At 41.6% G+C, this 57,671-nt stretch carries 56 protein-coding genes, 3 tRNA genes and 1 pseudogene (1 of these 60 running past the window's edge); 29 read left to right on the plus strand and 31 right to left on the minus strand.

Annotation, left to right across the window (positions count from 1 at the left end):
* From glmS to CLV27_RS04365, 18 genes are all read left to right on the plus strand, one after another.
* The coding region (gene glmS, locus CLV27_RS04280; RefSeq protein WP_132526181.1) for a glutamine--fructose-6-phosphate transaminase (isomerizing) at positions 1–1,442 on the plus strand (1,442 nt) is incomplete at its 5' end.
* 43 nt (positions 1,443–1,485) lie between these two features.
* Positions 1,486–2,610 carry a non-hydrolyzing UDP-N-acetylglucosamine 2-epimerase gene (gene wecB, locus CLV27_RS04285; RefSeq protein ID WP_132526183.1) on the plus strand — a complete coding sequence of 375 codons (1,125 nt, stop codon included), beginning with the start codon at positions 1,486–1,488 and terminating at the stop codon, positions 2,608–2,610.
* A gap of 11 nt (positions 2,611–2,621) precedes the next feature.
* Positions 2,622–3,836: a UDP-N-acetyl-D-mannosamine dehydrogenase gene (gene wecC, locus CLV27_RS04290; RefSeq protein WP_132526185.1), complete on the plus strand. Its 1,215-nt coding sequence runs from the start codon at positions 2,622–2,624 to the stop codon at positions 3,834–3,836.
* Between the two features lie 30 nt (positions 3,837–3,866).
* A complete protein-coding gene (locus tag CLV27_RS04295; RefSeq protein WP_132526187.1) occupies positions 3,867–5,090 on the plus strand; it encodes a lipopolysaccharide biosynthesis protein in 1,224 nt (407 codons plus the stop codon).
* On the plus strand, positions 5,087–5,632 hold the full coding sequence (locus CLV27_RS04300) for a P-loop NTPase family protein (protein WP_132526189.1): 546 nt from the start codon (positions 5,087–5,089) through the stop codon (positions 5,630–5,632). The genes CLV27_RS04295 and CLV27_RS04300 overlap by 4 nt, the downstream gene beginning before the upstream one ends.
* Positions 5,629–6,345 carry a hypothetical protein gene (locus CLV27_RS04305; RefSeq protein WP_132526191.1) on the plus strand — a complete coding sequence of 239 codons (717 nt, stop codon included), beginning with the start codon at positions 5,629–5,631 and terminating at the stop codon, positions 6,343–6,345. Before CLV27_RS04300 ends, CLV27_RS04305 begins: the two co-directional genes overlap by 4 nt.
* A gap of 8 nt (positions 6,346–6,353) precedes the next feature.
* Complete coding sequence (locus tag CLV27_RS04310) at positions 6,354–7,331, plus strand: hypothetical protein (RefSeq protein ID WP_132526193.1); 978 nt, start codon at positions 6,354–6,356, stop codon at positions 7,329–7,331.
* The gene (locus tag CLV27_RS04315; protein WP_132526195.1) at positions 7,328–8,734 is read left to right on the plus strand and encodes a hypothetical protein; all 1,407 of its coding nucleotides are present in this window, start codon (positions 7,328–7,330) and stop codon (positions 8,732–8,734) included. Before CLV27_RS04310 ends, CLV27_RS04315 begins: the two co-directional genes overlap by 4 nt.
* On the plus strand, positions 8,682–9,131 hold the full coding sequence (locus CLV27_RS04320) for an acyltransferase (protein ID WP_132526197.1): 450 nt from the start codon (positions 8,682–8,684) through the stop codon (positions 9,129–9,131). Before CLV27_RS04315 ends, CLV27_RS04320 begins: the two co-directional genes overlap by 53 nt.
* The gene (locus tag CLV27_RS04325) at positions 9,109–10,254 is read left to right on the plus strand and encodes a glycosyltransferase family 4 protein (protein WP_132526199.1); all 1,146 of its coding nucleotides are present in this window, start codon (positions 9,109–9,111) and stop codon (positions 10,252–10,254) included. Before CLV27_RS04320 ends, CLV27_RS04325 begins: the two co-directional genes overlap by 23 nt.
* Before the next feature lie 22 nt (positions 10,255–10,276).
* Positions 10,277–12,154 (plus strand): asparagine synthase (glutamine-hydrolyzing), encoded by a 1,878-nt coding sequence (asnB, locus tag CLV27_RS04330; RefSeq protein ID WP_132526201.1) that lies wholly within the window; start codon positions 10,277–10,279, stop codon positions 12,152–12,154.
* Entirely contained in the window at positions 12,151–12,921 is a 771-nt protein-coding gene (locus CLV27_RS04335) for a WecB/TagA/CpsF family glycosyltransferase (RefSeq protein WP_132526203.1), read from the plus strand. Before asnB ends, CLV27_RS04335 begins: the two co-directional genes overlap by 4 nt.
* 164 nt (positions 12,922–13,085) lie before the next feature.
* On the plus strand, positions 13,086–13,964 hold the full coding sequence (rfbA, locus tag CLV27_RS04340; RefSeq protein WP_132526205.1) for a glucose-1-phosphate thymidylyltransferase RfbA: 879 nt from the start codon (positions 13,086–13,088) through the stop codon (positions 13,962–13,964).
* A 12-nt stretch (positions 13,965–13,976) separates the two neighbouring features.
* Positions 13,977–14,543: a dTDP-4-dehydrorhamnose 3,5-epimerase gene (gene rfbC, locus CLV27_RS04345; RefSeq protein ID WP_132526207.1), complete on the plus strand. Its 567-nt coding sequence runs from the start codon at positions 13,977–13,979 to the stop codon at positions 14,541–14,543.
* Positions 14,544–14,559: 16 nt separating this feature from the next.
* The gene (gene rfbB, locus CLV27_RS04350; RefSeq protein ID WP_132526209.1) at positions 14,560–15,549 is read left to right on the plus strand and encodes a dTDP-glucose 4,6-dehydratase; all 990 of its coding nucleotides are present in this window, start codon (positions 14,560–14,562) and stop codon (positions 15,547–15,549) included.
* On the plus strand, positions 15,528–16,415 hold the full coding sequence (rfbD, locus tag CLV27_RS04355; RefSeq protein ID WP_243644872.1) for a dTDP-4-dehydrorhamnose reductase: 888 nt from the start codon (positions 15,528–15,530) through the stop codon (positions 16,413–16,415). The genes rfbB and rfbD overlap by 22 nt, the downstream gene beginning before the upstream one ends.
* 308 nt (positions 16,416–16,723) lie before the next feature.
* Positions 16,724–16,960 carry a hypothetical protein gene (locus CLV27_RS04360; RefSeq protein WP_132526211.1) on the plus strand — a complete coding sequence of 79 codons (237 nt, stop codon included), beginning with the start codon at positions 16,724–16,726 and terminating at the stop codon, positions 16,958–16,960.
* An 8-nt stretch (positions 16,961–16,968) separates the two neighbouring features.
* Complete coding sequence (locus CLV27_RS04365) at positions 16,969–17,958, plus strand: glycosyltransferase family 4 protein (protein WP_132526213.1); 990 nt, start codon at positions 16,969–16,971, stop codon at positions 17,956–17,958.
* Positions 17,959–18,258: 300 nt separating this feature from the next.
* Here CLV27_RS04365 and CLV27_RS04370 read toward each other — a convergent pair whose 3' ends face one another.
* From CLV27_RS04370 to CLV27_RS04380, 3 genes are read right to left on the minus strand one after another with little or no spacing between them, the layout of a single operon-like run.
* Complete coding sequence (locus tag CLV27_RS04370; RefSeq protein WP_132526215.1) at positions 18,259–19,812, minus strand: capsule assembly Wzi family protein; 1,554 nt, start codon at positions 19,810–19,812, stop codon at positions 18,259–18,261.
* Between the two features lie 10 nt (positions 19,813–19,822).
* Positions 19,823–22,870 carry an SLBB domain-containing protein gene (locus CLV27_RS04375; protein WP_132526217.1) on the minus strand — a complete coding sequence of 1,016 codons (3,048 nt, stop codon included), beginning with the start codon at positions 22,868–22,870 and terminating at the stop codon, positions 19,823–19,825.
* Positions 22,863–24,002: a GumC family protein gene (locus CLV27_RS04380; RefSeq protein ID WP_165863678.1), complete on the minus strand. Its 1,140-nt coding sequence runs from the start codon at positions 24,000–24,002 to the stop codon at positions 22,863–22,865. The genes CLV27_RS04375 and CLV27_RS04380 overlap by 8 nt, the downstream gene beginning before the upstream one ends.
* Before the next feature lie 233 nt (positions 24,003–24,235).
* On the opposite strand from CLV27_RS04380, the gene CLV27_RS04385 reads away from it, so the two are divergent.
* Together CLV27_RS04385 and radA are read left to right on the plus strand one after the other, a co-directional pair.
* A complete protein-coding gene (locus tag CLV27_RS04385) occupies positions 24,236–25,474 on the plus strand; it encodes an RNA-guided endonuclease InsQ/TnpB family protein (RefSeq protein WP_132526221.1) in 1,239 nt (412 codons plus the stop codon).
* A gap of 21 nt (positions 25,475–25,495) precedes the next feature.
* Positions 25,496–26,842 carry a DNA repair protein RadA gene (gene radA, locus CLV27_RS04390; protein WP_243644873.1) on the plus strand — a complete coding sequence of 449 codons (1,347 nt, stop codon included), beginning with the start codon at positions 25,496–25,498 and terminating at the stop codon, positions 26,840–26,842.
* Here radA and CLV27_RS08495 read toward each other — a convergent pair.
* The 7 genes and pseudogenes from CLV27_RS08495 to CLV27_RS04420 all read right to left on the minus strand — a co-directional run bounded on the left by CLV27_RS08495 (position 26,839) and on the right by CLV27_RS04420 (position 32,157).
* Entirely contained in the window at positions 26,839–27,399 is a 561-nt protein-coding gene (locus CLV27_RS08495; RefSeq protein WP_165863679.1) for a GGDEF domain-containing protein, read from the minus strand. The genes radA and CLV27_RS08495 overlap by 4 nt on opposite strands.
* Positions 27,400–27,429: 30 nt before the next feature.
* A pseudogene (locus CLV27_RS08660) lies at positions 27,430–27,855 on the minus strand (hypothetical protein); the annotation flags it as partial.
* A gap of 113 nt (positions 27,856–27,968) precedes the next feature.
* Positions 27,969–30,611: a translation initiation factor IF-2 gene (gene infB, locus CLV27_RS04400; protein WP_132526225.1), complete on the minus strand. Its 2,643-nt coding sequence runs from the start codon at positions 30,609–30,611 to the stop codon at positions 27,969–27,971.
* 66 nt (positions 30,612–30,677) lie between these two features.
* Positions 30,678–31,046, minus strand: a complete 369-nt coding sequence (locus CLV27_RS04405; protein WP_132526227.1) for a YraN family protein — start codon at positions 31,044–31,046, stop codon at positions 30,678–30,680.
* A complete protein-coding gene (locus tag CLV27_RS04410) occupies positions 30,931–31,635 on the minus strand; it encodes a ribonuclease HII (RefSeq protein WP_132526229.1) in 705 nt (234 codons plus the stop codon). The genes CLV27_RS04405 and CLV27_RS04410 overlap by 116 nt, the downstream gene beginning before the upstream one ends.
* Entirely contained in the window at positions 31,617–31,976 is a 360-nt protein-coding gene (rplS, locus tag CLV27_RS04415; protein ID WP_132526664.1) for a 50S ribosomal protein L19, read from the minus strand. The genes CLV27_RS04410 and rplS overlap by 19 nt, the downstream gene beginning before the upstream one ends.
* A gap of 104 nt (positions 31,977–32,080) precedes the next feature.
* A tRNA-Arg gene (locus tag CLV27_RS04420) sits at positions 32,081–32,157 on the minus strand.
* A gap of 85 nt (positions 32,158–32,242) precedes the next feature.
* Here CLV27_RS04420 and aroC point away from each other — a divergent pair.
* Positions 32,243–33,415: a chorismate synthase gene (gene aroC, locus CLV27_RS04425; protein ID WP_132526231.1), complete on the plus strand. Its 1,173-nt coding sequence runs from the start codon at positions 32,243–32,245 to the stop codon at positions 33,413–33,415.
* On the opposite strand, the gene sfsA is transcribed toward aroC, so the two are convergent.
* The 3 genes from sfsA to CLV27_RS04440 form a co-directional block, all read right to left on the minus strand.
* Positions 33,412–34,116 (minus strand): DNA/RNA nuclease SfsA, encoded by a 705-nt coding sequence (gene sfsA, locus CLV27_RS04430; protein WP_132526233.1) that lies wholly within the window; start codon positions 34,114–34,116, stop codon positions 33,412–33,414. The two genes, aroC and sfsA, sit on opposite strands and share 4 nt — an antisense overlap.
* Positions 34,094–34,747 (minus strand): alpha-ribazole phosphatase, encoded by a 654-nt coding sequence (cobC, locus tag CLV27_RS04435; RefSeq protein WP_132526235.1) that lies wholly within the window; start codon positions 34,745–34,747, stop codon positions 34,094–34,096. Before cobC ends, sfsA begins: the two co-directional genes overlap by 23 nt.
* A gap of 102 nt (positions 34,748–34,849) precedes the next feature.
* Entirely contained in the window at positions 34,850–36,634 is a 1,785-nt protein-coding gene (locus CLV27_RS04440; RefSeq protein ID WP_132526237.1) for a hypothetical protein, read from the minus strand.
* Between the two features lie 170 nt (positions 36,635–36,804).
* Between CLV27_RS04440 and gltA the strand changes: the two genes are divergently transcribed.
* Positions 36,805–38,238, plus strand: a complete 1,434-nt coding sequence (gene gltA, locus CLV27_RS04445) for an NADPH-dependent glutamate synthase (protein ID WP_132526239.1) — start codon at positions 36,805–36,807, stop codon at positions 38,236–38,238.
* A gap of 35 nt (positions 38,239–38,273) precedes the next feature.
* Here the strand turns inward: gltA and rlmN are convergent, their stop codons facing one another.
* Positions 38,274–39,326, minus strand: coding sequence for a dual-specificity RNA methyltransferase RlmN (rlmN, locus tag CLV27_RS04450; protein WP_243644875.1), 1,053 nt, complete (start codon positions 39,324–39,326; stop codon positions 38,274–38,276).
* Positions 39,319–39,489 (minus strand): Trm112 family protein, encoded by a 171-nt coding sequence (locus CLV27_RS04455; RefSeq protein WP_132526243.1) that lies wholly within the window; start codon positions 39,487–39,489, stop codon positions 39,319–39,321. Before CLV27_RS04455 ends, rlmN begins: the two co-directional genes overlap by 8 nt.
* Before the next feature lie 90 nt (positions 39,490–39,579).
* Between CLV27_RS04455 and CLV27_RS04460 the strand changes: the two genes are divergently transcribed.
* Together CLV27_RS04460 and CLV27_RS04465 are read left to right on the plus strand one after the other, a co-directional pair.
* Positions 39,580–39,657: transfer RNA gene (locus CLV27_RS04460), tRNA-Pro, on the plus strand.
* A gap of 12 nt (positions 39,658–39,669) precedes the next feature.
* Positions 39,670–39,746: transfer RNA gene (locus tag CLV27_RS04465), tRNA-Arg, on the plus strand.
* Here the strand turns inward: CLV27_RS04465 and CLV27_RS08665 are convergent.
* From CLV27_RS08665 to CLV27_RS04515, 10 genes are read right to left on the minus strand one after another with little or no spacing between them, the layout of a single operon-like run.
* Positions 39,705–40,523 carry a YdcF family protein gene (locus CLV27_RS08665; RefSeq protein WP_132526666.1) on the minus strand — a complete coding sequence of 273 codons (819 nt, stop codon included), beginning with the start codon at positions 40,521–40,523 and terminating at the stop codon, positions 39,705–39,707. The two genes, CLV27_RS04465 and CLV27_RS08665, sit on opposite strands and share 42 nt — an antisense overlap.
* Complete coding sequence (bioB, locus tag CLV27_RS04475; protein ID WP_132526245.1) at positions 40,520–41,449, minus strand: biotin synthase BioB; 930 nt, start codon at positions 41,447–41,449, stop codon at positions 40,520–40,522. Before bioB ends, CLV27_RS08665 begins: the two co-directional genes overlap by 4 nt.
* Positions 41,446–42,027 (minus strand): GTP-binding protein, encoded by a 582-nt coding sequence (locus CLV27_RS04480; RefSeq protein WP_132526247.1) that lies wholly within the window; start codon positions 42,025–42,027, stop codon positions 41,446–41,448. The genes bioB and CLV27_RS04480 overlap by 4 nt, the downstream gene beginning before the upstream one ends.
* 14 nt (positions 42,028–42,041) lie before the next feature.
* On the minus strand, positions 42,042–42,515 hold the full coding sequence (locus tag CLV27_RS04485) for a roadblock/LC7 domain-containing protein (protein WP_132526249.1): 474 nt from the start codon (positions 42,513–42,515) through the stop codon (positions 42,042–42,044).
* Positions 42,515–43,492 carry a thiamine pyrophosphate-dependent enzyme gene (locus CLV27_RS04490; RefSeq protein ID WP_132526251.1) on the minus strand — a complete coding sequence of 326 codons (978 nt, stop codon included), beginning with the start codon at positions 43,490–43,492 and terminating at the stop codon, positions 42,515–42,517. The genes CLV27_RS04485 and CLV27_RS04490 overlap by 1 nt, the downstream gene beginning before the upstream one ends.
* Before the next feature lie 11 nt (positions 43,493–43,503).
* Entirely contained in the window at positions 43,504–44,709 is a 1,206-nt protein-coding gene (porA, locus tag CLV27_RS04495) for a pyruvate ferredoxin oxidoreductase (protein ID WP_132526253.1), read from the minus strand.
* 2 nt (positions 44,710–44,711) lie between these two features.
* Positions 44,712–45,005, minus strand: coding sequence for a pyruvate synthase subunit PorD (porD, locus tag CLV27_RS04500; protein ID WP_132526255.1), 294 nt, complete (start codon positions 45,003–45,005; stop codon positions 44,712–44,714).
* Positions 45,002–45,568 (minus strand): 2-oxoacid:acceptor oxidoreductase subunit gamma family protein, encoded by a 567-nt coding sequence (locus CLV27_RS04505; RefSeq protein WP_132526257.1) that lies wholly within the window; start codon positions 45,566–45,568, stop codon positions 45,002–45,004. Before CLV27_RS04505 ends, porD begins: the two co-directional genes overlap by 4 nt.
* Entirely contained in the window at positions 45,568–46,173 is a 606-nt protein-coding gene (gene recR, locus CLV27_RS04510; RefSeq protein ID WP_132526259.1) for a recombination mediator RecR, read from the minus strand. Before recR ends, CLV27_RS04505 begins: the two co-directional genes overlap by 1 nt.
* Positions 46,170–46,502 (minus strand): YbaB/EbfC family nucleoid-associated protein, encoded by a 333-nt coding sequence (locus tag CLV27_RS04515; RefSeq protein ID WP_132526261.1) that lies wholly within the window; start codon positions 46,500–46,502, stop codon positions 46,170–46,172. Before CLV27_RS04515 ends, recR begins: the two co-directional genes overlap by 4 nt.
* Before the next feature lie 102 nt (positions 46,503–46,604).
* Here CLV27_RS04515 and hflX point away from each other — a divergent pair, with 102 nt between their 5' ends.
* The gene (gene hflX / locus CLV27_RS04520) at positions 46,605–47,699 is read left to right on the plus strand and encodes a GTPase HflX (protein ID WP_132526263.1); all 1,095 of its coding nucleotides are present in this window, start codon (positions 46,605–46,607) and stop codon (positions 47,697–47,699) included.
* Between the two features lie 4 nt (positions 47,700–47,703).
* On the opposite strand, the gene CLV27_RS04525 is transcribed toward hflX, so the two are convergent.
* Genes CLV27_RS04525 through CLV27_RS04550 form a run of 6 tightly spaced genes read right to left on the minus strand, consistent with a single transcriptional unit; the run spans position 47,704 to position 53,328 of the window.
* A complete protein-coding gene (locus CLV27_RS04525) occupies positions 47,704–48,366 on the minus strand; it encodes a DUF4145 domain-containing protein (protein WP_132526265.1) in 663 nt (220 codons plus the stop codon).
* 38 nt (positions 48,367–48,404) lie between these two features.
* Positions 48,405–49,352 carry a tRNA dihydrouridine synthase gene (locus tag CLV27_RS04530; protein WP_132526267.1) on the minus strand — a complete coding sequence of 316 codons (948 nt, stop codon included), beginning with the start codon at positions 49,350–49,352 and terminating at the stop codon, positions 48,405–48,407.
* Positions 49,349–50,551, minus strand: coding sequence for an HD domain-containing protein (locus CLV27_RS04535; protein WP_132526269.1), 1,203 nt, complete (start codon positions 50,549–50,551; stop codon positions 49,349–49,351). The genes CLV27_RS04530 and CLV27_RS04535 overlap by 4 nt, the downstream gene beginning before the upstream one ends.
* Positions 50,552–50,565: 14 nt before the next feature.
* A complete protein-coding gene (locus CLV27_RS04540) occupies positions 50,566–51,657 on the minus strand; it encodes a THUMP domain-containing class I SAM-dependent RNA methyltransferase (protein ID WP_132526271.1) in 1,092 nt (363 codons plus the stop codon).
* Positions 51,658–52,752, minus strand: coding sequence for a lipid-A-disaccharide synthase (lpxB, locus tag CLV27_RS04545; RefSeq protein ID WP_132526273.1), 1,095 nt, complete (start codon positions 52,750–52,752; stop codon positions 51,658–51,660).
* Positions 52,753–52,758: 6 nt separating this feature from the next.
* Complete coding sequence (locus CLV27_RS04550) at positions 52,759–53,328, minus strand: anthranilate synthase component II (protein ID WP_132526275.1); 570 nt, start codon at positions 53,326–53,328, stop codon at positions 52,759–52,761.
* A 64-nt stretch (positions 53,329–53,392) separates the two neighbouring features.
* On the opposite strand from CLV27_RS04550, the gene CLV27_RS04555 reads away from it, so the two are divergent.
* From CLV27_RS04555 to resB, 4 genes are all read left to right on the plus strand, one after another.
* Complete coding sequence (locus tag CLV27_RS04555; RefSeq protein ID WP_165863682.1) at positions 53,393–54,346, plus strand: nucleoside hydrolase; 954 nt, start codon at positions 53,393–53,395, stop codon at positions 54,344–54,346.
* Between the two features lie 173 nt (positions 54,347–54,519).
* A complete protein-coding gene (locus CLV27_RS04560) occupies positions 54,520–55,488 on the plus strand; it encodes a hypothetical protein (protein ID WP_132526279.1) in 969 nt (322 codons plus the stop codon).
* Positions 55,485–56,624 (plus strand): amidohydrolase family protein, encoded by a 1,140-nt coding sequence (locus CLV27_RS04565; RefSeq protein WP_132526281.1) that lies wholly within the window; start codon positions 55,485–55,487, stop codon positions 56,622–56,624. The genes CLV27_RS04560 and CLV27_RS04565 overlap by 4 nt, the downstream gene beginning before the upstream one ends.
* A 45-nt stretch (positions 56,625–56,669) precedes the next feature.
* Positions 56,670–57,671, plus strand: partial view of a cytochrome c biogenesis protein ResB gene (gene resB / locus CLV27_RS04570; protein ID WP_132526283.1) — the 5' portion only. The gene runs 327 nt beyond the window's last position; only the first 1,002 of its 1,329 coding nucleotides appear in the window; the start codon lies at positions 56,670–56,672; the stop codon falls past the right edge of the window.

Consider the following 57,671-nt stretch of genomic DNA (forward strand, 5'->3'; position numbering starts at 1 on the left):
CCCACCTGATAGAGGAAGAACTAAAGGAGAGCTCTTCTTTCTTTGACGCCTTTATAAAAGCTATCAAAAAACTCAAAGGCTCCTACGCAGTTGCAGCTATTACTACCTACGAGCCTGAAAAAATCTTCGTCGCAAGGAAGGATAGCCCTCTCATCATAGGCGTCGGAAACAACGAAAACTTCGTAGCCTCTGATATTCCTGCTTTCCTATCCTATACAAATAAAGCCGTCTTCTTAGACGACTACGAGGTCGCTATCGTTGAAAAAGACTCCTTCAAGGTCTTTGACCTTAACGGAAATGAAAAGAAAAAAGAAATCCGTACAATCCCTTGGTCCTTAGCTCAGGCTGAAAAAGCCGGCTACAAGCACTTTATGCTCAAAGAAATTTACGAGCAACCCCGTGCAATAGCAGACACTATAAGCGGCAATCTTTCTTGGTTCAGCGGAAAAGTCCCTCTTGAAGGTATCTCTCCACAGGACTTTGATAGAGTCCAAATTGTAGCCTGTGGTACTTCTTACCACGCTGGACTCATAGGTAAGTTCTACCTTGAAAATTTCTCCCTTATACCTACCGAAGTTGACTTGGCTTCTGAGTATAGGTACAGAAATCCCGTTGTGAATGAGAAAACTCTCGTCATTGCTATAACCCAGTCTGGGGAAACCGCAGATACATTAGCAGCTGTAAGGTTTGCTAAAAGTAAAGGTGCTAAAGTCCTTGCCATCTGCAACGTTATAGGCTCCACCGTAACGAGGGAAGCCCACGAAACCCTCTACACCTACGCAGGCCCTGAAATCAGCGTGGCCTCTACAAAGGCCTTTACAACTCAGGTAGTAACTCTCTTTATGCTCTCACTGTGGCTTGCAAGGAATAGAAACACCTTAAAGGAAGAAAAGGTAGAGGGACTCCTTCATGAACTCATGGAGCTACCTTCAAAAGTGGAAACTTTCTTAAACGACGAAAGAGAATCTGGAAAGGTCAAGGAAATAGCTGACAGTTTCCACAAGGCAACAAACGCCCTCTACGTAGGAAGGCATGTGAACTACCCGATAGCTCTTGAGGGAGCTCTAAAGCTTAAAGAGATATCTTACATCCACGCAGAAGGATACCCTGCAGGAGAGATGAAGCACGGTCCGATAGCTTTGATAGATGAAACGATGCCTGTTGTTGTCGTCGCAACGAAAGGAAGGGTTTACGAGAAGATGCTCTCAAATATGGAAGAGGTAAAAGCAAGGAAGGGGAAAGTGATAGCCGTTACAAATTCTGAGTGTAAAGAAGTTCAAGAAAAGGCAGACGCCTTTATAGAAGTTCCAGAAGTTAGCGAGTTCCTTTCCCCCATAGTAAACGTCATTCCTTTGCAACTTTTTGCCTACCACGTAGCCGATTTCTTAGGTTACGATGTTGACCAACCGAGAAATTTAGCAAAGAGCGTAACAGTTGAATAAACTTGTAAAATACACTACTACGCTATAGCCATAGGAGGGAAGATTGAACAAAGTACTTTTAATATTTGGTACTAGGCCTGAAGCTATCAAAATGGCCCCCTTAATAAAAGAGTTTGAAAGATATCCTGATAGGTTTAATGTTAAAGTATGCGTAACTGCCCAACATAGAGAAATGCTTGACCAAGTTTTAAAATTTTTCGGAATAGAACCTGATTATGACCTTAATCTTATGAAACCCAATCAGTCATTGTTTGAACTGACCGCAAATTTAATTAAAGAGCTCGAGTCAGTTTTGAAAGACTTTAATCCTGATTTGATTTTTGTTCAAGGAGATACAACAACAGCTTTCGTAGGAGCACTGGCGGGCTTTTACAATAAAGTAAAAGTTGCGCACATAGAAGCAGGTCTTAGGAGTAATAATAAATACTCTCCTTTCCCTGAGGAGGTAAATAGGGTTTTAATAGGAAAATTAGCAGATTTCCATTTCGCACCAACAGAGAAAGCAAAAAGGAACCTCCTTAAGGAAGGAATAAAGAACAATGTATGGGTTGTGGGAAACACAGTTATAGACGCTTTACTTTTGGGTCTCCAAATCATAAAAGAACAAGGAGAAGAGAAATATTATAGATATTTTGATTTTATGGATTTCTCAAAGAAAATTATCTTAGTCACAGGACATAGAAGAGAAAGTTTTGGAGAGCCTTTTAGAAATATTTGTTTCGCTTTAAAGGAGCTTGCAGACTCCTTTGAAGACGTAGAAATAGTTTATCCCGTTCACCTCAATCCTAATGTGAGAAAACCTGTAAATGAAATATTAAGAGGACATAGCCGGATCCACCTAATAGAACCTTTAGAATATCCATACCTCATATGGCTCATGAGTAAATCGTATCTGGTATTAACAGATTCCGGAGGAATTCAAGAAGAGGCTCCTTCTTTGGGCAAACCTGTTTTAGTGATGAGAGAAGTTACAGAAAGGATAGAAGGTATAGAAGCAGGAACAGCCAAGCTTGTAGGTACAAACAAGGAAAAGATCATCCTTGAGGCGGTAAAGCTTCTTGAGAATCAGGAAGAATACAATAAGATGGCTAAAGCAGTTAATCCTTACGGAGACGGAACTGCTTCAAGGAAAATACTTAAAATTCTTATGGAAAGTAGAAACTTATAAGGAGGAAAGTTATGAAACCTGAACCACTGACTGTAGTAATTATGGGATTGGGATACATTGGTTTACCAACAGCCGCTCTTATAGCAAGTAAAGGTATTAATGTCTACGGAGTTGATATCAATAAAAGTGTTGTAGATACCATAAATGAAGGTAAAATCCATATTGTAGAACCGGACTTAGATGGCCTTGTTCACGAAGTAGTCAGAAAGGGCTTACTGAAAGCATCTACTTCTCCTACTAAAGCTGATGTGTTCTTAATAGCAGTTCCGACTCCGTTCAAAGAAGGACATATTCCTGACATATCTTTTGTTGAAGCAGCTATCAAGATGATTACTCCCTATCTTGAGGAAGGAAACTTAGTGATTATTGAATCAACAAGCCCGATAGGAACTACAGAAAAAATGTACGACTTAATAACAAGTGAAAGACCTGAACTTAAAAATAGAATATACATGGCCTACTGCCCTGAAAGAGTACTTCCCGGAAAAATCCTTTACGAACTCCAGTATAACGATAGAGTCATAGGTGGAATAAATCCAGCATCAGCTAAAAGGGCTAAAGAGTTTTATTCACTTTTTGTTGAAGGAGAACTTCATGAGACGAACGCAAAAACAGCTGAAATGTGCAAACTCGTAGAAAACGCCTACCGTGATGTAAACATAGCATTCGCTAATGAACTTTCCCTCATTTGTGATAAGGCAGGTATAGACGTGTGGGAGCTTATAGAACTCGCTAACAAACACCCTAGAGTCAACATTCTGCAACCTGGTGTTGGAGTTGGAGGGCATTGTATAGCTGTAGATCCATGGTTTCTAATAACTCATTATCCTGAAGAGTCAAAATTAATAAAGGTTGCGAGGGAAGTAAACTTGTACAAAACGGAATGGGTAATAAAGAAGATCAAGGAAAAAGCCAAGGAATTTGAAGAGAACTACAGCAGGAAGCCAAAAATCGCTTGCTTAGGACTTACTTATAAACCGGATATAGATGATCTTAGAGAAAGCCCAGCACTTTATATTGTTAGGAGGTTGATTGCCGAAGGATACAGAATTTTAGCAGTAGAACCTTACGTTGATGACTTTAGTGAATTCCATGTTTATGAAACAGAAGAGGCTCTAAAAGAGGCAGATATTGTAGCTATCTTAGTTGCTCACAGACAGTTTAGAAATTTAAGAATAGAAAAAAATAAGCTTCTTGATTTTTGCGGTATCGTTGGGAACTCTTAATCTGAAATTTTCCTTTAGCAGGAGTTACTATTGAATGTGAGAAAAGACGCTATTTACAGTACCTTATCTATTATTTTATTTAATGGCTCTAGATGGTTTTATAATTCTTTTGCTGCTCGTTTTCTAACAGCTAGTGATTTTTCTTTGTTCAGTTTCGTACTGACATCTTCAAATCTAGTTCTTCCTCTATTTACTTTTGGAGTTAATTTGGGATTGATAAGAGAAGTTCCTATTCTTCTGAAAAAAGGGAAAGGAGAAATTCTTTATATCGAGCAAATGTTTTGGGGGTATATTATTTTAATATCTATTGCTGCATTTATTTTTTCCTTGATTTTATCTAAGTTTACAAAGATAGGCTTTTCAACTTTCGCCATTGTTATTACTGTATCTCTTGTCCTTTCTATATTGGTGTTTATTCAAAGTATTCTAAAAGCTTTTTCCCTATTTTTAGAGGAATTTAAAATTAGCTTAACTTTCTCCTTTTTTATGTTAGCAGTTATTGTACTATGGTTTGTATCTGGAACATACTGTTTTGAATACGCTATATTGTTCTTCTTAATACCAATGCTAATAGCTACGGGATATGGTATTAGAAAAGCTTCTCACATACAACTATTTAGTTTTAAGCCAAATTTTAAAGTTAAACCTTTCGTCAGTAACTATTTAAAGTATGGTTCCCATGAAATTTTAGTTGCTATCTATACAAATTCTGTCTCCTTTCTTTCATTCTTCATTTTAACAAGTACAGAATATGCTATTTTTAGGAAAATACTCTTAGTTTCTATTCCATTCACTATGATCTCAGGATCCATTTCACAAGTGTTTCTAAACAAATTTTCTGTTATCTATGTAACAGATAGAAGCTCTCTCAAGAAATTCTTTAGAAAGACACAAAAGTTATATCTACTGGCTGGCATAATAGGGTACGTTATTGCTATTTGCATTTTCTTCCCTGTCTCATCGTTGATTAAACTAGAAAAACAGTACCTTTTACTTTATTCCATTCTATCGTTATCTATATTATTTAGATTTATAAGCTCACTTTATGGAATCTTCTTAACAACGATAGGTTTTCAAACTTTAAGAGTTATAACCGTTATGATAGCGGCTTTAAGTAGTATCTTTCTTTTATTGATTCTGACCCCGTCTTTAGGCTTGTGGGGAGTTGTGATATCATACATCTCAAGTTTTTTTGTAATTTTAACAATATATTTCTACTTTGGAGAACTTAAAGTACTAAGAGGTTCTAAATGATAGTTGCTATTGTAGGTCCTGATGGTTCTGGGAAAAGTACTGTAGCAAGAAAATTGGTTAAGGAACTGGAAGATACCATCTACATTTACCTGGGACATGGTAAAGAAAGGAAGTACTGTCTAAGCAAGTTCAATAGGAAATTATTAAACGTAAAGTTTTTAGGAAGGTTTCTAAAGCTAATAGATGATATATTAATAATCAGTAAAATGAAACTGGATAATGACAAATTATACGTCACAGACAGATGGATAGTTGATTTATGTATTCAATCCGAAAGCAAATTTAAGAGAGCTATATTTTTTGCCATTTTCAGATTACTTCCAAAGCCAGACATTTTTGTTTTATTGGTTGGAGAACCTGAAAAGATTTTCCAAAGAAAAAGTGAGTTACCTGTAGAAAAAATCAGGAAGCAGATAAATGACTATAAGAAGATGCTTATAAAATATAATCTTTTAATTTTTGACACGACATTGGAATCCCCTATGCATATAGTAAACTTAGTAAAAAAAGAAATTGAAACTGCAAAAGGAGGAAAACAATGATTGAAACTGCAATATCTATTTTGGAGAGAGCAAATATTGACTATTTTTTAATTAGACCTGTCTCTAAAGGTGCAAATGATATTGATATATATGTGGATTTTTACAATTTGTTTAAACTAATCTCATATTTGCAGTCTCATAAAATAAACATAAGAATCATTACTTCATACAAATACAATACACTATTTTTATCTATAGGCGAAGTAGTAATCGATGTTCACACGCCGGTGATTGCTTTCTCTCATTTTCGGGATATACCTATTCCTCTTATTCCTAAGAAGGTAGACTATTTCTACTTCGGAAAGAAAAAAATTCCTATAGCCCCAGAACCTTATTTATTCTTCTATTGGTTTTTTCATTATATTTTTGACAAAAAGAGTTTCTCAAAGGGCTCTTCTTGTGAAATATTTAAAGAGAGATATTGCCGAAATTTTAGAAAGATCATAGAGGAAAAAGAATCTTTCTCATTTTTAACTTATCTATTTAGAGATAAAGCTACTGATGTTAAGCAGATACTTGAAAATGATTTGTTTTCCGTTCCTGAAGTGTTACCTAAGCAGCAAATCATATATTTAGATCGAATAGTTGTCCGAAAGAGAGTGTCTTTTAGGGAAATTCTAAAATTGAAAATAAGAAGAAAGATAAAAGGTGTTAAGATGATAGACATTAATAGTTTTAAATGGCAAGAAGAATTTTTTCAAACTTATCCATGAGGTGTTAAATGTTATCCCAGTTATATAAATTTCAAAGGGTGCTGGGTATAAAAGGAGGTAGGTATTTATTTTATCCAAATAGACAAGTTCCTTTTTTATTGTTACCTTATCAGAATAGAAATGTATTCTATAAAGCATTAGAAATACTACCTTTTACTCCCATGAAAATTAGATTTTACAAACTGCTAAGGAAAATTTTTAAATCTATACCTATTATAGCATTATGTGGAGAAGAAGAAAGTCTTGACTTTTCCGCAGAAGGAGACTATTACTCTATTGTGATTTTTCCATTTTCTATTCACCGAAAAATGCTTCTAATCTTGTTCAAAGATAGCGAAGTTTTCGTTAGAAAGGTTGCATTTGAAGATTCTAAAGATTTACTATATAATGAATACAAAGCAATGACAATGCCGTTAATATCTCCAATAGCTCCTCAAGTGATACAATACTGTGAATATGACAATTTATCTATATTAGACATGGAATTTGTGAAAGGGAGTTGTATTAGTGGCAATAAATTACCCGAACAAGTAGTAAATTTTTTCAATAAATTGTATTCCGAGTACTCTCAAGGTTCCTTTTATCCTTCTGAACACTCTTACATTCTTAATATGATAAACTTTGTAGAGTCAAAATTAAAACTCTTTAAAAATGATATGCTGCTGGAAAAATGGATGTTATTTAAGGATAAAATTATGAATATCAATAAGAGATTTTTATTAACTGCAATGCACGGAGATTTTACCAGAAGTAATATAATTATGAGTTCTTCTGTTAAGATTTTAGACTGGGAATTCTTTTCCACGAATGGCATTAATATAGACTTAAGTTATTACTCTTTTCGAAAAGTTTTGGATTCAAAGTTCCCTACATTCAAAAAGAACATCCATACCACTTATCCGATAGAGACTCTTTACTACATTTACTTTTACCTTAAAAATATAGACCATTCAGCTACAAAGATCATAAAAAAGGTTTTAGGATGAAAATGTTTAACATGACCTCAGAAACAATTTTATTTGTTTTAGTATCCTACTTAATATCTTGCATACTAGCAATAATATTCCCATTTGGCATTATTTTTCTCCCATTTTCCATATATATTATTTCTCCTATTCTAAGTTTAAGATTCGCAGTTATTAGCTTTACTGCATTAGTGAATAATCAATATACACTAATAGGTTTAGCTCATAAGGTTGATACTTATAGCTTTCAAATAGCCTATATAGCTGGATTTTTATTTTATTTTGTGGTTTTTGTTTTGTTCTCAAAAGTTTTAAGGCCCAAACTCTCCAAAAGTTTATTATTTTTAATTATTCTTTTTACAATTTCCTTTATCAAAAGCTTTCCTAATTTCTCAAGGGCAGCAATAATATTCTTCAATGTAATGGGAGGTTTCTTATCTTTGTTCCTAATCCTAAATAGTTCCTTGAAAAAGAAAGGAAAGTATTACTTAGAAATCCTTTTAAAGGATTTCTTCGCTTTAACTATAATCATTACATTTTTATCCATTTTAGTGGTAATTATAGATCTTCCTTTCAACCTATGGTTTTTAAAGTTTCATGCTAAATATTTAGATTTATACAGAGGAGAGCATAACAACTTTCTCATGAATATAGCAAATGCTTACATTACCTCTGTCGGTCCCATAGAAAATTGGATTAGATATACTCCGTTACTAAATGATCCTATTAGATCTGCTTACTGGTACCTTTACATACTTTACTTTATCTACTTTTATATACGACCGAATATTCAGAATTTATTTCCCAAATTACTTATGCTGTTTATTAGTCTTTCTTTTCTTCTTGTATGCTTATCTAAAGGTGCTCTTTCGCTGTTAGTATACACTATGCTATTCGCCTTTTTATTTAAGAGAGGAATGTACAAGATTTCACTCCTTTTATTCTTAGTAATACTATTATTTTCAATAGTACTTTCAACGGTTATAAAATCTAGTGCCGCAATTCATGTAATGGGATTACTCTTACCTTTCAAACAAAATTTAGATTTAAGATATTTTATAGGTAATAAATTAGCACTAGCAGGTAACATGGGAAGAATACCTGGAGAAAGTTGGATTGAGGCTGTTGAACGAGGAGCTGAAAGTTTAGTAGGAACTTACATGTATTCCGTTGGCTTAGTAGGTGTTTTACTTTACCTTAAAATTCATTGGAATACAATCAAATTAAAGCTTAAGGAAAGGAAGTATCCTCTTGCAGCTTTACTCACTGGTTCTTTAATTATAACATTCCTTCAGGAAGGACATTATAATATCATGCAAGTTTTCCCACTCTTAATGGTATCACTTCTTTTAGATTTTAAAAGGAGAAGCTATGAAAGCGATTACGGAATTTATAAGACACCAAATACTAAGATTATATGTTAAATACCTTCGGCTAAGAGGATGCCAAATACACCACACAAGTAAAATATTTTTAGGCGCAAAAATTGATCTTACCCATCCCACAGGAATCTTTATTGGTAAATATACCTATGTTGCTTACGGTGCTATCGTTTTAAGTCATGATTATACCCGCTCTCTTAGAACAAAAACGTATATAGGAGATTATTGTTTTATAGGAGTTAACTCCGTTATATTACCCGGAGTTAGAATCGGTAATCATGTCATAATCGGTGCTGGAAGCGTAGTTACAAAAGATATTCCCGATAATTCAATAGCTGTCGGAAACCCTGCTAAAGTTATAAAAAAAGATATCTCAACTGATAAATACGGAAAATTAGTTAAAAGGGAGGCTTCTAATGAAAATAGCTGTTCTTACTAGCAGGTACCCAACTGAAAAAGAACCCTACAATCATATGTTCGTTCATACACGCAATAGAGAGTATGTAGAAAAAGGAGTATATGTAAGCGTATTTGTTCCTTCTAAAAATAAGTATTTCTACACATTTGAAGGAATTAATGTTTACAGACTTCCAACTTTTGAAATAATTAAAAAGCTGGAAAGTTTTGACATTACTTTTATACATTTGCTGCATACTTACCCGATAAAAGAGATAGATGGAAGTATAATATATAACCACATTATTAAGTTTGAAATTCCTGTTCTTTTTTTTATACATGGCATAGAAGTCCAGAAAATTTCAAAGTCCTATAAAGACGAAGTAGAAATAACTAATCCGAAAAGTATCCTTCGAGCTTTATACCATGATTTTTACCAAATTCCTAAAATAAAAAAAATTATTAAATCCCTTTTAAATTACTCTAAATGCAGATTTATATCGGTATCCAAATGGATGCTAAAAGAGGTTTATGATAACCTCAAGATAAATTTGTCGTCAAAGGCAGTAGTTATACCAAATGGAATAGATACGAACCTATTTGTATATGATAATCATTGGAACTATAGGTATAAAGTTCTAACATTAAGACCTTTGATTTTAAAAGGAAAATATGCATTGGACTTAGCTGTTTTGACAATGAAGCACATAAAACAAGACAAAGTAAATTTAACAATATACGGTAAAGGCAAAGATGAATCAAAAATTAAAGACTTTATTAACAAACAAGAATTATCAAGAAGAGTTAAAATCATCAACAAATTTTTGCAACATAAAGAAATACCAATAATTCATAAAAATTTTGGTTTATACTATGCGGTTACAAGAATGGACGCTCAAGGAGTTTCCATGTGTGAAGCTATGGCTTCGGGGTTACCTGTTATAAGTTTTAATGTTTGTGGAATACCGGAGTTTGTAAAGCATAATAAAACTGGTATTCTTATAGAGCCTTTCAATATTCAAGAAGCAGCTAATTGGATAGAGAACCTAACTTATGATAAAAATTTATATATTCGAATTTCCGAGAATGCCAGAAAATTTATAGAAACTATTGATATAAAAAACACAACTCAGAAAGAGTTGGATATCGCAAAAAGTTTAATGTAACCCCCTCAATAAGGAGGCATAAATGTGCGGCATATTAGGAACTGTTAATATTAAATTGCATAAAAAGGATTTAGACCTGCTAAAACACAGAGGACCAGATGATTGGGGGATAGAACTAATAGAGATCGACGAAAACAAAATATACTTTGGACACAGAAGACTCTCCATTCTAGATCTTTCTTTTGCTGGACACCAGCCAATGTATTCCTATGATGAAAAATTTTTAGTTATATTTAACGGTGAGATTTACAATCACCTTGAACTAAGAGAAAAGTTAAAAGAGGTGCCTTTTAAAGGCCATTCAGATACTGAAACTATTGTTAACTATCTAGCAAAATTTGGACCTAAAAGCTTTATAGATTTCAACGGTATATTTGCATTCGGACTTCTAGATATAGAAAATAAAAAAATTTACATAGCAAGAGATAGATTTGGGGTAAAACCTATTTACTATTGGCATGACGGAAATAAGTTTATTTTCTCATCAGAAATTAAGCCAATTCTAAAGTTAACCAACAAATTTGAGATCGACAAAGATGCTCTAGTAACATTTTTGACTCTCCGTTATAATCCTGCTCCTAAAACACTTATAAGAGAAGTTCACAAACTTCGTCCCGGAGATCTTTTAGAATTTGACATAATTACAGGTAAGCTTTCAAAAGTTTTAAATATAAATGAACAAAGAATTCCTCAAATAAAAATCGATAGAAATAAGGGGGAAGACTATTGGACTGATCTCTTAGCTGAAACACTCGAAGAAGCCGTTAGAAGACAACTGCTCTCTGATGTAGAAGTTGGTGTTTTTTTATCCGGAGGATTAGATTCAGCTTTAATTGCTGCTATTGCTTCAAAATATGTTAGAGGAAAACTCAAAACTTTTTGTATAGGTTTTGAAGGTGCTGAAAGTCCCATGGAAGATGAACGCGAAGATGCAAAAAAAACTGCAAAAATAGTTGGAACAGACCATTATGAAAAAGTTGTTAAACCAGAAGATTACTTGGAATTTGTTAGAAAGTCCATTTATTTTTTGGAAGAGCCCAACGGAACAGCCCCTACTTTTGCTCAGTACGAAGTTGCAAAGCTTGCAAGGAAATACGTAAAAGTTGCTCTAGCAGGCCAAGGAGCCGATGAAATCTTCATGGGATATAAAAGATACAACTTCGCAAATAAACTTGAGTCTTTTTTAAGTTTTAGAAAACTTATACTTCTCTCATCTGTATTATTAAATTGGCATCACCAATTGCGAAGGTTATTGTATGCTCTGGAAGGAGAGGATCTATATAAAGTTTTCGTCAACGCTTATTCCGTATTTACAAGGAAAGAACTTGAAAAGCTTTTAAACTATCAATTAAAGCAGAACATAGATGATTTAAAATTCTTTTATAACTTAATAAACAAAAACGACAACAAACTTGTAGAGATTATGTCCATTCTTGATACCTATACTTGGCTTCCAGACGAACTGCTAATGTATGGCGATAAAATGACAATGGCACTATCCCTAGAAATGAGAGTACCCTTTTTGGATAATGAGGTCGTAAAAGTAGTCGAAAGTATTCCTGCAGACTTTAAGATTCGTAACGGCGAGAACAAGTACATACTAAAGCGAGTAGCAGCCAAATACCTACCGAAAGATATTATATATAGAAAGAAAAGAGGATTCTCACTACCAATTTTAAAATGGTTAAAGACAGATCTGCAAGAACACTTAAGAAGATTATTCGTTGAAAATTCACATCCTATTCATAATTTTGTAAAGAAGGAATATATAGAACGTTTACTTGACAATTATCAAAGCGGAAAAGAAAAAGATCATCGCAAAGGAATAGTTTTAATTCACTTTGGGATATTCTTAGAAACATTTGAGAAATTAATAGTACAAGAGGGAAGAAAGTTATGAACCTTAAGAAACACAGGATTTACATTCTTGGTTGTCCAATAGATGTATTAACTTTAGAAGAAACTTTGACTATCATAGATAAAGCTATACAAGAAAAGAAACATATCTACCACATTGCTGTAAATGCAGCTAAACTTGTCAGAATGAAAAAAGATAGAGAACTTTACGAAAGTGTAGTAAATGCCGATATAATTAACGCCGATGGTATGGCGGTGGTTTGGGCTTCAAAACTTATAGGGAAGCCTCTTCCAGAGCGAGTAGCTGGCATTGATCTCATGCAAGAAGTTGTTAAACTGGCCTATAAGCGTGGTTATAAAATCTTTTTCTTTGGTGCAGAGGAGGACGTTGTTAAGAAGGTTGTAGAGAAATATTCAAAAGAATATTCACCTGAGATAATCGCCGGTTACAGGAACGGCTATTATTCTGACGAAGAAGAAGCTACTATTGCCGAACAAATAGCTAACAGCAGAGCAAATATCTTATTTGTCGCTATGAGTTCTCCCAAGAAAGAGAAGTTTTTATATAAATACAGAGATGTACTGAAAAATGTTAACTTCATTATGGGAGTAGGCGGAAGCTTTGATGTCATTGCAGGAAAGGTCAAAAGAGCTCCAAAGTGGATGCAAAACGCAGGATTAGAATGGTTTTATAGATTCTTACAGGAACCTAAAAGGATGTGGAAAAGGGCATTTGTAGATAACAGTAAGTTTATATTATTGGTAGCAAAGGAATTCATTAGAATAAAACTCAGAAAAAATAAAAATTAATGAAACAATCTGAATATCATAATGAAGAGGTTGAGGATAATTGTCTCCTGTAATCCTCATTAACTCCTAAAAAGCCCTGTTATCTTTTCAAAGCATCCAGATAGTGTATGATAATTTTTGTAAATTTGATAATAGATAAAACCCTTTAAATTATGGGAGAAGCTATGAAAGCTATTATTCTAGCAGGTGGTAGCGGAACAAGGCTGTATCCCGTTACTATGACTGTTAACAAACATTTTCTCCCGATATACAACAAACCTATGATTTATTATCCCCTCTCATTAGTTATGCTCCTCGGAATAAAAAACGTTCTGTTTATCGTTAATCCTACAGACTTAGAAACTTTCAAAAGGTTGTTCAGAGATGGAAGCCACTTAGGGATGAATATAAAGTACCGTATTCAGGAAAAACCCAACGGACTGGCAGAAGGGTTAATACTGGCAGAAGACTTCATAGGAAACGACAATATTTGCTACCTACTTGGAGACAACATTTTCTACGGTCATGACCTCGTAAAAATCATGGCAGAAGCTAAAAAAGAAATTGAAGAAAAGGGAGGAGCTTATGTTTTTGGTTACTATGTAAAAGACCCTGAAAGGTTTGGAGTTGTAGAATTTGATGAAAAAGGCAATGTAAAATCAATAGAAGAAAAACCCAAAAAGCCAAAATCAAACTACGCTGTTGTAGGCATGTACTTTTACGACAACGAAGCTATAGAAATTGCTAAAAGAGTTAAACCTTCAGACAGAGGAGAACTGGAAATAACCTCTGTTAATGAGGAATATCTAAGGCGTGGTAAGCTCAAAGTTAAACTTCTTGGAAGAGGTTTTGCGTGGTTTGATGCTGGTACTCACGATAGCTTCCTTGAAGCTGGTGAGTTTGTAGCTACAATTGAGAAAAAGACAGGTCTCATGATAGGGTGCATAGAGGAAATTGCCTACAGAAACGGATGGATAGACAGGGAGCAACTTTTAGAGCTTGCTAAACCCCTCGCGAAGACAGATTATGGGAAATACCTACTGGAATTAGCAAACTCAGAATAAGGGAGGACCTACATGCCCTTTGAATTCATAAGGACAGAAATTCCTGAAGTAATAATCGTCAAACCAAAAGTTTTCAACGATAAAAGAGGTTTTTTTATGGAAACCTACAAGAAATCTGATTTTAAAAAGGTAGGAATAGATACTGACTTTGTTCAAGATAATCACTCTAAATCCGTTAAAGGAGTACTAAGAGGACTTCATTACCAGCTTGAACCAAAAGCTCAAGGGAAGCTTGTAAGATGCATAAAGGGAAAAATTTTTGACGTTGCCATTGATATAAGGAAAGGAAGCCCTACTTTTGGAAAGTGGATAGGAGTGGAACTTTCTGAAGAAAATAAGTTAATGCTATGGATACCCAAAGGATTCGCACATGGTTTTCTAACACTTTCTGAGGAGGCTGAAATCGTTTACAAAGTTTCAGGAAGTGAATATTCTCCGGAACACGACAGATGTATAAGGTGGAATGACCCTGACATAAATATCAAATGGCCGCTGGATAGTGAGCCAATCCTCTCTGAAAAGGATCGTTCTGCACCCGCCTTAAGAGAAGCAGAAATCAACTTCATATATATGGGATGATTCCCACGGAGGAAAAATGAAGTTACTTGTAACTGGTGGAGCTGGCTTTATAGGAAGTGAGTTTGTAAGACAGGCAGTAAAAAGAGAGATAGAAACAATAGTTGTTGATAAGCTTACGTATGCCGGCGATTTAGAAAGATTGAGAGAAATAGAAGGAGATTTCCGGTTCTACAAGGCAGACATAACAAATAAAGAGTTTATTGAACATATTTTTCAAACAGAAAAGCCCGACGTTGTTGTTCACTGGGCCGCGGAAAGTCACGTTGACAGGAGCATCCTTGATGCAACACCTTTCATAGATACAAATGTAAAAGGAACGCAAATCCTTCTTGAAGTAGCAAGAAAAACTGACATATCCCTTTTTATAAACATTTCAACTGACGAAGTTTATGGAGAGCTGGGAAAAGACGGACAATTCTATGAGAACACACCTTTAAATCCAAATTCACCCTACTCTGCAAGCAAGGCTTCTGCAGATATGTTAGGAAGGGCTTACCACAGGACGTATGGACTACCAGTAATAACTGTCCGTCCTTCAAATAATTATGGCCCTTGGCAGTATCCAGAAAAGTTAATTCCTGTAGTTATCTTGAAAGCCCTGAATAATGAACCTATACCTGTTTACGGTACTGGAGAAAATATTAGAGAATGGCTGTTTGTTACTGACTGTGTAGAAGCCATCTTTAAGATAATAGAAGGCGGAAAGCCCGGAGAAATTTACAACGTTGGAAGTGGAGAAGAAAGAAGAAACATAGATGTTGTTAAGTCAATCCTAAAACTATTAGGAAAGTCTGAGGACTTAATAACCTTTGTGAAAGATAGGCCGGGTCACGATTACAGATACTCTCTCAACTCGGAAAAAATAGAGAAAGAACTTGGATGGAAGGCAAAAGTGAAATTTGAAGAAGGAATAGAAAGAACTGTTAAATGGTATCTTGACAATCTCAACTGGATGCTAAAGAAAGTGGACTTCTTGAAAGATTATTGGAGAAAGGTATACCGTTGAGGTTCACAATGAGAAAAATGCGATATCTGGTAATTGGCAAAAACGGTCAGCTCGGGAAAGAGTTTCTGAGAAAACTAAGCGAGAAGGTCAATGTTGAAGTTATTGCTGTAGGACGTGAAGAATGCGATATATCCAACTTAGAACAGGTCCTAAGTTTGTTCAGTACTACTAAGCCTGATGTAGCCATCAACTGTGCAGCTTACAATTTCGTTGACAAGGCCGAAGAAGATTATGTAACTGCTATAAAAGTAAATAGTCTCGGTATTAGAAATCTGGCTTTTGCATCCAAAAAGTACAAGTCTTTCCTTGTGCATTACAGTACTGACTATGTTTTTGACGGTATGAAGAGAAATGGTCTCTACACAGAAGAAGACACTCCCAACCCTCTAAATGAATACGGGAAAAGTAAACTGTTAGGAGAAAAACTCTTAAAAGAAGAAACTGACAATTTCCTGCTTTTCAGGGTTAGCTGGGTTTACGGGGATGGCAAACAGAACTTTATTTATAAGCTTCTGACTTGGGCCAAGGACAGAGAGTATTTAATGATATCCAACAATGAAGTATCTGTTCCCACATCTACAAAGACAATTGTTGAAATGACTCTAAAAGCTTTAGATGCTGACTTGAAGGGTCTATACCATCTTACAAACTCCGGATACGCTTCTCGTTATGAATGGGCTAAAAAAGTTCTACAAGTAAAAGGTATCAGAAAGGTCATATATCCAGTTTCCAGCGAGGTGTTTAATCTGCCTGCTAAAAGACCTGAATTTTCTGCCATGAGCAACAGCAAACTCGCTAAAACCCTTGATGTGGAAATTCCTTGGTGGGAATATGAACTAGAAAGATTTCTGAAAACTGAGAGGTAAATGATTTTAACTCCTTTACTAATAGAACGTAGAGGAAAAATATAACTAATATTCAAGATGCTCACTCCTGACATAAATGCGAGAGCAGTTACTTCTGCCCTTAAGGCAATATTTGAGCTTAGATATTCTCCAGATATCACAGGCAGTCGAAATGCAAGAAGTTGATATCAGAGCACCTTCGGGGTAAAAAAGTATCGTGAAGGGAACAACGAGCAGTTAACAATACCTACCAAAGAAGTGATGAAGAAACTCGTTTACATTCTGCACGCGAGAGAAATGTATAATAACCAAAGAGAGAAAAATCTGAGATGAAAAAGGTAAGCAAGACCTCAAAGGAAGACGTTATAAGGATTAATGAATTTGGAATCATGGAGATTAAGAGGTTGAAACTCAAACTTTCTTACAACCGTAAACGTTTCCGCTTGACTATAGTTCTTTCAGAACTTGGAAGTCACAGATTTGAGAGAAAGCCAGATATTGCTCAAGGGGCAATACATAAATCTGCTCCGTCTTGTACTTTTACTTCTAAGGAACGTTACAAATAGGAGGATGTATGGAATTTGGAGCATATTTTCTACTGTCCATTTTGATTTCAGTCTCTACGATTCTTTTTACTCTGCGATTTTCCAAAAAGGAAGAATTCCTTGATACACATATCAAGGCTCACGCCATACATCGTGTTCCAGTTCCTAGGATTGGAGGATTAGGAATTTATCTAGCAGTAGCTCTCTTTATGGTTCTCAAAGGCTATATTAAGCTTTTCTTGCTATCAACCATGGTTTTTATGATAGGATTTATCGAAGACTTGAAGAAAGATATCCCTCCCAAAGTACGACTTGCAGGACTATTATTGATTTCCTATTTCTCTTGCTTCATATTGGGTATTGATATTAAAACACTTGGATTTCTAGAACTTCCCTACTTCCTCTCCCTAGCTTTAACTGTTGTAGCTATAGCTGGATATACAAACGCAGTAAACATTGTAGATGGTTTAAATGGACTTGCATCTGGAATTTCCCTTCTTTTTGTTCTTTTTTTGGGAATGACTTACTATGAGTTTGGAAATATAAGCATGTTCCTACTCTGCATTGCAATTATAGGAGCTATTGTAGGCTTCTTGATTTTTAACTTTCCAAATGGGAAAATTTTTCTGGGAGATGGAGGAGCATATTTCCTTGGCTATATTTGTGCTATCCTCTCCATAAAGCTAATCAATTTGTATCCCGAAGTTTCCCCATGGTTTCCTCTAATATTGGGAGTCTATCCTGTTTGGGAAGTTTTGTTTTCTGCATACCGAAGATGGAAGAAAGGGAAACCCCCATTTTATCCTGATAAATTACATTTTCATACGTTAGTCTATTATATGGTCACTCGATCAAACCCTGCAGCTTCCTTTATTATAGTCCTCTGGTGTTTTATCTTCTCTGTGATAGCGTACTTCCTGAAAAGTTGTACTTACTGCTTAGTTATAGAGTTTCTTATTTTCGTGCTAAACTACTCTTATTTCTACCGCAAGCTAGCAACCAGTCTAAGGTTAAGTTAACGAATTAATTCCTCTTTCCTACGTTTCAAAGATTACCATGAACACCGAAGATTCTAAGCCCAGTAATAAGGCAGAGCTCTACAAAAGATAAAAGTTCAGATCCGGAGAAGGAAGAAATGATGTTGAAGATTACAACGAAAGAATAGAACATGGATGTCTGGTATATCCAGCATCAATCCCTTTGGCTGGATATTAACCTGCTGCTACCTCAGCCTACGGGAGCTCCACGCAAGGAAAAGTCACTAACGAGATGATATAGTTGCGGAGATTAAAAAGGAGTCTGATAACCCTACTGAAGTCTTAAAAGCTCAAATTTACCCCTGTAGAGAGGATGTAAATGTCCTTATCTTCGGGTAAGAAGTGAAAGTTCTCTACACGATTGTAAGTAAGCCTGAAGTAAAATACTGAACTGTGGATTCTCAACTTATAGAACCCACCAAAGTCAAGACACTTGTTTATCTCAAAGCTGTAAATGTATTCCTTCTCGTTGTAAAGTTTATCTCTTACCTCATGCTTAACGAAATTATAAGAAAAGTTTAAGTTTCCCCAATTAAAGTCGTGTGAGATAGCGTAGTACAAGCTTTTTGAGTTCCCTCCAATAGCATTTCCAATGATGAAATCATGGTAGGTAAAGCCATCTGGATACATGTGATGGGTGTACCATACCCCCGAGTCATCGGTAGTCTCGGTGTACTCAAATCTAAGATCCGTCAATCCCGTTGTCAAAGAGATGCCAAATATGTGAGCTGCACTGGTAGGAAGCGGGAATCCGCCAGGTCCTGGTTTTACAGCGTCGTCGCCGGCGTGAACAAAATACACTTTACCACCCTTAAAGGGTTGAAATTGTAGTTTGCTAAGCCAATCGGCGTAGTAAGTGATATCAATGGAAGCATACTGATTGTTATCGTATACGTGAGCCTCAGGCCTTGGATCTTTAACGTTTTCATTGTTCGCAGTGAATAATTCCCAGAAATCATGCAATGAAGTGTAGTCGGGTCTTCCCTCTCCGCCAAACTGGATGGCTCTTGTTCCAGCAACCTCTAAGTTGTAAAATGGTCTCCAAGCTAATCTCATTCCCCAAACGTGGGCGTAAGACCTCTCCCTTTCTTTTTCTAACTCAGAAACAAATGTAGAAAACCTGTACTCACCTAACTTTTCAAATATCCAAGGAAGCTTCTTATATGAGTCGTTTTCAAGCTTAAACATTAGCCATGGACGGACGTTGTTTGTAAATATAAGGTCTCCGTTTTCAGCGTTCCCCCATATAACATTCTCCCTACCGAATAGAAAATTAAGGCCCTTAAAGTTCCAAGCTACGTAGGCTCTATTGAACCTTGGTGTATCTTGCCTGAGTTCTGGCTCAAGAAAGAACAAGATTCCCGAGTATCTGAGTTCTGAGGAAACGTTCATCCTGAAGTTGATACCCTCTTCTAAGTTAAAACCCTCTGAATAGGGAAGCCTGCGGTTATCAGAACCAGATAGAGTGTACAACTCCGTGTAAACGTTCCTTATCGGTTTAATGTAATTCCTACCTTTTCCGGGAAGGAAGAGGCTGTTTATATCCTCTTTAAACTCCGGGTAGAGTTCGTTGAAAATTTTCCTAGCAAGGTCTGGTGCTACGTTGCGGTTGTTATATATCTCAATAATGGCCCTTGCAAAATCCGTACGGCTCAAAGGTTTAAATGATAAATCTGTTTTCTTCACAAGTCCTACTTCTTTTGCCCTTTCAAGTAGTCTGTACTCCCTTTGGTATTGGTAAGGCGACACAAGCGATGAAATAGGCTTAGCCAGACTGCCTGTTGGCAGCAACCCGGCTATTAACAGTACCGCTATTGTAACTGCCTTGAGCTTCATACCACCTCACTTACAGCTTGGTGATTGTGTAAATCGTTATAGCACCTTGGTAGATAATTTGCATCACATCCTTTATGAGGGGTCTCCACATTGTTGGAACCTTTATCTCTGTTGGAACTATAATTGCATCTCCCGGCTGGAGGGTGTAATCAAGGATATCGCCGCTATCAAGGAGTATCCTGTTGTTTTCGTCATCCCAGTCAAAATTCAGCTTTCCATCTGAGCTGTTGCTAACAACAGAACCGTCCGCTTTTATGACAAAGATTTCCTTTTCGCTTGCATCTTTTGTCAATCCTCCGGCAAGAGCAATGTAGTCCCTTACAGTCATACCTGGCCTGTAAACGTAAGCTGTCGGGTTGTAAACCTCTCCAAAGACAAGGACGCTTCCCGGTTTCTTAGGAACGTAAATCCTGTCCCCATCTTCAAGCAAGATGTTGTAGGGAGAGTTTTTAAGTTCTTCCAGGTTAGAAGAAACGATAATTCCGGATATTCTCCCTGTAACTTGTGCTTTTTCTATCTCCTCAAGGAGTTTCCTTTTGGCCTCAAAAGCTGCCTGTCGCGCTCTTAGTTCCTCTCCTTTAAGGTCTGACTGCATTATGCCGGCTTCTTCCTTCTCAAGCTCTTGACGCATGAGTAGTATAGCCTTTGCTATCCTCTGTTTCTGCATTTCCCTAACAGATTCTCGTAGGATGATTATTCCTTGCGGGTAAGCATTCTCCCTAAACCCTCCGGCCGCTTTTAGAATATCGTAAAGTGTTGTCTTCTCGTTTATACGAAAGACTCCCGGCTTCTTAACGTAACCAGATACGTAAACTTTTTCTACTATCTCTTCCGGTTGAACCTTAGAAATAACAAGTCTGTCGCCAGGTTTGAGCGGGATATCGCACTCAGTATCCTTCTTTACGAGAAGGTCGTAAAGAAAGATTGACGCCACATTTTTCTTTAATGACTCTTCGGTCTCTACTCTTTCTTCCTTGCTTCCAAATTCTAAATATCCTCTATCCTGACGAAGTTGTTTTTGTTCTCCCCCCTTAAAATAGGTGTCTGGACTTCTCCTACTCTCCTTTCCTAAAACACCAGCCTTAAGGAACTGTTCTTCTTCTCCTTCATCTTTAGCTATAGAGTATCCCTTATTTCGCAGCTTGAGTAACTCCTCTCCTTCCTTTTGTGACGACTCTACCTTTTTCTCTTCTTCCTCTGCTAAATCGGAGCTGACTTTTCTAAAAATCTCTACCTTTAAGTTCTTAATATCATCAACAAACTCCGCCGAAGCCAAGGCCTCCGACAACTTGATACCATCATGATAGGGGACATAGTAAGACTTCTTAACAAGCCCCGAGACAAGGATGGGTGAGTAAAGATACTTAGGGTAGAACCTAATGACGTCAAGCCTCTTGATCTCAATGTCCGTCTTTCCATCAAGGATATCCATAGGCACAAACTTTTTAATTTCAACTATGTCAAGCGTACGGGGATCTCTTCTGTCTATTTCGGCGTAGTATAGGTTTGTGTTCATAAGGAGCATTTCAGGACTGAGTATATCTGAAAGCTTTATTCCATCGTGGTAGGCGTAAACTCCGGGATACTTTATTTCTCCCTCTACAACAAAGGCATCTTTTACTCTGTTGAAATCAACGTTTTTTACTTCACCAAACTTGTACAGGGTAATTCTGTCCCTTGGCTTTAGAACGATGTCCCTCTTTCCGCTTAAAACCTCTTCAGGTGAAAAGGTTATATACTCAGGAATAGCACCGGGAGGATACTGCCTCGTTATGAGAGCAAACTTCATGTTAGAATCTGGGAAAAATAGGTCAGGTTTCAGGATTTCTGAGAGTTTCATCCCTTCTCTGTACTCGTAAAGTCCCGGATAAGGAGTATAGCCCTCAATCCTTACTGCATTACGGGGAACGGTTTCTATGGATTTCACAACCAGAACGTCACCATCCTGAATTTTTATGTTCAGGAACGACTTATCACTAAGGTTTCCATCTATTATGTCCAAGAAACTATTGTTCTTGAACCTTTGTATTGTCGCTCTGTACCTGTAACTAGAAGGAAGGAGACCTCCTGCCATTTCTATGAGGTCCTCTACAGTTTCCCCTCCCTTTAATTCATAGATAGCCGGTCTTTTGACCTTTCCGCCAATTCCCGCTACTTTGCCAATCGGTCTTACAAATATTACGTCCCCGTCCTTCAGCTTTATATCAACAGGCTTGCCGTATAGGAGGAGTTTGTAAAAGTCTATATGGATTTCCTTCGTTCCTGAAGGTGTTTTCCTCGTTATAACAACGTCCCGAAGGCTTCCAGATTTTTTCACTCCACCGGCTAGCATCAGGGCGTCAATGACCGTGTTTATGCCAGTAACAACGACAGCTCCCGGCCTTTCTACCTCTCCAGAAACGTAAACAGGGAATGTCCTTAACCTTCCAACCGTTAGCTTTATGTTCGCTCCTACTGCGTTTGAGATAACCTTTTCAGCTTCTCCTAAGGACATTCCCCAAACGTAGAAGACCCCTATCCCTGGGATGTATACTTTTCCTTCTCTGTCAACGACCAAGCTCTGGATGGCTGAAAGATCTATTCCGGGAGGATTCCCTATTACGTAAATGAAAAGCTGATCTCCGGGGCCTAAAATGTAATTTCTGTCAACTGGGGCTGATACCGGGAACTCTGGTTTGCCTTTGAAAAACTCGTAGCCAAACTGCTTAAGCTGAATTCCAAGTTTTTCTGTCCTTAAGTAAAAACTCTCTTCTATAGGAGAAAGCTGTGAGGAATTTGTTTCGTTTACCTCTTCCTCCCTAACTTTCTCCTCTTCTTTTGTTCTCTCTATACTCTCTCCCTTTGCACTTTTTTTAGGTAGGTAATCTTCTGGAATATTAGACCCTTGGATTCTTTTAGGAGACTCAGCTTTTGCAGTTAGAGACGTTTCATCCGGTAACTTTTTTACAGCTTCAGGCGTCACCGTATACGGTGACAATGGAAACTTTTCGCTTGCCTGTGCTACTGAAACCGATATCCCCGCAAACACCATTGTTATGGCTATAAGAAATTTACGCATTTACCTTTTCCTCCTCTCTCTTCTTTTTCACGTTTTCCAACCACTCCCTGAAGAAAGCTGCAAAGATCCCCAAGAACAGTCCGGAGACAAATCCAACAGTTACTATCAGGCCTTTTTTAGGTTTGTACGGCTTATCTCTCGGTGGAATGTACGGAGGGTCTATTACTTGAAATGAAATTTGCTCCTTCATTTCCTGAGCTTTTGCCATTTCGTACTCACCTGCAAGGGTTACCAGCAACTGCTTCACTATTTCCATCTGGGTTTGAAGCTTTTGGAGATTAAGCTGATAGTCCGATACGGAAACATAACTGCTCTTTCTAAGAGTGTTAAGGTGCGCTTTCAGCCTTTCTATCTCCTTCTTTAGTTTCTCTATTTCTGCTTTCTCAGGAACATTGGACTTTAGATCCTCAAGATCATGGTCACCTATGATAAATGGAACATCTTTAATTTTCCCGTTCATGAAGTCCTTGTATATTCTCTCAAGTTCCTGGTACTTTTCTTTAGCTAAAGCAAGTTGTTTTTCAACGTAAATTCTGTACTTCTTTGCCAACGTAAAAGCTTTTTCATTGAGAATATTCCGAGCTTCTTTGAGGGCTGTAATGGCTATTCTATAGCTCATTTCCGGGTCTTTCGGAAAATCAACGGTAAGGGTTACAACGCCCGTTTTCTTATCGGTGGATACGGACATAAAATCCTCAAGCTTCTTAGCACCGTCAATAAGAGTTGGAGGAGTTTCATCTTCAGCAAGTTTCCAGCTTTCCGTAGTCTCATCCCACTTGTCAGGAAAAAGAACAGGTAGAAGGTTAAGGTCTTTTACAATCCTTTCTCTTAGTATTCTACTGTTTAAAACCGATTCAACGGTTATTCCCGCCTGCCCTCCCGGCAAAGGAATGGAAATAGGAAGAGACGAAAGAAGAGAAGATAATTTTGAACTTTGTTCTCCCCCCAAGGGCATCAGCGAGGCTTCCGTTCGGTAAGTGGGAGGCAGAACAAAGCAAAGAACAAGAGCAATTGTGGTGAAAAGGACAGTAATTCCTATTACTGTTTTCTTTCTTCTTTTAAGGGTAAGCCAGAGCTCATACAGGTCTATCTCATCATCAAAGGTTTCAGGTGGCAGGTTTTCTGGCTTCAAGTTTTCCTCCGGGCTTTTAACGTAGTGGTTTATATTATAACCTTGTAGAAAAGGGAACACTGCTTTGAGGATAAAATGGTAACGGTTCATTTAAAACTCCACGAGGAGCTACCGCCCTTTTAAAAAGTTTGGTTTACAGAAAAATTTGCGAGAAAGCCCTGCTTTTCAAAGCAGAAATGAATCGCACGGCGTAAGCCGTTGAATCTGAAAACCGTTGGAATAGATTATAGACTATGGTTCAGACAAAAGCAGAAAGAATTAAAAACACCCTAAGACGAACCCGTGAAAGGAGAAAACACCAAATTCCCCGTGTCTATCAACTCAAACTCCAGAACCTATCAAAAAAAGACGAGGAAAAACTGAATAGACTCTTCCTTGAAGCTAAGTGGTTCTACAACTGCATAGTTGCAGACATTGAAAACCGTCTAAGCGGTAACACTTGGAAACTCAAAGAAGTAGAAATCAAAACACCAGAAGGACTTGAAAAGAGAGAGATAAAACAGCTTTCATCACATATGAGACAGGGAATAGTAGAAAGGATAAAGAGAAGTCTCTACTCCCTCAAAAAAGCAAAAGAGAAAGGAATCAAAGTAGGAAAACTCTCCTTTAAGAGCGAAGTAAGGAGCATACCACTAAAGCAGTATGGAACAACCTACAAGATTTCGGGAGACAAAAATAGAGTAAAGATACAGGGGATAAAGAAAAAATTCAGAGTTTTAGGACTTCATCAGATACCGAAAAGCGCAGAACTTGCAGAAGCTCAGCTTGTAAAGAAACCGTCTGGATACTACCTACACGTAGTCTGCTACCTTCCGAAAAAAGAGGTTTTAAAAGAAATCAAAGAGAAACAGGTAAAAGAACCAGTAGGGATAGACTTAGGAATAAAGCACCAATTAACCCTATCAAACGGAGAGAAATTTAGTTGGTATATACCTGAAACAGAGAGGCTAAAAAAGCTTCAAAAAGAACTCTCACGAAAACAGAAAGGGAGCAAGAGGTATCAGAAGATAAAGGAGAAGATAAGGAGAGAGTGGGAATACATCAACAACAAGAGGAGAGATGTTCAGAGCAAGGTAATAAGCTACCTCAAGAAGTTTCTCCTTATAGCGGTTCAAGATGATAACATCAAAGGATGGAAAGAAGGGTATTTTGGGAAACAGATACAAAACACAGGGATAGGAGGAATAACTGCAAGACTAAGAAGTCTTGCGACTCTTATCCCTGTAGTGTTTGTGGATAGGTATGAACCGACGACACAAGTCTGTTCTTTTTGTGGGAACAGACAGAAGATTTCTCTATCTGAAAGGACATTCAAGTGTCAAAAGTGTGGTGTGGAGATAGACAGGGACGTGAATTCGGCGAGGAACGTACTGAGGGTGGCGCTAAGTAGGCTGGCAGATCCTTTAAAGTCCGCCCTACCCGTGGACTGCGGGGAAGTAACACCCGTGGAGTGGGTGTATAGCCCACGATGAAGCGGGAAGCCCCTCACTTCGGTGAGGGGAGGAAGTCACTCAAGTAACAGGGTTTTTGCCGTGAAGGGAAAGAGCGTATACATCTGTCAAAACTGTGGATACAAAACCTATAGATGGACAGGGAAGTGTCCTGAATGTGGTAGTTGGGGTAGTTTTGTTGAGGAAGTCGTAGTCTCTGCCCCTAAGAAAACAAGAGCTGGATGGGTCAAACCTTCCACATCCGAACCGCTTCCACTTGAAAGGATAGGCGAAAAACAGGCTGAAAGAATTCCAACCGGACTAAAGGAGTTTGATAGAGTTCTTGGAGGAGGAATCGTAAAAGGTTCTGTTTCTTTAATTTCAGGAGAGCCGGGAATTGGAAAGTCTACATTTTTGCTCCAGATTTCAGATATCTTTTCCCAAAGCGGGAACGTACTTTACGTTACAGCAGAGGAGTCTCCTGAACAGATTGCTCTGAGAGCAACAAGGCTCGGAATTAAGAGTAAGAATTTATTCGTCCTTGCAGAGAATAATTTGCAGGAAGTAGAAAAGCAGGTTGAGAGGATAAAACCAGAGCTCGTAGTTTTTGACTCCATACAGACGCTTTACCTTCCCTACATAGAGTCTGCTGCCGGCTCTGTTTCTCAGGTAAGGGAGTCTGCTGCCTTTATCACAAACCTATGCAAGGGTAAGGGAATAACAGCTTTCATAGTCGGTCACGTAACGAAAGAGGGAACAATTGCAGGTCCTAAGGTCCTTGAGCACATAGTTGATGCCGTCTTTCAGTTTGAGGGAGACAGGGGTTACAACTTTAGGGTTTTCAGGAGCTTAAAGAACAGGTTCGGCTCAACTGGAGAGCTTGCCGTTTTTGAGATGACGGAAAAGGGCCTTGTTGAAGTTTCTAACCCCTCTGAATTTTTCCTATCGGAAAGGCCTACCGGAAAGCCGGGGTCTGCTATCTTTGCCGGAATGGAAGGAAGCTGTCCAATACTGCTTGAGGTTCAAGCACTTGTAACAAGAGCAGTATTTACAACTCCCCAGAGGCGAGCTAAAGGAATTGACTCAAACAGGCTATCAATCATAGTGGCGGTAATTGAAAAGGAATTGGGTTACCCTTTGAGGAACTTTGACGTTTTTGTCAACGTTGTCGGCGGTGTGAAGGTAAACGAACCGGCAGTTGACCTTCCTATAGCCGCAGCCATTATCTCAAGCTATTTAGACAGACCCATCAAGGAAAATCTCGTTCTTTTTGGAGAAATTGGACTTACAGGGGAGGTGAGGAAAGTAAGGCTTGAAGAGCTCCGCCAGAAAGAGGCCGAGAAAAACGGCTTTGAGGTTTTAAAAGGTATCAAGACTATCTCGGAGCTCCCCGAAAAAGCGCTCGTTTAGGAGGCAATAGACGGAGTTCTGCACTCTCCCTTTTTCGCCTTTTTATTGCTGTACATTCTCTTATCGGCAATCTTTACAAGTTCCTCTATGTCGGTACTATCTAAAGGAGCTACAGCAATTCCGTAGCTAATAGAAACATTAAACTCCCTAAACTTATCTTCCACCTGTGCCTTCAGTTCTTCAAGCCTATTCTCTATACGTTCTTTTCTGCACCTTGAAACGACTATAAGGAACTCGTCACCGCCTATCCTCGCAACAACATCACCTTTACGGAACTTGCGTCTTATTAGTTCAGCTATTTCTTTTAGAGCAAGGTCTCCCGCCGAATGACCGTGAAGGTCGTTTATGTACTTAAAGTTGTCAAGGTCTATGTAAACAATGCAGAGGCTCTTTATCTCTCCTCTCTTTACTTTCTCAAGCTCTTGTCTAAGGTAGGCAAAGGCAAAGGTTCTGTTGTATAGACCTGTCAACGGGTCTCTAATAGCAGTATTGTAAATTCTATCAAGGTAACTTTTCATCACTGAAGAGTAAACGTAAACGAGAACAAGGAAAGTCATGTAAACCGCTACGGCCTGAAGAAGCGTTATTTGGCTATAAGGAGTTACTTTAAAACCTGAAGATGAGAAAAATAGGATAGAAAAAAGGACAATAATGAATAACAAGTTCCAGATGGCTGCTACGCGGGAGCTTTTTAAAAAAAACGAAACCAGAGGAAAAGTAAAAACCCAGAAAATACCAGTTCCTCTTATACCTCCGGTAAGAAGAAGAACTGAAAAACATAAAAACAGAACAAATAGAAAAAGAGTAGATGAGAGTGAAAAACTAAATTTTCCAAGCTTAAATAGCACAAGATTAATAAGTAAAGCGATTCCAAAACCTACTTCAATTACACCAAGGTAAGGTGTAAAAAGAACTATATTAGCCAAGCCAAAAAGTATAAGCATAAATGCTGCGGTTGCTAAAAAAATAACGAGACTTTTTCCCCTTAACCACAATCCATTTTCTCTTTCCATTTTCCATTCCGCTTATAGGTAAAGAATGATTTTAGCAGCTTTCCCCTCGTGTTAAATCTACCCCTATGGTGTTTATTTTAAGGGACCTCCCCGCAGGAAGGTCCCAATTCCACTTAAGCTCCCCTCTCTACTTTTTCTATTGTGTAACACTCTATTACGTCACCAACTTTGATGTCGTTAAAGTTTTCTAGACCAACTCCACACTCGTAACCAGCCTGAACTTCCCTAACGTCGTCCTTAAAGCGTTTCAAGGAAGCAATCTTTCCGTCGTAAACAACAACTCCATCCCTTACAAGTCTTGCCATTGCGTTCCTTCTTATGACTCCATCCTTCACGTAACAACCAGCAACTGTTCCAACCTTTGGAACTTTGAAGGTTGCCCTGACTTCCGCAGAACCGAGGTAGACCTCCTTCTCCTCAGGAGCAAGGAGACCCTGCATTGCCTTCTTGACTTCGTCAATGATGTCGTAGATAACTCTATAGGTTCTTACGTCTATCTTTTCCTGCTCAGCTGCCTTCCTTGCAGAGGAATCTGGCCTTACGTTGAAGCCTATAACGATGGCATTAGAGGCCGCTGCCAGCATAACGTCGTTCTCGGTTATAGGACCAACGCCAGCGTGGATAATCCTGACCTTAACCTCGTCCGTAGAGAGCTCCTCAAGGGATTTCCTTATTGCCTCAATTGAACCTTGAGCGTCAGCCTTAAGGACAACGTTGAGTTCCTTAACCTCTCCAGCCTGCATCTGGGAGAAGAGCTCTTCAAGGGATACCCTCTTCTCCTTCTCAAGGGCAGACTCCCTTGCAAGCTCCTGCCTCTTCTCGGCTATCTTCCTTGCCGTCTTCTCGTCCTTCACCACGTAAAACTTGTCACCGGCAAGGGGAACGCCATCAAGGCCGAGAACCTCTACCGGCATAGAAGGTCCGGCCTCTTTTACGGAATTACCCTTATCGTCAAACATTGCCCTAACTTTACCGGCGTAAAGGCCGGCAACAATGGCATCCCCAACCTTTAACGTTCCGGTCTGGACGAGGAGGGTTGCAACAGGTCCTCTCTTCTTATCAAGTTTTGCCTCAAGGACAACGCCACGGGCAGGCTTGTCGGGGTTGGCCTTGAGCTCCATAAGCTCAGCCTGTAGGGCTATCATTTCAAGGAGCTCGTCAACCCCCTCTCCGGTCCTCGCAGAGACCGGAACCATTATGGTGTCACCGCCCCAGTCCTCAGGAATGAGGCCGTGCTGGGTAAGCTCCTGCTTAACTCTTTCAGGGTTCGCACCGGGCTTGTCTATCTTGTTTATGGCAACAATTATCGGAACACCTGCAGCCTTTGCGTGGTTTATAGCCTCAATAGTCTGGGGCATAACTCCGTCATCGGCAGCAACAACAAGGACGGCAATATCTGTAACCTGAGCACCGCGGGCCCTCATTGCCGTGAAGGCCTCGTGTCCGGGAGTGTCCAAGAAGACGAGCGTCTTTCTGCCTTCGCTGGTATCTACCTCTACTACCGAAGCACCTATGTGCTGGGTGATTCCTCCAGCCTCTTTTTCTGCAACCCTCGTGTTTCTTATATAGTCAAGGAGTGTGGTTTTACCGTGGTCAACGTGCCCCATTACTGTGATAATTGGAGGACGGGGCTTTAAGTCCTCTTCCCTATCGGGAGTTTCCTCAAGCTCCTTTTCTAAGGATTCAAGCTCTTCTTCTCCTTCTAGCTTGGCCACCTTGCCGTACTTCTCGGCAAGTTTTGCCGCCGTTTCAAAGTCTATCGGCTGGTTTATAGCTACAAACTTTCCAAGAGCTATTAAGTCCTGAAGAAGCTGAGTCGGCTCAACGCCAAGTTTTTCAGCAAATTCCCTTACGGAGATAACCTCAGGTATGACAACTGTTTTAGCTCTCTCCTCTTCCTCAATGAGCCTCTGGAGCTGTTCTTCTTCTGACAGCTCCTCAAAAGGTACCTCAGCTATCTGCTCCTCTTTCTTTTTCTTCTTACGTTTCTTCCTCTTGGCGCGGTTCTTCTCCTCTATTCTGCGCATAAGCTCTTCAAACTTCTTCTGGTCCTCAAGCTCCTTCTGCTCCCTCTTCCTTTCGGCAAGGATTTCCTCGGCAGTTTTGTGCTTTTCTTTTTCCCTCGGCTCCTTAGTTGAAGCAACAAGCTTTTCAAGCTGCTCTCTAGTTACCTTTTCAGGAACAGGTTTCCTCCTTTCCTCTCTATCAGGCTTTTTGAACTTTTCTCTCCTACGAGGTCTAGCCTCTTTTTTCTCTTCTCCTCTCTCTTCTTTCCTGAAAGGTCTTCTCCTCCTACGCCTTCTCCTAGCAAGCTCCTCAGGAGAAAGGATTCTAACGTCAGAGGTTCTTCTCCTACCTCTATCCTCTTTCCTTTCCTCTTTTCTAGCTTCTTCTTTAGTTTCCTCTTCCTTTTTCTCTTTCTCACTCTCTACTTCCTCAGCCTTTACTGCAGGAACAGGAGGAGCAACAGCCTGAGCAACCTCTTCCTTAGGCTCAACCTGCTCTTTTTGTTCTGGCCTCTCCTCCTTTTCAGGCTGAGGAGCTACTACTGTTTCCTCTTCCTTTTTCTCCTCAACAACTTCCCTCGCCGGAACTTCAACAGGCTCCAAGAACTCCTTAACGAGCATTACCTGCTTTTCATCAAGGCTTGAGCTCGGGCTCTTAACCGGAATCTCAAGCTCCTTCAGCTTCTCTATCAGCTCTTTTGAGGACATACCCAGTTCTTTCGCAAGCTGATGAACTCTTACCTTTGCCAAAACAAAACCCCCATTCTAAAGCGGTTAAAACCTTGATAGCATAATATAGACGGCGGGCAAATTATATCAACAGTTTAACTGAAAGGCATCCTCAACGTGAAATACGGTAGATATTTCTCCGTCCTCTATTCCGATTACGTCAAACCTAACCGCTTCGTAAGTGAGCTCCGTTTCGTTCAAGAATTTAAGGGCAGTTTTTATTATTTTCTTCTGTTTTGTCCTGTTAACAGTCTCCAGAGGAGTAGATTGGGCTCCCTTTTTCCTCAATTTTACTTCAACGAACACTATTGTTTTTGTTGACGGGTCAAAGGCAATTATGTCAATTTCGCCGTAGGAGCTCCTGTAGTTTCTCCTTATAATAGAGTAACCTCTCTTCAGTAGATACCGGGAAGCTATCTTCTCCCCCTCTCTTCCTTTCTCCTGCGACCTTCCCAAAGCTCCTCCTGTGGATAGGGGTCACCCCTAAGGATTTTATCGCTTCTAAGTGGTGCTTTGTAGGATAACCTTTATGTTTTTCAAAGCCGTAGCCGGGAAAGAGCTTTGCAAGCTCTTCCATTATAAAGTCCCTTGTTACCTTTGCCACTACGCTTGCACAGGCACAGGAAAAGCTCTTTTCATCCCCCTTTACGAGAACAAGGCTTCTCTCTTTAAACTCTTCTACCCTTAGGTAGTCTGTTATGAGAAAATCGGGAACTACAGAAAGGTTTTCAACTGCCCTTTTGACAGCAAGGAGAGTTGCTCTGTAGATGTTCAGTGAATCTATCTCTATTGAATCTGCAAAGCCGATACCAACGGAAACTGCTTCCTTAAAAATCCTGTAAAAGAGCTCTTTTCTTTCCTTCGCTTTCAGTTTCTTAGAGTCCTTAAATAAAAAAGGATTGACGTCCTGCGGGAAGATAACGGCTGCAGCCACCACCGGCCCAGCAAGTGGCCCTCTTCCCGCCTCGTCAATCCCGGCGACGAACCTATACCCTTTTGACCAGAGCTCTCTCTCAAAACAAAGGATTACTTCTTTGTCATCCACTCTTTTTTCTCTTTAATCTTGGCAGCCTTACCTTTGAGCTCCCTGAGGTAGTAGAGTCTTGCCCTTCTTACAATACCTCTCTTAACAACCTCAATCTTTTCAATTACCCTTGAGTGAAGGGGGAAGGTCCTCTCAATTCCAATACCGTAAGAAACCTTCCTAACGGTAAAGGTTGCGTCTGTTCCAGTACCACCCCTCTTCCTTATAACAACTCCTTCAAAAACCTGAATCCTCTCCTTATCCCCTTCCTTTACCTTAACGTGAACCCTTACGGTATCTCCCGGCCTAAAGTCTACCTTAAGCATATCTTCTCTCATGTATTTTTCCTGCACCGCCCTCATAAGAGCGTCAAGTCCGCCCAGTGCCATAATAGACCTCCCGATGGTAATAAAAAGCGCCTGCAAATTTTATGGATTTTTCAGGAAAAGTCAAGGAAAAATAAAAATGGTGCGCCCGGCAGGGATCGAACCTGCGACCTCGAGATTAGGAATCTCGCGCTCTATCCTACTGAGCTACGGGCGCACAGCAGGATAAAAAGATAGGAAATCGGATTTGCTCTGTCAACTTGTTAGCGTTAAAATTCAGCAAAACTTTCGGAGGTAAAGCGGTGTTAAGGTTTTACACGGCTGGAGAAAGCCACGGTAAAGGGATATTTGCATACCTTGAGGGTATTCCGGCAAACTTTGAAATAGACTTTGAATTTATTAATAGAGAGCTCTCCCGCCGCCAGAAAGGCTACGGTCGCGGCGGAAGGATGAAGATAGAGAAAGATAAGGTAGAGTTCCTTTCCGGAGTTAGACTCGGAAAGACCCTTGGCTCTCCCATCCTTATGGCCGTCTGGAACAGGGATTTTGTCAACTGGACGGAGATTATGAAGCCAGAGCCGGGGGAGCTCCCAGAAGAGAAGAAGGTCACCCGTCCCCGTCCCGGCCATGCAGACTTAAGCGGCGTTTTAAAGTATAGAACCGATGACGTAAGGAGCATCTTGGAACGCTCAAGCGCAAGGGAGACGGCAGGAAGGGTAGCAGCCGGAGCTCTCTGCAAGGATATCTTAAGAAATCTCGGTATAACCGTAGGGAGCTACGTTATTTCTATCGGAAAAGTAGAAGTACCAAACGACTACCTTGAACTTTCATACGAGGAGCGCTTTAAAAACGCTGAGAGCTCTGAAGTGAGAATTCCCTTAAATGATTCACAGCTTGAAGGGGCCTTTAAGAAAGAGATAGACAAAGCCAAAGCTGCAGGAGAAAGCCTCGGAGGCGTATTTGAGGTCTTTGCCTTGGGTTTACCTCCGGGAATAGGCAGCCATACCCAGTGGGATAAAAGGCTTGATGGAAAAATCGCTCAAGCGTTAATGTCAATTCAGGCGATAAAGGGCGTTGAGATAGGTATGGGATTTGAGGCTGCAAGAACTCCCGGCTCAAAGGTTCACGATGAGATTTTCTACTCTCCTGAAAAAGGATTTTTCAGGGAAACCAACAACGCCGGCGGCCTTGAAGGGGGAATGACAAACGGAATGCCTATCCTTGTAAGGGCTGCAATGAAGCCTATACCGACCCTCTATAGTCCTTTAAGAAGCGTTGACGTAAGGACAAAAGAGCCGTTCTTGGCCTGTGTTGAACGCTCTGACGTCTGTGCCGTTCCGGCGGCGGCAGTGGTTGGTGAGGCAATGCTTGCAATAACTATCCTTTCCGCAATCTTGGAGATGTTCCCTTCAGACGATTTTATAAGGCTAAAAAGGTGGTGGGAGGAGTATAAGAAAGAAGTCAAAAGCTTTTAGCACAGGGGGAGCTCCCCATCAACATAGATTCCTCCCGTCTCTGGGAGGAATCTTAACTTTACGCCGAAAAACTCTACTCCGGAGGAAAGAGCTCTTTTAAAGCTTTTAGCAAAAAGGGGGTCAGTTCCGGCATTTGGAGAAAAACAACTACAGGGCCTAAAAGCTAAGAAAAGAACTCCTGTCCTGAATCCCCTTTGACGCAAGAGAATAAGTTCCTGCAAGTGTTTCCTTCCCCTTTCTGTTGGAGCGTCCGGGAAAAGACAGGTACACCCCTTAACAAGGTTACACCCTTTAACTTCAAGGTAGAAGTTACCGTCTATAAGAAGGTCTATCCGGCTCTTTCCGTGCTTAACCTCTTTTCTTATTTCCTTCGGGTAAAAGCCAAGGAATCCCTCTCTTATGAGCCTCTCGGCTATTAGTAGGTGAGCCGGAGTATGAAGAAAAACCCAGTCTTCACCACTCTTTACTGCTACGAGCTTATAGTCAAGTTTACCCTTTGGGTTTTCTGCTAAAAGAAGGGGAGAGCCGGGAAGGAAGAGCTCCTTTAGCCTTCCCGTGTCAGAAATGTGAGCTTTTCTAACTCCAGTTTTGGTTCTAACTAAAGCGCAGAACCTGTTGATTCTTTCAATCAAGCTTGCAAAAGTCAGCTCTTTAAAAAGCTCCTTAACGTTCAAGACCTCATAGGGCCTTCTGGACTTCAAAGTCTATCTCCTTACCAAGGTGGCCGGTAGCGTTAGCAACGTGAATAACAACTCTCTTGGTAGATGGCTCATACTCAAGGACTGTAATTCCACAGTTTGCCTGCTTAAAGGCCCAGAACTTGTTAAGGTCTACACCGAGGAGGTAACACATTAAAACCTTGTTTGTAGCATCGTGTCCAACTATGACGATAAGGTCATCCTCACCGTGTTCCTTTACTATCTCTTCAAAAGCCTTAACAGCTCTGTCGTAAACGTCTTTAAGGCTCTCGCCACCCTCCCCGGGCATCTTTACTTCTGCTGGCCTTTCTCTCCAGAGTTTCAGGAGCTCCGGATACTTTTTTTCAACCTCAGAAGCTAGCATTCCTTCCCACTCACCGTGGTCAATTTCCTTAAAGCCTTCCTTTACCTTTACCTCTAAGCCATGATGTTTAGCTATTTCCTTAGCCGTATCAAGGCACCTTGAAAGAGGACTTGAGTAAACAGCCTTAACGGGAAAGTCTTTCAAGGCCTCTCCGACTCTTTTAGCCTGTTCCTTTCCTTCCTCGTTTAAGGGAATGTCCATCTTCCCCTGATACCTTCCTTCTGCGTTCCAAACGGTCTTTCCGTGCCTTACGAGAATAACTTTTGGCATTCCCAAACCTCGCTTTTCCGATATTTTGCTCAGGGAATTATAGGACAAAAAAAAGAAAAACCCCCGCCAAAGGCGGGGGTGTAAGAGTGTGCTCTAACAATATTAACCACTTGTTGTAGGTGTGTTCAGGGAGAAATAAATAAGTGGAGCTACTCCTATTTGACTTTCAAAGGTCTCGTTGTTGTCAGGCCATGAGAAGTCCTTGTAGATGTAGAGGTAAATGCTGCGTTCGTTGTCGCTGCTCTGAGGGACGTAAAAGTGAGTCGCACTGGAGGTGTCATCTGGAGCACTGTCAAGGGTTATAGCGTGAACGTATCCCTCAATTGCTCCATCATTCAGCACGACTTCACCGTGGGGATTAACCGTTGAACCACCGTCATCAGAGTATTTCAGCTTTACGTGGAAGATTCCGTGGATGTCAGAAGCGTTAGTAGCGTTGTGGTCAAGAGCGTAGAAGACCTTTCCACCTGTAGAAGGTAAGGCAACGTGTCTAAATCCATTACTGTCCTCCCATACAATGAGAACCGGTTCATTTTCATCTACGTAATTATCGTTATCAAGGTCGTGCCAGTAGCGTTCATAACCATCAGGGGTCTCATCCTTGTACTTGTAGCTGCTGTCTACAATATCGTAGTAATCAGCATAAGTATTCGGGGCAGAAGTATGGGGGGTACAGCTTGTTGCAGAAGTGTCGGCCGTTACGCATACAGTTACAGTAACAGCGTCGTTAGCCCCGTAGGTCTTGAACTGGTAAATTTTGTAATCGTTCACGGTACTTGTAGTTCCGTTAATGGCAACGTCTTGGCTGACCTTAAAGATTATATCGTCTCCCCAACTACCTGCACTGAGGTTGGAGTTGAGGTTTACTTTATTCTTATAATCGGGATTAAAGTACGTTGTATCATCAGGACTTACTTGGTCAAGAACTAAGGTATAGGTACTACCTCCATCCTTGCTAACTTCTAAGGTAACCTTTTCTCCATCGGTAGTGTCATCTCCTCCCGGAACGACTGAGTAGGCTACACAGTGGGTTCCGACGTAGTTAGCTCCAGCATCATTTTTCGTTGGAAACTCAATTACCTTTTGTCCGGAAGAATTTGTGTAAACGTAAATCGGACACTCGGGGTTGTTTGTAGTATCACCGTCGGTGTCGTAGTTAGCACTTATGCTGACGTCGGGAAGGTCGTTCGCCCTTACGTTGATTTGGTACTTAATACCCTCACCGAAGAGGTCCCAACCACCGAACCAGTAAATATTAGAATCTCCTTCGGCCAGCAGGTTGGTTCCGAAGTTCAACCTAAGCCTTGCCTTGTTCTGCCAGTTCGGGTCGGAGGTGTTATCCTTTGGAACAACCGCGAACCAGTTGAATACGTCAAATCCATAATCGTAAGTCTCTGTTATATTACCTGTACCGTCACTCCTTTCGTACTGGGCAGAAACTAATTGATTGGTGAAATCTATCGTACCGCCAACAAGCTCCATAGCAATAAAGAGGTTTCTATCGTACGTGTCGGGATCCTGCATTGTAATCCAGACCTCTTGCCCGTTCCAAGCTATTTTTACTTCATTCGGACCACCGGAAGGGGTTATATCCGTTAGGGCCCTTGTTTCTTGCTCCTCTCCGCTTTCACTGCTTGGCAGAGTTATTCCTTTGGGGAAGTATACTTCTAAAGCTTGGCTACCTTTTTCTGCGGTAAAGTAAGCTATATCAGCCTGTTGTGGTTGAACTTCCTCAACGTTCGGTTCGTTTTCTACAAAAGGATACGGCGGAATCTCTGACGTTGAAGACGTTTCCGTTCCTCCACCTCCTCCTCCGCCCCCTCCGCAGGAGAAGAGACCGAGAGCAAAGAGTGTTACTAAGCTGAGTTTTCCGATTCTTCTTACCATTTTCCCCTCCTTATAAAACTTTCCCTCCATCAAAGTTTTAAAAATTTTTAAATTCTCATATTATCTCTTTTACAAGTGTAATTATAGTCTCATTAGTCAGATTTTTCCACACTAAGGAAGCAAGAAAAGTTAAAATTTTGTAAACAGAATCTTAAAAGGAGGATAACAGTATGAAAAAAAAGCTTGACAGGTGGACGGGAAGAATTCCCATGCCTGTACTACCTCCAGAGGTAAGGAGAAAAGTTTTCAACGAGTTCTCCCTTGGCTACGGACACACGGCAGCAAAGGACGAAGCTTTAAGGTGTCTCCTCTGTAAAACTCCAACCTGTCTTGACTCCTGCCCAGTTCAGAGCAAGATACCCAACTGGATTGAAACAATCCAGAAAGAGAGCGTATTTGACGGCTACAAGATTCTGAGGGAAAGGAATCCCTTTAGCTCCGTCTGTGGAAGGGTCTGTCCACAGGAAAGGTTATGTGAGAGCACTTGCATCTTAACGCGAAAAGACGGCGGAAAAGCTGTTGCAATTGGTGGTCTTGAGAGGTTCATTGCCGATTCTGTAAGAACCTCTGGCTTTAAGTGGGAAGATGAAAAAGCCCCAGCAACAGGCAAAAAGGTTGCCATCATAGGTGGTGGACCTGCAGGACTTGCTGCAGCCTACTATTTAGCGAGGAAAGGACACAGCGTAACTATTTTTGAAGCCCTTCCATACCTCGGCGGCGTTATGAGGTACGGAATCCCTGAGTGCAGGCTTCCAAGGGAAGCCCTTGACTGGGATATCAACCTGATTCTTAACCTCGGCGTAGAAGTTAGGACAAACACTGTAGTTGGAGAGGACATCACCCTTGACGAGATAAGGAAGGAGTACGACGCCATATTCATAGCTGTAGGTTCAGGCCGTGGTAAGAAGATGAACATTCCCGGGGCAGACCTTAAGGGAGCTTACTCTGCAATCGGCTTCTTAATGAAAGTAAATACCGGTGAAATCCACCCACTCCTTGCTCCAGATAAGGACATTGAAATACCAACTGGCAAGAAAGTAGTTGTTGTCGGCGGAGGATTTACAGCCGTTGACTGTGCGCTGGTTTCTGTAAGGCTTGGCAACGAAACCACCGTTGTTTACAGGAGAACGAGGGAATCTTCCTCTGCAAGGGAAGAAGAGTGGGATATGTTAGCAGAGGAAGGAGTAGATATCCGTTGGCTCACCCTTCCTGTTGAAGTTCTCGGAAATGATGATGGAGAGGTCGTTGGCGTTAAGTGCGTGAAGATGAAGCTTATCCACGTTGAAGGAAGCAGGCGTCCAAAAGTTGAGCCAATCCCCGGAACTGAACACGTGATTCCTTGCGATATCATCATCTTTGCCGTCGGTCAGGGAGATAACCCTGTAGCCTACAAGGACGTGGAAGGTCTGAAGATTGATAAGTGGAACAACCTCTCAACCGTAGATGAGGAGTTTAGAACCAACGTTGAGGGTATCTGGGCCGGTGGAGACGTTGTAAACGGCGGGGACTTAGTTATTACGGCAATAAAGCACGCAAAGATTGCTGCTGAGTCTATCCACAAGTACTTAACAACCGGCAAGTGGGAGTATAAAGGAGAAGGTTAACTACCCCCATTGTAAGTTATTTCGCCTGCCACGTTTTAAGCGTGGCAGGCTTTTTCTTTTGTTCTAAGCATTCCACAAGCAGCGGATATATCCTGCCCTCTAGAATCTCTTATAAAGGCTGCAATGTTGTGATCCCAGAGAACTCTTTGGAAAGCCTCTATCTTTTCTCTTGGTGTTGGCTCGTAAAGAGCTCCCGGGTAGTAGTTAAAGGGAATCAAGTTAACCTTAACTTTCATTCCCTTTAAGAGCTTAGCAAGCCTCTTTGCATCAGCGAGAGAATCGTTAACGTCCTTTAACATTACGTACTCAATCATTATCCGCCTTACGTTGTCGGCAGGGTAGCGACGGAGAGCTCTCATTATCTCCCCAATAGAGTACCTTCTGTTCAGGGGAACAAGTTTTTCCCTAACTTCATCGGTTGTAGCATGAAGGGAAACTGCCAGCTTTACCTTGTTCATCTCCTTCGCCATCCTCTCAATGCCGGGAACAATACCAACCGTTGAAATGGTTACCTTCCTCGTAGACAGGTCAAGCATGTCCCTGTGGGTCATAATCCCAACAGCCTTTTTCACGTTATCAAAGTTTAAAAGGGGCTCTCCCATACCCATAAAGACAACGTTTGAGATTCTCCTATTTTCTCCTACGTCCCTCTGAACGTGGATATACTGGTCTACAATTTCCGCCGTTGTGAGGTTTCTCGTAAAACCGTCCTTAGCAGTAAGGCAGAAGGTACAACCTACAGGACAGCCAACCTGAGTAGAAACACACAGTGTATTCCAGTCCCTTTCGGGAATAAAGACAGACTCTACCCTGTTCCCATCGGGAAGCTCAAATAGGTACTTCCTCGTTCCGTCGGAGGATTCCTCCACCTTCACAAGTTTAAGAACGTCTATCACGGCTTTTTCAGAGAGGAGCTTTCTGGCCTGCTTTGAGATGTTCGTCATCTCATCAAAGGTCTTAACTCTCTTTTTGTAAAGCCACTGGGCAATCTGCTTTGCCCTATACTTCTCAAGGCCAAGGGACTGGACAAAGGCCTCAAGCTCTTTAAGGGTCATATTCTTTATCTCAACCATTCCCACCTCACTCATCTACTTCCTCTGCCTCATCTACTAACATCACCGGTATGTCGTCAACAATTGGATAGGCAAGCTTACACTTGTGGCAGATTAATTTTTGCTCTTTTTCCCTATACTCAAGGTCCCCCTTACACTTGGGACAGGCTAAAACTGAAAGGAGCTCTTCAGGTAACACGGCAACCTCCGTTAAAAGTTCGTCTTAATAATTTGTGCTTACATCCTTGCCAAGTAAAGCAAGATTTCCTATATTTTGCCTTGTCAAGGTCGGGGCATAGCTCAGCTTGGTTAGAGCGCGTGCCTTGGGAGCACGAGGTCGCCCGTTCAAATCGGGCTGCCCCGACCATTTATTCTTAGAGGGCCCGTAGCTCAACTGGATAGAGCAACGGACTTCTAATCCGTAGGTTGGAGGTTCGAGTCCTCCCGGGCCCGCCACTTTAAAAGTCTCTCCTTCTGCAGTAACTCAAAGTAGAGAATCCCCACGTACTCCCTCACTCCCCAAAGAGAATCCCTCAGGTAAGAAGGCATTGGCATAAAGGAGTACCAGCTGTAGGGAGTTCTGTAAACCCTGTAATCTGAAGGAACGGGAATAACGTTAAAACCGGCAGCTTCAAATATCCTCACGCTCCTTGGCATGTGAAAGGCAGAAGTTACAAGACATATTTTCTCTATCCCATTTCTGTGAAGGAGCTCCCCCGTAAAAATAGCATTCTCCAGAGTATTCCTACTCTTACCCTCCTCTATAACAAACTCAGAGGGCACTCCAAGAGTAGTTAGAAACCTCTTCATAGCCACCGCTTCACTTTCTGCACTACGGAAGACAGAACCACCTGAAACAACGATGGGCTTTTTAACCTTCCTCCACAGTTTAAAGGCCTCGTAGAGCCTCTTTGAAACCTTAGGGTCAACAGAAGCCCAGAAGTTTTCTGCAGGAGAGTGGGGAATCTCTCCACCACCGAGAACCACAATAGCTTCGCAGTTTATCCTATTTAAGTCAGGGTAGGGATAGCTATTTTCTAAGGGAAGGAGAATAAAGTTCTTCCCGACCTCCGTAGAAAGAAGGTAGAGAAGAAAGGCCGTTAAAGAGAGAAGAAAAGTAGCCAACTTTTTTCTCTTTTTAATGAGCAGGAAAATGGATAAGAGGAGAAGAACTAAGAAGATTCCGGGGGGAATTATAAGAACACCAAGGGTTTTAGAGAGTAAAAACATCATCCCTTCAGAGAGCTCTCAAGTCCAAGGTCCTCTATCATCTGAATATCATCTTCAAGGCTTCTTCCCTTCGTAGTCAGGTAGTTTCCAACCATTAAGGCGTTGGCAGGTAAAAGGATAAGTGGCTGGAGCTCCCTCAAGTTGTACTCTCTCCCACCGCAGACCCTTATTTCTGCTTCAGGGATGGAGAGCCTTATTGCTACGAGAATTCTTAAACACTTTAAGGGAGTCAGGAAGTTGGCGTTCTCAAGGGGAGTTCCCTTTATAGGATGGAGGAAGTTAACAGGAATAGAGTCCACCTGAAGTTCTTTTAGCGTTTTTATCATTGAAACAACATCTTCATCATTTTCACCAAGGCCAAAAATACCTCCACAGCAGGTAGAAAGCCCCACTTCTTTTGCGTTTTCAATGGTTCTTACTCTGTCCTCCCACTTTTGAACCGTTGTTATGTGGGGGTAAAACTCTCGCGAAGTTTCAAGGTTGTGGTGATACCTATCAAGGCCGCAGTCCCTTAAAAACTTAAGCTCTTCTTTCTTTAGCTGTCCAAGGGATGCACAGACAATGGCATCTGGTTTTAGACTTTTTATAGTTTCAATAACTTTTCCTATAACCTTTATTTCTTCAACATTAGGGGAAATACCGCTTGTAACAAAGCTAAACCTGTTAATTCCCCTGTCAAAGGCTTCAAGTGCTTTTTTCGTGAGCTCCCTTTCAGGTAGAAGGGGATATGTCTTGACGGGAACGTTAAACTTGGCAGATTGGGCACAGAACTTACAGTCAGAAGGACACTTGCCACTTTTTGCGTTTAGGATGGCGCAGGTTTCAACTTGCCTGCCAAAATGTTGAAACCTTAAAGAGGTTGCCTTATGAAGGTAGTCGTAGAACTTCTCTACCCTACAGTTTAGAACGTCAAGTATTTCTTCTCTCACCTTTTAAGCTTTCTCAAAACCTGCTTTGTTATTTCCTTAAAAGTCTCAAGAACACCTATCCCTTTAGAGGCTATAGCCTCATAGTCTGGCCTACTCCACCTATTTAAATCCTTCCTCAAAACCTCAACAGGAAGGACATTCGGGAGGTCCCTTTTGTTGTACTGAAAAACAAGGGGAATGTCTTCAATATCTATTTCATAATCTTTAAGGTTTTCAATCATGTCATCAAGGGTATCAAGGTTTGCGTCGTGCCTTTCCTCCTGAGAGTCAGCAACAAAGACAATACCGTCAACGCCCTTTAGTATCAGCTTTCTGCTTGCCTGATAGATAATCTGTCCCGGAGTAGTATAGAGGTGAAACCTTACCTTAAAGCCCTTTACGTTAGATACTTCAATAGGAACAAAGTCAAAGAAGAGGGTCCTCTCTGTTTCTGTTGCAAGGGTTATCATTTCGCCCCTGTTTTCCGGCTTAATGTGGTCGTAAATCCACTTAATGTTTGTAGTTTTACCAGAAAGGCCCGGGCCGTAGTAGACAATTTTGCAGTTTATCTCCCTCGTAGCAAAGTTGACGAATGGCATTAAGCTCCCCTTCCCTACTCAAATAATGTATCCAAGTCTATGTCCTCTATGTTAATATCTGCCGGCATAGAGCTCTCTTTTTCTGCCCTCTCCTCAATCCTCTTCATCAGACCTTCAAGTTTATCATAATATTTCTTAATCTTCACCCTTATGATACCCAAGTTTGTAGCGTACTTATCAAATATTGAAACTAAAATGTACTTCTCGGCAACGACTATCATGTATATACCTTCGTCTTCCGTTTCAGTAAACATGTGGTTGAGGCTCTTATCACCAAGAAGCTTTGAAAGAGCCTCCGAAGCAGCAACGTTTCCAGCAGTAAGGGAAGCAAAAGTTACATCATCAGAAGAGAAAGCCGGAGACTCGCTCCGGCTTATAAGCTGACCAGACTTGTCTATCAAGAGAACTATCTTGGATTTACTCTCCTCAGCAATGTTCGTAAGTATCTCCTTAAGCTCCTTGTCCTCTTCCGGCCTTAAGTTCAGCATCACACTTCCCTGCTAAGCTGTTCTAATTTGTTGAGCCACTCCCACCTTCTGTTAACTTCGTCCTGTAACTCTTTAATTTTACTCTCCATTCCCGGTTTGAAAAGGTGCTTAAATCTTCCCTGAAGCTTTAGAAACTCCTCTATCGGCTTCGGGTTCTTAGGCCTGTAAGTTATCCTCCACTTGCCGTTCTCAACCTCAAAGAGAGGCCAGTAGTTGGTTTCAACGGCAAGTTTCGTTACAAGTATACCCTCTTCTTCCTTAGAACGCCAGCCCCTTGGGCAGACAGAAAAGACGTTAATGAAGGAAGGGCCTTCAGTTAAAAGGGCTTTCTTGAACTTCTCCATAAAGTCCTTCCAGTGGGAAGGGGCAGCCTGTGCTACGTAAGGAATACCGTGAGCAGCAGCAACTTCTGGCATCCACTTCTTGTGCTGGGGTTTTCCTAAGCTCTCAGAACCAACCGGCTGAGTCGTAGTGTTCGCGTACTTCGGCGTAGCAGAGGAACGCTGGATACCGGTGTTCATGTAAGCTTCGTTGTCGTAGCAGACGTAGATGAAATCGTGTCCCCTCTCAAGAGCCCCAGATAGGGACTGGAATCCGATGTCGTACGTTCCACCGTCCCCACCGAGAGCAACGAACTTAACCTTTTTGTCCGTTGGAAGCTTCCCTTTCCTCTTTAAAGCCTTGTAGGCAGCCTCAACTCCGGCAATTGTAGCTGCCGCGTTCTCAAAGGCGCTGTGAATCCAAGGGGACTTCCAAGAGGTGTAAGGGTAGATGGAGGTACAAACCTCAACGCAACCTGTTGCGTTAGCCCAGATAAGCTCGTAGCCAAGGGCGTTTGCCACCATGTACATCTGGCGAATGATTATAGAAGCTCCACATCCGGCACAGAGCCTGTGGCCGGGAGCAAGCTTTTCAGGATAGTTGGTAAGTTTTTTAAGTGGTGGTAGCTTTATCTCTGCAGTTTTAACTTCAGCCATTACTTCCTCCATTACTCTCTAAGGTTAAGGTAGTTTACAAGGGGTATTTCCTCTCCAGCAGCAAGCTTCATTACCTTATCTATGGCCTCTTCAATGTGGTTTACGTTTGTGTCCCTTCCACCAAGGCCGTAGATAAAGTCAATCATTGGGTAGTGCTTGTTTCTAAGGAACATCGCAGTTGCAACCTCTCCAAAGAGAGGGCCTGCAGCTCCTCCAAATGTCTCTGCCCTGTCAAAGACACCAATCGCCTTACAGTTAGAAGCAGCGATAGCATCCATAACGTCGTAGTAGGGGAAAGGCCTAAAGGTTCTTATCTTGATAAGTCCGACCTTGACTCCCTTCTCCCTTACCTTATCAATCACGGCCTTTGCAGTTCCTGCAGTTGAACCGATGATGATGAGGATGTAGTCTGCATCGTCTGTCTTGTAGGTTTCAATGTGCTCGTACTTTTTACCAAAGACGTCGGCAAAGGCCTCTCCTACTTCCCTTATAACCTTGTAGGCGTGGAGCATTGCCTCCCTTTGCTGGCGCTTGAACTCCATGTAGGAGTCGGTCATCGCAACTGCACCGTGGGTTACTGGATTGTCAACGTCAAGGAGGGAGTACATAGGCTTGTTCTCACCTACAAACTCCTCAACGGCCCTATCTGGAAGAAGTCTTACCCTGTCTATGGCGTGGGAAACGACAAAACCGTCCATTCCAACCATTACGGGAAGCCTTGTCCTTTCGTCCTCAGCAATCTTTATTGCCTGAATAAGGTTGTCGTACTGCTCTTCGGCGTTTTCAGAAAAGAGCATTATCCATCCTTGATCCCTTGCTCCCATCATGTCGGACTGGTCGCCGTGGATGTTGATGGGAGCAGAGAGAGCTCTGTTAACAACCGTCATAACGACAGGAAGCCTCATTCCGGAGGCAATTCCAAGAACTTCCCACATGTAGGCAAGCCCGGGACCAGCTGTAGCTGTCATTGCCCTTGCGCCTGCTGCAGCTGCACCAACGCAGGCAGACATAGCAGAGTGCTCACTTTCAACGGGGATGTACTCGGTATCCACAAGGCCGTTTGCTACAAAGTCTGCGAAGAACTGCATGAGCTCCGTCTGGGGAGTAATCGGGTAGGCTGCAACGACATCGGGGTTTATCTGCCTCATAGCCTCAGCAGCGGCCATGTTACCGGAGTAGGGAACGTAGGTTACCTCCTTTATCACCTCAGGCCTCATAGTTAGTCCTCCTCACGGAACAGGTATTCGGGTTTCATTTCAAGAGCTCCAGTTGGACACTCATGGGCGCAGATGCCGCAACCCTTACAGTGGTCGTAGTCAATCCCTACCATCTTCTCCTCTTTTACGAGGATGCAGGAGTCTGGACAGAAGACCCAGCAAATCATACAGTTAACGCACTTGCTCTCTTCAAAGACAGGCCTCCAAGCCCTCCACTCTCCTGTGTGATACTTCTCACTTGAGCCCGGCTCTAAGATTACAGCTCCTATCGGTAAATCCTTCCATCCCTTAATCATTCTGACTGTACCTCCTCGTAAGCTCTATAGAGTGCTCTAATGTTTGCCTCAAGGACGTTTTCTGGAAGCTTCTTGCCAAAAGCCTTCTTGATGTCCTCCTCAACAGACTTTATATCAACAAGGCCACCTAAGACCTTAATGAGAGCTCCAAGCATCGGAATGTTCATGAGAGGTCTTTTGAGCTCTTCCATAGCTATCTTTGTAGCGTCTACGGTGTAAATCTTCCTTCCCTTGATTCCGTACTTCTCCCTTATCTCCTGAGGAGTTTTGTCCGTGTTGATTACAAGGATTGCATCCTCATCTGTTCCCTCAAGGAAGGGAACTGCCTTAAGGAGTGTCGGGTCAACTACAACGACGATGTTGGGGTTTAAAACCATACAGTGGTGAGGAATTGGGTTCTCAGAGACCCTGTTGTAGGCGCGGAGTGGAGCTCCAGACCTTTCCGCACCGTAGTCGGGGTTACTCTGGGCGTACTTACCTTCCCTGATAGCCGCACTCGCCAAAATCTTAGAAGCTGTTACGGCACCCTGACCGCCGCGGGCGTGCCATCTGATCTCTATCATTACTTTCCTCCGATTATGAGTTTCTTATCTTCAAACGCTCTCTTGAGCGTTAGTTCGTCTGCCATATCTATCGTCCCACCGTAGGGAATACCGTAGCTTATCCTGTAAACGTCAACCTTTAACTTCTCCAGCCTATCAAGGAGGAACTTTGACGTTGCCTCCCCTTCAACGGTAGGGTTTAGGGCTATGATAACAGTCTTAACACCGTGTTTCCTAATTCTATTAAAGAGGTTCTCTATGTTTAAATCTTCCGGAGAGATATCCTCCAGAGGAGATATAACCCCTCCAAGGACGTGGTAGAGCCCCCTGTACTCTCCCAACTTCTCTATGGAAATAGCATCCCTTGGTTGCTCAACAACGCAGATGGAGGTTTTGTCCCTTTCTGGGTCACTACAAACGGCACATAGAGCATCTTCGGCAGGAAGCCCGCACTCCGAACAGGGTTTTACCCTCTCAAGCTCTCGGAGGGCGTTAAGGATTAACCTCCTCTTCTCACCGTCCAGCCGTGAAAGCTGTAAAACAGCTCTCTCGGCAGCCCTCTCACTTATCCCCGGAACCTCTGAAAGAAACTGTATTAAGTACTCAAGGTTTTCCGGGTAAATCAAAAAAGACCTCCCAAGTCTATTCCAAGACCACCTGTTAGTTTCTCCATTTCCCTTCCGAGGGTGTCTCTGGCCTCTTTTAAAGCCTGATTAACTGCAATGACAATTAAGTCCTGAATCATTTCCCTGTCGCCGGAATCTATCAGCTCTTGGGATATCTCAACAGAGATAACCTCCCCAGAGCCCTTAGCAACAACCTTTACAGCACCTCCACCGGCAGTTCCGGTAAACTCCCGGTTCTCAATCTCCTCCTTGAGCTTTACAGCCTGCATCTGTAGCTGTTTGGCCATCTTCATTAGCTGGTTCAGGTTTCCCATTCCGCCTTTAAACATTTAGAGTCCTCCAGAGTTCAAAGGTCGCCCTTTATTGTAAAAAATTTGTAAAAGATGCACAAGGAATAATTTCTGCCTATTATTAATTTCATGATGGAGAGAATGGAGTTAGAGAAGGAAAAAGTAGCCATAATTGCCGTAAAAAGGCCAAAAGAAGAAATAGATGTAGAGGAACTAAAGGGCTTAGTAGAAGCCCTCGGTGGTGAAGTTGTCCAGACGGTCATCCAGAAAAGAAGGGCTTTCTCACCTTCAACCTACATAGGTAAAGGTAAAACTGCCGAGATAGACACGGAAAATGCTACGCTCATCGTCGCCTACCATCCCCTCTCATACTCCCAGAAGAGAAACCTTGAAGAGCTCACAGGGTTACCTGTAATAGACCGAACAGAGGTTATCTTAGAGATATTCGCAAGGAGGGCAAGGACAAAGGAAGCAAAGTTACAGGTTGAGCTCGCAAAGGCCTACTACCAGCTCTCACACCTAAGGGGAAAAGGTAAGGAGCTCTCCCGTCTTGGAGGTGGAGTCGGAACGAGGGGTCCCGGTGAGACGAAGACGGAAGTAGAAGCAAGGGCTATAAGGAGAAAGATTCACAAACTAAAGGAAGAGCTTGAGGAGGTCATAAAAAGACAAGAACTAATAAGGGAAAGCAGGAAGAGAAAGAACTTTAAAACCGTTGCAGTAGTTGGATACACGAACGTAGGAAAGTCAACCCTCGTTAAAGCCCTAACGAGGAAGGATGTCTTTATAAAGGACATTCCATTTGCCACCCTTGACGTTAAAACGGGCTCCCTTTACCTTGACGGTGAAACGGTTCTCATCTCAGATACTGTTGGTTTCATCCGAAACCTTCCCCACGAGCTCGTAGCCTCATTTAGGGCAACCCTCGGAGAGGTAAAGGAGGCCGACCTACTTCTCATAGTCTTTGACATCTCATCGGAAAAACTTGAAGAGGAGTTAAGGTCTGTTGAGCAGGTTCTCAAAAAGTTAAAGAGCTGGGATAAACCCAAAATTTTCGTGGCTAACAAAATAGACAAGGTAACTGATTCTTACGAGAAAGCGGAGAAGCTCTACGAGCTCGTCGCCGGAAAGCTCCCAGAAACCGAATCTTCCGTAGTTTTCATCTCTGCCAAAAAAGGCTGGGGACTTGATAAATTAAAGGAAGAGATAAGAAAAAAACTGCCATCTTATGTTCAGTAATTTTTTACTTCTTCTCTTTTCCAGAAGAATCCCTCTTCTCTATAGCTAATCTTGCTCTTTCAGGAAGCTTACCATACAGTTCCTCTATTTTCCTTGGTTGAGTTATCATAACTTCTACTATCATATTAATCAGCTCAAACAATGCTAAAGCAGTTTCCTCGTCATCTCTTAAGTCAATTTCCCCGGGGTGAACTGCATTGTTTCCTATCACTCTGACAATATCTAAAGCCTGCTGAATCTTGCGGGGTAATCCTCTTTTCACAAGGTTAGCTATATCATCGTTTAAATTCTTCCCTTTCTCACCCAAGTGAATCATTAGCTTTTGCAAAGCTAATCTCAACAGAGCTGCAGCTGCACGGGGTGAGGCATTTACAATATTCCTCGCTTCGTTGAAATCCTCCTTTACATCTTCAGGCATATCTTTCGCAGGTACAGGTGCAATAGAACTACCGGGATACAAAATTTTTCCTTTGTACCAAATAGCATAATTTTTACAGTGTTCACAATGACTTACCCAAAGATTCTCCTGCAAGTCTTGATAAAGGGAACTTAAAACCACTACATGCGAAGGAGTACAATAATACCAGTTTTGACGAGAATAAACCCCACAATGAGGACAGTGAAAGGCACTTTTCTTAAATTCAGGAGGTATAAAACATCTTTCCATTTGACCCCTCCCAGACGACAGACGAAACTTTTGAAATTTTAATTTCCAAAATTAGATACTTCCCTCAGATTTGACAACAACTCCTCGCAACTTTTACTCCTCATTACCATATCGTTTAACTTGGCCTTTCCTCTTATTCCTTTGAAAATTTGGCTTATTTGGGCTTTTATAACCTTACAGGCTCTTTCCCTTTCAAAGAACTCCCACATTAGGGAAAGCTCCTCCAAAATAAACTCAACCCTCTCCTTTAATCCCGTTCTTATATCTCTTTTCTCTTTATACTCCTTAAATATCCAAGGGTTTGAAAGAGCTGCCCTTCCTATCATGACGCCGTTGCAACCGGTTTCCTCAAACTTTACGTCAATCTCTCTCCAGCTCCTAACATCTCCACTTCCGATAACCGGAACGTCGCCGGCAATTTTCTTTAAGTCCCTTATCCTTTCCCAGCGGGCGTGACCGGAAAAGCCTTCCTTTGCAAGGCGTGGATGAAGGGCAATAGCTGAAACTCCGGCCTTTAACAGGTTCTCTGCAATTTCTTCCAGCGTGTCCTCGTAAAAGCCGAGCCTTATCTTTGCAGTTACGGGAACGCCGTAGGGCTTTAAGGCCTCCACAGTTTCTTTAACTATCCTCCCCATCTCTTCTGGAAACTGAAGGAGATACCCCGCAGCCTTTGCCTTTAGAACCTTCTTAACGGAGCAACCAAAGTTTATGTCTATCGCTTCAGGACGGTACTTTTCAACCATCTTTACAGCAGCTTGGGCGATTTCTTCGGGGTTTCTACCGTAGAGCTGAAGGTGGATTGGACGCTCCTCGTCCGTAAAGTAGGCAAGCTCCTTTTCCTCTCCCCTAAAGATTATCCCCGTTGCGTTCATTAGCTCCGAGTAAACCCTGTCTGCTCCAAGTCGCCTACATAACCTCCTAAAGGCCGAATGGGTATAGCCGGCTAAAGGTGCAAGTATGACCTCTCTCTCTATCTTGAGCTTCATTCTTCCTCTCCTACCACCTCCTTAGGAACTGTTACGTAAATTTTCGTAACTTTCCTTGAAAGGGCTTTAATAGCATCGGTTGGGGCAACGTTTGAGAGCTCCTCCACCTTTCCCTCAAACTTTACCTTTATCACATCTGCACCACTTGGAGAGTAGTAGGAGTAAGCCACCTTTGAAGGCTCAACTACCTCAAAGTAGTAGTTCGGGTCGTATCCAGCTTTTTCAACTTTTTCGTGAAACTCAAGGACCTCGTGAGGGGTAACCTCTACCGTTTTAAAGAAGTTCCTCCTCACCAAACGGTTACAGAGGTCTCTTAGGACAGGGTCTTTAACGTCTAAAAGGGAGTAGATAGAAGAGACAACGTTACTGTCTGTGAGGCGGAAGAACTTGTCTAAGTCTTGAGTTTTTAAAACCTCTGAGAGGGTGGAGTCCATCGGGAGTTTTTCGCCGTTTAGAAGGAGCTCCCTCATCCTTTCAATTATCTTCTTTAAGAGAACCTGCACAGATAGGTTTACCTTGTGGAAGTAAACAGCCCAGTACATCTGGTAGCGGGACATAACGTAGGCCTCAAGGGCGTTAAAACCTTTTGCACTCCAGACGAGCTCTCCGTCCTCAATTAGAACAGAAACCAAGATTCTGTTTACGTCAATCTTTCCAAAGGAGACTCCGGTGTAGTAAGCATCCCTCCTTAAGTAGTCCAGCCTGTCGCAGTCAAGCTGACTTGAAACGAGCTGGTAGGTAAAGGGAAGCTCGTGCTCCTTCCTGAGGATTTTCCTGACGGTTTTTAGGAGTTCTCTGTCTACTTTCCCCTCGCCTTCCAGCCTTTCAAGGGCTTTTTCTGTTAGCTCCTCGTGCTTTTGAGGAACTATTATTCCTTCAAGGGCGTGGGAGTAGGGAGAGTGTCCTATGTCGTGGGTGAGGGCAGAAACTAAAATGGCAGTCTGGAGCTCCTCATCTATCTCATAGCCCTTCATCTTGAGGAAGTTCAGCGCCTTCCTTGCAAGCCACATAACCCCTACAGAGTGCTGAAAACGGGTGTGCTCAGCTCCCGGATAGACGTAGTAACAAGGGCCAAGCTGTCTTATGTGCCTTAGCCTCTGGAGGTAGAAGCTGTCAAGGAGCTCTGAGAGGACGCTACTTTTTTCCACCATTATGAATTCATCGTAAACGGGGTCCATTAAGAGTCTGTGGTTTCTCACCTCCTCCCCCAAGTTTAAAGTTTCTCTGCCCTGTAGAGCCCAACGGTTATTCCACCGTTTGAAAAGTAGGTAACCATCTCTGGGTTTAGCCCTGTAACCTTGGCAAGAGCTCTATCGGGAGACAGGAAGAAAACCCTATACCTTTTAAAGTATCTCCTTACCCAGTCTCCAAAGCGCCTGTATATCTCCCTCACGTTTTTAATGGGAAGCCTCTCACCGTAAGGTGGATTTGTTACGATAACGGCCTCTTCAAAGAAAACCTCCGGAAATGAAAGGTTCTTAAAGCTGACAAACTCCCCTACCCCAGCAACCTCTGCATTTTTAACAGAAGCCCTGATGGCTTCCTCCTCTATGTCAAAGCCCAGAATCGGGACTTTTACCTCTTTTTTCTTCTCATTGGCTTCACTTAGGAGCTCTTCCCACAGTTTACCGTCAAAGTTTGGCCACTTCATAAAGGCAAACTCTCTATTCCTTCCCGGAGGAGTGCTCGTAGCTAAAAGGGCCGCCTCTATCGGTATAGTTCCTGAGCCACAGAAAGGGTCAATGAGGGGAACTTCTCCCTTCCAGCCAGAGGCAAGTATCATCGCCCCAGCAAGGTTTTCCCGTAAGGGGGCTTCAGTCTCAACTACCCTGTAACCCCGTTTATGAAGGTGAGCCCCTGAGCTGTTCACGCTTATGGTGCAAACGTCGTTTTCAAACCTAACTATTACGCTCGTTCCCTCGTCCTCGTACTTCGCCTCTTTTAGCTCAATACCAGCTTCCTTTATTGCCCTTAAGACCCTCTCCTTGATAGCCCCTGTATGGTAGAGCTTTGAACGCTTTGAAGTAACCCTGAGTTTTACAGGAATCTCGGGCGTTAAGAACTCTTCCCAGCTACACTTTTTTGCCTTACGGACAAGTTCGGCAAAGTGCTTTGCCTTAAAGGTGCAAAGCCTAACGAGGACTCTGCTGGCACTCCTTAGCCAGAGGTTAGTTTTATAGAGCTCCCTCAAATCTCCTTCAAACTCAATTCCTCCGGGGACAACTTCACCGTCAATACTAAGCTCTTTTAACTCCTTATAGGTTATCTCCTCTACTCCCGGCTGGGAAACGGCAAAAAGCTTCATTTAAATCACCCCGAGCTCAAGTTTTATCTCTTCTGCTAAACGCCTTATAGCTCCACCTTTAAGTTTAGAGTTTACCTTCTCTCTTAAAAGTTTCTTCACCTCTTCTTTTCTGTCCAAAACCTTAAGGAGCTCCTCCTTAATCTTTTCTGGCGTTACATCGTCCTGTAGGAGCTCCGGAACAACTCTCTGTCCAGCGATTATGTTTGGAAGGGAGACAAAGGGAATTTTCACAAGCCTTTTAGCGAGTTTAAAGGTGAGAGGGTGGAGCTTATAGACAACGACGTGGGGGAGCTCTGCCAAGCTCGCCTCTAAGCTTGCAGTCCCAGAGGCTATGATACCGGCATCGGCAGAAAAGAGGAGGTTATACCTTTCACTTTCAGGTATCAGCCTAACTTTCGGGTGAATCCTCCTAACCCTCTCCTCTATCTCATCAAAGTTAACAGAGGAAGCAACTGGCAGTGCAAAACTTCCCTCTACCCCCTTAACAGCAAGGAGCATCGGTTCAAGCAAAGAGTTTACTTCCGAAGGCCTGCTACCGGGAAATAGAGCAAATAAGGGACGGGAAAGCCCAAACTTTTTTAAGAATTCATCGGGAGGAATAGTAGGCTTTACCATCTCCTTCAGTGGATTCCCTACGTAGGTAACATTTACCCCGTAGCGCCTGTAGAGCTCCACCTCAAAGGGAAAAATAACGAACATCCTGTCTACAAGCCTTTTTATCTTCTTCACCCTCCACTCTCCCCAAGCCCAGAACTTTGGAGAGATAAAGTAGAGAACCTTTATTCCCTTTTCTTTTGCGACTTCTGCAATCTTTAGGTTAAACCCCGGAAAGTCAACGAGTAAAACAGCATCCGGTCTCTCCCTTTCAAGGAAGGAGACTATCCTTCTTTTTCCTCTTAGAATTGAAGAGAGATTTTTTATAGCCTCAAAGAGGCCAAAGGAGAGGAGCTCCTTAGAGTCCAGTATCCTCTCAGCTCCTTCAACCTCTTCTAAGAAGACACCAAAGACTTTAAGGTGAGAAGATAGAAGGGGAACAAGTTCCTTAGCATAGTTAAAACCCGAGAGCTCTCCTGTAACGATGAGAATCTTTTTCACTCTGATTTAAATCCTCTTCAAAAAGTTCTCTATTATCTTAATGCCGTTCTCTGTGAGTATTGACTCTGGATGAAACTGAACGCCGTAAATTGGAAGGGTTTTGTGCCTTATACCCATTATCTCCCTATCGTCCTCGCTTTCAGCCGTTACTTCAAGGACATCTGGCAGGGTTTCTCTATCTATCACGAGGGAGTGGTAACGAATGGCAGAGAAGGGATTTTTCATTCCTTCAAAAAGGTCTTTACCGTTGTGAATAATGTTTGAGGCCTTCCCGTGCATGAGCTTTTTAGCCCTTACTATCCTGCCACCAAAGGCAAAGCCTATGGACTGGTGTCCAAGGCATATTCCCAAAATCGGAATCTTTCCTGCAAAGTGTCTTATGGCCTCTACCGAAACTCCCGCCTCCCTTGGAGTGCAGGGTCCCGGAGATATAACTAAAGCCTCCGGTTTCATCCTCTCAATTTCATCAATCGTTATCTTGTCGTTCCTGAAGACCCTTATATCTGCCCCGAGCTTTCCAAAGTACTGAACAACGTTGTAGGTAAATGAATCGTAGTTGTCTATCATCAGTATCATGCTTACTCCACCTTATCTATATAGTTTTAAGTCTGCGTTACAATTTTACAGGAGTAGGGCAAAAATGAAATTAGAAAAGAACACTAAGTTCCTCCTTGATACAGACATCGGGTCTGACGTTGACGACGCCTTTGCCTTACTTGCACTCCTTAAACTCGTCCCAGAAAGGCTTATCGGAGTAACAACTGCCTACGGCTGTGCTGAACTTAGAGCAAAAATAGCCAAAAAGCTCATAGAGACCACCGGGCACAACATTCCAGTCGTTGCCGGAGAGAGCTCTCCTCTAAGTTCTCCTCAACCCATACACCTAACAGGAAGGGAAGGTTTTGGAGTCCTGACTGAGGAGGAGAGAGAAAAACCTCTTGAGGCCTTTGGAATTGAGACAAACGCCCCCGAATTTATAGTTAAACAGGTTACTTCTAACCACGAAGAAGTCATCCTCATTTGCATAGCTCCTCTAACAAACATAGCCAGAGCCATAGAATTAGAACCAAAACTCGGTAAATACCTTAAGGGTCTCTTTTTTATGGGAGGAGGAATAACCTTTGACTCTCCCACTCCAAAAGAGTTAAGAGCTGGCCAAACCTACCGTGCAATTCCCTCTTACAACGTAGAGCACGACGTAGAAGCTGCAAAAAAGGTTATTAGCTCTATCCCTCAGATTCACTTTATCACTAACGATGTAACCCTGCACACAAAGTTTGCCAGAAAGAGGGTAGAGAAATTTCTCAGAAAGAAAAAGAATCGGGCTGAAGCTCTGGTTGCAAACATGCTTAGGGTATGGCTAAACTACAGAAGCGAGCTCTTTGGATTTCCCGTTAGAGTAACCTACCTTCATGACGTCCTTACCGTAGCTGAAGCCCTCGGAATGGGCTTTGTAAGTTACGTTCAAGGGGAAGTAGAAGTTACCGATAGGGGAGAAACTCTCTTCACCGTTGGCTCTGGAAATCACCTTGTAGGCCATCAGATAGACAGGCTGAGCTTTTTAAACTGGATATCGGAGCTCTTCCTTAATTGATTTTGTCGCATCCAACAATGAAAGAGCTCTAAAACAACATAGCCTTTGCACTAAAAAATTTTTTCCTCACAGGATTTCCATAAGTCTATTCTGTGAGGACTTTTTTCTAAATGGCAAGTCTGGTTGTGTTAAAATTTAAAACTAAGTTTTAATTGAAGGCCTTGGAGGGAGAGGTGTCAAGGAAGAATTTAGTTTTAGTAATTACAGCTCTTTTAGTAACCATAGGAACTATCTTCGGTTATCAAACTTTTAAGTCAAGAAAGATAGCAGAGGTTAAAGAAAAGGTAGAAAACTATTTAGAGGAAAACAACTTAAAAGATTCCGTTGAAATTGGAGAGTACGATATCAACCTCTTTAAAAAAGAGGTTTATCTGAAGGACGTAAAAATCAAGAATTCTGTAATAGAAGATAACAACCTCAGAATAGAATTTCCTCTCATAAAGGAAATTGTTATTAAGCAGTTTGAAGATGACAAAGAAGTTGGCCCAGTAAAACTTTCCTTAGAACTAAGAGGTATTGATTTTAGACTCTTCTTTAAAAAATTTGGAGAAGGGAAAATCTACTCTATCAATGCTTTTCTTGACTCCTCTTATGATAAAGAGAAAAGGAAGTTAACAGAAAGCATCCTCCTACAGGGCGAAGGATTCCTTGACTTTTCTTGGAAATGGGAAACTGAAAACGTTGACAAGGAAATATTCAAAATAGCAAAGAACTTAGAAACTTTAGAGACTATTTCCTCTTCAACCCCAGAAGTTAATCTTCTAATAAGCAAAGTACTACAGATTAAACCCTCCTTGGCAAAAATATCTTTTTACGACAGAGGAATCTTCAATCTAATTATTGAACTAATTGCCAAGGAAAAGAAAATGGACGTTGATGAAGTTAGGAAAGAACTCATAAAAGAAATAAAAATGGCCTCTAACGAAGTCAAAGATGGCAATCTAAAAACACTTATAGTGGCTTTAGAAGATATTCTGGCAAAAGGTAGAGGAGGCGTGGAGATAACAATATCTAACGTTAAAAACTATTCCCTTCAAGACATGATTAGTATTTTAATTGGAGCAGCTTTAAAAGGAGCTCCTCCCGAAAAACTAGTTAAAGAAGCTGAAAAGTTCCTGAAGGTAGAAATCAGGCAAATATGAGGATACTCCTAAAGGCTGACTGGGTAGTTAAACCCTCCGGAGAGGCTCTTAAAGAGGGATGGGTAGTAGTTGAGAATGGAAGAATAAAGGGCTATCACAAAAGGAAGCCCGAAGGAAATTTTCAGAAGGAGCTCCTCTTAAAGGGGACTCTATTCCCTCCCTTTGTAAATGCCCACACTCATCTGGAACTTTCAAAGGTAGATTTTAGCCCCGACAGGTTTAGTAACTTCTTTGAGTGGCTACTCTTCGTTATAGGGAAGAGGCAGACATTTACAGAAGAGGAACTTAAAGAGGCCTTCTTTAAAGGTATTGAGGAGTTAAGGAAGTACGGGATCGCTTTTGCTGGTGATATTTCCTCCTTCGGTATAGCCAAAATCCTCTCTAAGGAAGTTAAACTACCAAAGGTCATTCCCTTCCTTGAGATAATCGGAAAAGATAGAGACGTTAAAAGCCTTGTTCCTCCAATTTCTATCCATTCAATCTACTCAGTTTCCTTTGAACTTATCAGGAAAATAGCAAGAGATGCCCTTGAAAGGGGCTACAGGTTTCAGATTCACTTAGGAGAAAGTGCCGATGAGGAGCTCTTTGTAAAGTGCAGTGAAAACCGATTTGAAAAGTTAATCTACCCGGCCGTTGGAAGGAAGAGGTATGAATGGATAAAGGCAGAGAACGTAACCGACTACCTTGAAAAGGCCGGAGCTCTGAACGAGCTAACAATAGCCGTCCACTGCACCAACCTTTCCCGTAAAGAGCTTGACAGGCTGATAGAGAAGGGGGCTTCAATTGTTCTCTGTCCAAGGAGTAACATCCACCTTAAGACGGGCTTTCCGGACGTTCTTCACCTTTTAGGCTATGAGAAGCTGGGAATCGGGACGGACGGTTTAAGCACCAACCTATCCCTTTCGGTTGTGGAGGAAATAAAGGCTATCTACTACCGTCTTGAGGGAAGAGTGCCCTTAAGGGAGCTCTTTAAGTTAATCACTTCAGGAGGAGCTAAGGTTTTAGGGATTGAGGACTACGGTAAGAGAGCTCTCTTTACGCTTGTAAAGTGCGATAAAGAACTAAAAACGCCTTTTGACACTTTCCTTTACGAACCGCTAAAGTTTGAAATCCTTGACTTCTCAAGCTCTCTTTGATTAAATAACGGAGAGTGCGAGAACACAGACAGCAAAGGAGTAACAATGCTTAGGAAGGTATACGACTTCTTTAGCTCAGTTAAGCTTGCAATTGTCCTGCTTTTAACTCTCGCCGTTACATCAATAATCGGAACAATCATAGAGCAACAGCAGGACCCCGATAAATACCTCAGGGAATACGGGGAAACAACTTACAAAATCCTCAAATTTTTAGGTTTTACAGACGTTTACCACTCTTGGTGGTACATACTTCTCCTAACGCTTTTAGGAATAAACCTAATTGTCTGCTCTATTAAGAGACTTCCTAAAATATGGAAAATTGCAAAACAACCGCGAAAAACCCTCCCAGAAGGTGCAGAGAAAAGTCTTAAAGTCTCCCACTCCATTACCCTTGAAGGAACTGGTGAGGAAATAAAGAAAACTGTTACTGAAACCCTTAAAAAGCTCAAATACTCAACAGAAGTTTCCTTAGAGGAAGAAAACCAAACTCACCTCTTTGCCGACAAGAACGTTTTTGCCCGCTTTGGGGTTTATATCGTTCACCTTGGCGTTCTTATCGTTCTCATAGGTGGCCTAGTTACGGCTATCTTTGGATACAGAGGTTATATGAACCTTTCAGAAGGAACTTCAAGCAACCTCGTTAGCTTCTTTAGCGGGCCAAAGATAATAGAGCTCCCCTTCTACGTTAAGTGCAACAAGTTCACTATAGACTTTTACCCTTCAGGAATGCCAAAGGCTTACATTTCCGACCTTTCCATAATAGAGAACGGTAAGGAAGTTTACAGGAAAAAGATAAGGGTTAACGACCCACTCAAGTACAAGGGTATCTACTTCTATCAGGCAAGTTACGGCCAAGGAGAAGTTACATTCCACATAAAGAGGGGGAATAAGAGGGAAACTGTAAGCGTTGCCTTTGGTCAGCCTTTAAAGTTTGGTGAAGGAACGTATTTAAGGATTGTCAGCTTAGACGGCAGAACGATGACCATGGGCATTGAGTTCATACAGGACGGAAAAATAGAGGAAGGAGTAATAAAACCCTTTGCTTTC

It is taken from the genome of Phorcysia thermohydrogeniphila, assembly GCF_004339575.1.
In the GTDB taxonomy this organism is placed as follows: Bacteria; Aquificota; Aquificia; order Desulfurobacteriales; family Desulfurobacteriaceae; genus Phorcysia; species Phorcysia thermohydrogeniphila.

Excerpts from the sequence above, each read along its gene's own strand:
- wecC (WP_132526185.1), top strand. The coding sequence starts at position 2,622 with ATGAAACCTGAACCACTGACTGTAGTAATTATGGGATTGGGATACATT.
- CLV27_RS04300 (WP_132526189.1), top strand. The coding sequence starts at position 5,087 with ATGATAGTTGCTATTGTAGGTCCTGATGGTTCTGGGAAAAGTACTGTA.
- CLV27_RS04305 (WP_132526191.1), top strand. The coding sequence starts at position 5,629 with ATGATTGAAACTGCAATATCTATTTTGGAGAGAGCAAATATTGACTAT.
- CLV27_RS04310 (WP_132526193.1), top strand. The coding sequence starts at position 6,354 with ATGTTATCCCAGTTATATAAATTTCAAAGGGTGCTGGGTATAAAAGGA.
- CLV27_RS04315 (WP_132526195.1), top strand. The coding sequence starts at position 7,328 with ATGAAAATGTTTAACATGACCTCAGAAACAATTTTATTTGTTTTAGTA.
- CLV27_RS04320 (WP_132526197.1), top strand. The coding sequence starts at position 8,682 with ATGAAAGCGATTACGGAATTTATAAGACACCAAATACTAAGATTATAT.
- CLV27_RS04325 (WP_132526199.1), top strand. The coding sequence starts at position 9,109 with ATGAAAATAGCTGTTCTTACTAGCAGGTACCCAACTGAAAAAGAACCC.
- asnB (WP_132526201.1), top strand. The coding sequence starts at position 10,277 with ATGTGCGGCATATTAGGAACTGTTAATATTAAATTGCATAAAAAGGAT.
- CLV27_RS04335 (WP_132526203.1), top strand. The coding sequence starts at position 12,151 with ATGAACCTTAAGAAACACAGGATTTACATTCTTGGTTGTCCAATAGAT.
- rfbA (WP_132526205.1), top strand. The coding sequence starts at position 13,086 with ATGAAAGCTATTATTCTAGCAGGTGGTAGCGGAACAAGGCTGTATCCC.
- rfbC (WP_132526207.1), top strand. The coding sequence starts at position 13,977 with ATGCCCTTTGAATTCATAAGGACAGAAATTCCTGAAGTAATAATCGTC.
- rfbB (WP_132526209.1), top strand. The coding sequence starts at position 14,560 with ATGAAGTTACTTGTAACTGGTGGAGCTGGCTTTATAGGAAGTGAGTTT.
- CLV27_RS04360 (WP_132526211.1), top strand. The coding sequence starts at position 16,724 with ATGAAAAAGGTAAGCAAGACCTCAAAGGAAGACGTTATAAGGATTAAT.
- CLV27_RS04365 (WP_132526213.1), top strand. The coding sequence starts at position 16,969 with ATGGAATTTGGAGCATATTTTCTACTGTCCATTTTGATTTCAGTCTCT.
- CLV27_RS04370 (WP_132526215.1), bottom strand. The coding sequence starts at position 19,812 with ATGAAGCTCAAGGCAGTTACAATAGCGGTACTGTTAATAGCCGGGTTG.
- CLV27_RS04375 (WP_132526217.1), bottom strand. The coding sequence starts at position 22,870 with ATGCGTAAATTTCTTATAGCCATAACAATGGTGTTTGCGGGGATATCG.
- CLV27_RS04385 (WP_132526221.1), top strand. The coding sequence starts at position 24,236 with ATGGTTCAGACAAAAGCAGAAAGAATTAAAAACACCCTAAGACGAACC.
- CLV27_RS08495 (WP_165863679.1), bottom strand. The coding sequence starts at position 27,399 with ATGACTTTCCTTGTTCTCGTTTACGTTTACTCTTCAGTGATGAAAAGT.
- rplS (WP_132526664.1), bottom strand. The coding sequence starts at position 31,976 with ATGAGGGCGGTGCAGGAAAAATACATGAGAGAAGATATGCTTAAGGTA.
- cobC (WP_132526235.1), bottom strand. The coding sequence starts at position 34,747 with ATGCCAAAAGTTATTCTCGTAAGGCACGGAAAGACCGTTTGGAACGCA.
- CLV27_RS04440 (WP_132526237.1), bottom strand. The coding sequence starts at position 36,634 with ATGGTAAGAAGAATCGGAAAACTCAGCTTAGTAACACTCTTTGCTCTC.
- gltA (WP_132526239.1), top strand. The coding sequence starts at position 36,805 with ATGAAAAAAAAGCTTGACAGGTGGACGGGAAGAATTCCCATGCCTGTA.
- rlmN (WP_243644875.1), bottom strand. The coding sequence starts at position 39,326 with ATGAGTGAGGTGGGAATGGTTGAGATAAAGAATATGACCCTTAAAGAG.
- CLV27_RS08665 (WP_132526666.1), bottom strand. The coding sequence starts at position 40,523 with ATGATGTTTTTACTCTCTAAAACCCTTGGTGTTCTTATAATTCCCCCC.
- CLV27_RS04480 (WP_132526247.1), bottom strand. The coding sequence starts at position 42,027 with ATGCCATTCGTCAACTTTGCTACGAGGGAGATAAACTGCAAAATTGTC.
- CLV27_RS04485 (WP_132526249.1), bottom strand. The coding sequence starts at position 42,515 with ATGCTGAACTTAAGGCCGGAAGAGGACAAGGAGCTTAAGGAGATACTT.
- CLV27_RS04490 (WP_132526251.1), bottom strand. The coding sequence starts at position 43,492 with ATGGCTGAAGTTAAAACTGCAGAGATAAAGCTACCACCACTTAAAAAA.
- porA (WP_132526253.1), bottom strand. The coding sequence starts at position 44,709 with ATGAGGCCTGAGGTGATAAAGGAGGTAACCTACGTTCCCTACTCCGGT.
- porD (WP_132526255.1), bottom strand. The coding sequence starts at position 45,005 with ATGATTAAGGGATGGAAGGATTTACCGATAGGAGCTGTAATCTTAGAG.
- CLV27_RS04505 (WP_132526257.1), bottom strand. The coding sequence starts at position 45,568 with ATGATAGAGATCAGATGGCACGCCCGCGGCGGTCAGGGTGCCGTAACA.
- CLV27_RS04515 (WP_132526261.1), bottom strand. The coding sequence starts at position 46,502 with ATGTTTAAAGGCGGAATGGGAAACCTGAACCAGCTAATGAAGATGGCC.
- hflX (WP_132526263.1), top strand. The coding sequence starts at position 46,605 with ATGGAGTTAGAGAAGGAAAAAGTAGCCATAATTGCCGTAAAAAGGCCA.
- CLV27_RS04525 (WP_132526265.1), bottom strand. The coding sequence starts at position 48,366 with ATGGAAAGATGTTTTATACCTCCTGAATTTAAGAAAAGTGCCTTTCAC.
- CLV27_RS04530 (WP_132526267.1), bottom strand. The coding sequence starts at position 49,352 with ATGAAGCTCAAGATAGAGAGAGAGGTCATACTTGCACCTTTAGCCGGC.
- CLV27_RS04540 (WP_132526271.1), bottom strand. The coding sequence starts at position 51,657 with ATGAAGCTTTTTGCCGTTTCCCAGCCGGGAGTAGAGGAGATAACCTAT.
- CLV27_RS04550 (WP_132526275.1), bottom strand. The coding sequence starts at position 53,328 with ATGATACTGATGATAGACAACTACGATTCATTTACCTACAACGTTGTT.
- CLV27_RS04555 (WP_165863682.1), top strand. The coding sequence starts at position 53,393 with ATGAAATTAGAAAAGAACACTAAGTTCCTCCTTGATACAGACATCGGG.
- CLV27_RS04565 (WP_132526281.1), top strand. The coding sequence starts at position 55,485 with ATGAGGATACTCCTAAAGGCTGACTGGGTAGTTAAACCCTCCGGAGAG.